50 protein-coding genes and 2 pseudogenes (1 of these 52 running past the window's edge) are annotated in these 57,671 nt (G+C 70.8%); 23 read left to right on the top strand and 29 right to left on the bottom strand.

What is annotated here, in order from left to right; translation table 11 throughout:
- A protein-coding gene (locus B207_RS0118005) for a MarR family winged helix-turn-helix transcriptional regulator (protein WP_018637962.1) crosses the window boundary here: on the bottom strand, positions 1–442 show its 5' portion. 20 nt of this gene lie to the left of the window's left edge; 442 of the gene's 462 nt are visible here — the first part of the coding sequence; its start codon is at positions 440–442; the stop codon falls past the left edge of the window.
- 150 nt (positions 443–592) lie between these two features.
- On the opposite strand from B207_RS0118005, the gene B207_RS0118000 reads away from it, so the two are divergent.
- Positions 593–2,662, top strand: coding sequence for a DHA2 family efflux MFS transporter permease subunit (locus B207_RS0118000; protein ID WP_018637961.1), 2,070 nt, complete (start codon positions 593–595; stop codon positions 2,660–2,662).
- Between the two features lie 23 nt (positions 2,663–2,685).
- Here B207_RS0118000 and B207_RS42345 read toward each other — a convergent pair whose 3' ends face one another.
- Together B207_RS42345 and B207_RS0117990 are read right to left on the bottom strand one after the other, a co-directional pair.
- Entirely contained in the window at positions 2,686–6,726 is a 4,041-nt protein-coding gene (locus tag B207_RS42345) for an ABC transporter ATP-binding protein (protein WP_018637960.1), read from the bottom strand.
- Positions 6,723–7,163 carry a MarR family winged helix-turn-helix transcriptional regulator gene (locus tag B207_RS0117990; protein WP_230205083.1) on the bottom strand — a complete coding sequence of 147 codons (441 nt, stop codon included), beginning with the start codon at positions 7,161–7,163 and terminating at the stop codon, positions 6,723–6,725. Before B207_RS0117990 ends, B207_RS42345 begins: the two co-directional genes overlap by 4 nt.
- Before the next feature lie 346 nt (positions 7,164–7,509).
- Here B207_RS0117990 and B207_RS0117985 point away from each other — a divergent pair, with 346 nt between their 5' ends.
- Entirely contained in the window at positions 7,510–7,698 is a 189-nt protein-coding gene (locus B207_RS0117985; protein WP_018637958.1) for a hypothetical protein, read from the top strand.
- Between the two features lie 139 nt (positions 7,699–7,837).
- On the opposite strand, the gene B207_RS0117980 is transcribed toward B207_RS0117985, so the two are convergent.
- The 5 genes from B207_RS0117980 to B207_RS0117960 form a co-directional block, all read right to left on the bottom strand.
- Entirely contained in the window at positions 7,838–8,149 is a 312-nt protein-coding gene (locus B207_RS0117980) for a hypothetical protein (protein WP_018637957.1), read from the bottom strand.
- Positions 8,150–8,363: 214 nt separating this feature from the next.
- A complete protein-coding gene (locus B207_RS41610; RefSeq protein WP_018637956.1) occupies positions 8,364–11,597 on the bottom strand; it encodes an EAL domain-containing protein in 3,234 nt (1,077 codons plus the stop codon).
- 264 nt (positions 11,598–11,861) lie between these two features.
- Positions 11,862–14,195 (bottom strand): terpene synthase family protein, encoded by a 2,334-nt coding sequence (locus tag B207_RS0117970; RefSeq protein WP_026311178.1) that lies wholly within the window; start codon positions 14,193–14,195, stop codon positions 11,862–11,864.
- Positions 14,196–14,198: 3 nt separating this feature from the next.
- Positions 14,199–15,599, bottom strand: a complete 1,401-nt coding sequence (locus B207_RS0117965; RefSeq protein ID WP_018637954.1) for a family 2B encapsulin nanocompartment shell protein — start codon at positions 15,597–15,599, stop codon at positions 14,199–14,201.
- 920 nt (positions 15,600–16,519) lie between these two features.
- Positions 16,520–17,704, bottom strand: coding sequence for a cytochrome P450 (locus B207_RS0117960; protein ID WP_026311177.1), 1,185 nt, complete (start codon positions 17,702–17,704; stop codon positions 16,520–16,522).
- 364 nt (positions 17,705–18,068) lie between these two features.
- On the opposite strand from B207_RS0117960, the gene B207_RS34410 reads away from it, so the two are divergent.
- The gene (locus B207_RS34410; protein ID WP_018637952.1) at positions 18,069–18,920 is read left to right on the top strand and encodes a TetR/AcrR family transcriptional regulator; all 852 of its coding nucleotides are present in this window, start codon (positions 18,069–18,071) and stop codon (positions 18,918–18,920) included.
- Between the two features lie 63 nt (positions 18,921–18,983).
- On the opposite strand, the gene B207_RS0117950 is transcribed toward B207_RS34410, so the two are convergent.
- Complete coding sequence (locus B207_RS0117950) at positions 18,984–20,582, bottom strand: sulfatase family protein (RefSeq protein WP_018637951.1); 1,599 nt, start codon at positions 20,580–20,582, stop codon at positions 18,984–18,986.
- 305 nt (positions 20,583–20,887) lie between these two features.
- On the opposite strand from B207_RS0117950, the gene B207_RS0117945 reads away from it, so the two are divergent.
- Positions 20,888–21,451 carry a hypothetical protein gene (locus B207_RS0117945; protein ID WP_018637950.1) on the top strand — a complete coding sequence of 188 codons (564 nt, stop codon included), beginning with the start codon at positions 20,888–20,890 and terminating at the stop codon, positions 21,449–21,451.
- Here B207_RS0117945 and B207_RS0117940 read toward each other — a convergent pair.
- The 3 genes from B207_RS0117940 to B207_RS0117930 form a co-directional block, all read right to left on the bottom strand.
- Positions 21,426–22,847 (bottom strand): sensor histidine kinase, encoded by a 1,422-nt coding sequence (locus B207_RS0117940; protein ID WP_051102580.1) that lies wholly within the window; start codon positions 22,845–22,847, stop codon positions 21,426–21,428. The genes B207_RS0117945 and B207_RS0117940 overlap by 26 nt on opposite strands.
- Positions 22,848–22,887: 40 nt before the next feature.
- The gene (locus B207_RS0117935) at positions 22,888–23,670 is read right to left on the bottom strand and encodes a response regulator transcription factor (protein WP_051102579.1); all 783 of its coding nucleotides are present in this window, start codon (positions 23,668–23,670) and stop codon (positions 22,888–22,890) included.
- A gap of 220 nt (positions 23,671–23,890) precedes the next feature.
- A complete protein-coding gene (locus B207_RS0117930; RefSeq protein ID WP_018637947.1) occupies positions 23,891–24,472 on the bottom strand; it encodes an NADPH-dependent FMN reductase in 582 nt (193 codons plus the stop codon).
- 184 nt (positions 24,473–24,656) lie between these two features.
- Between B207_RS0117930 and B207_RS0117925 the strand changes: the two genes are divergently transcribed.
- The 3 genes from B207_RS0117925 (at position 24,657) to B207_RS34405 (ending at position 27,572) form a co-directional block, all read left to right on the top strand.
- On the top strand, positions 24,657–25,565 hold the full coding sequence (locus B207_RS0117925) for an NADP-dependent oxidoreductase (protein WP_018637946.1): 909 nt from the start codon (positions 24,657–24,659) through the stop codon (positions 25,563–25,565).
- A 160-nt stretch (positions 25,566–25,725) separates the two neighbouring features.
- Positions 25,726–26,880, top strand: coding sequence for an alkaline phosphatase PhoX (locus B207_RS0117920; RefSeq protein ID WP_018637945.1), 1,155 nt, complete (start codon positions 25,726–25,728; stop codon positions 26,878–26,880).
- A 107-nt stretch (positions 26,881–26,987) separates the two neighbouring features.
- Positions 26,988–27,572: a SixA phosphatase family protein gene (locus tag B207_RS34405; RefSeq protein ID WP_018637944.1), complete on the top strand. Its 585-nt coding sequence runs from the start codon at positions 26,988–26,990 to the stop codon at positions 27,570–27,572.
- A 43-nt stretch (positions 27,573–27,615) separates the two neighbouring features.
- Here B207_RS34405 and B207_RS0117910 read toward each other — a convergent pair whose 3' ends face one another.
- From B207_RS0117910 to B207_RS0117900, 3 genes are all read right to left on the bottom strand, one after another.
- Positions 27,616–28,158, bottom strand: a complete 543-nt coding sequence (locus B207_RS0117910) for a DoxX family protein (protein ID WP_407671431.1) — start codon at positions 28,156–28,158, stop codon at positions 27,616–27,618.
- Between the two features lie 353 nt (positions 28,159–28,511).
- Positions 28,512–28,979, bottom strand: coding sequence for a MarR family winged helix-turn-helix transcriptional regulator (locus tag B207_RS0117905; protein WP_018637942.1), 468 nt, complete (start codon positions 28,977–28,979; stop codon positions 28,512–28,514).
- Between the two features lie 185 nt (positions 28,980–29,164).
- Positions 29,165–29,971: an SAM-dependent methyltransferase gene (locus B207_RS0117900; RefSeq protein ID WP_154675431.1), complete on the bottom strand. Its 807-nt coding sequence runs from the start codon at positions 29,969–29,971 to the stop codon at positions 29,165–29,167.
- 394 nt (positions 29,972–30,365) lie between these two features.
- Here B207_RS0117900 and B207_RS0117895 point away from each other — a divergent pair, with 394 nt between their 5' ends.
- Complete coding sequence (locus B207_RS0117895) at positions 30,366–30,749, top strand: ATP-binding protein (protein ID WP_035741103.1); 384 nt, start codon at positions 30,366–30,368, stop codon at positions 30,747–30,749.
- 100 nt (positions 30,750–30,849) lie between these two features.
- Here the strand turns inward: B207_RS0117895 and B207_RS0117890 are convergent, their stop codons facing one another.
- Positions 30,850–31,218 carry a MerR family transcriptional regulator gene (locus tag B207_RS0117890; RefSeq protein WP_018637939.1) on the bottom strand — a complete coding sequence of 123 codons (369 nt, stop codon included), beginning with the start codon at positions 31,216–31,218 and terminating at the stop codon, positions 30,850–30,852.
- A 1,178-nt stretch (positions 31,219–32,396) separates the two neighbouring features.
- Here B207_RS0117890 and B207_RS39855 point away from each other — a divergent pair.
- On the top strand, positions 32,397–33,578 hold the full coding sequence (locus B207_RS39855; RefSeq protein WP_018637938.1) for a sigma-70 family RNA polymerase sigma factor: 1,182 nt from the start codon (positions 32,397–32,399) through the stop codon (positions 33,576–33,578).
- Positions 33,579–33,696: 118 nt separating this feature from the next.
- Here the strand turns inward: B207_RS39855 and recA are convergent, their stop codons facing one another.
- Positions 33,697–34,725, bottom strand: a complete 1,029-nt coding sequence (recA, locus tag B207_RS0117875; RefSeq protein WP_018637937.1) for a recombinase RecA — start codon at positions 34,723–34,725, stop codon at positions 33,697–33,699.
- Between the two features lie 600 nt (positions 34,726–35,325).
- On the opposite strand from recA, the gene B207_RS0117870 reads away from it, so the two are divergent.
- Positions 35,326–36,327 (top strand): glycosyltransferase family 4 protein, encoded by a 1,002-nt coding sequence (locus tag B207_RS0117870; protein WP_018637936.1) that lies wholly within the window; start codon positions 35,326–35,328, stop codon positions 36,325–36,327.
- Here B207_RS0117870 and B207_RS34390 read toward each other — a convergent pair.
- Genes B207_RS34390 through B207_RS0117855 form a run of 3 tightly spaced genes read right to left on the bottom strand, consistent with a single transcriptional unit; the run spans position 36,317 to position 40,184 of the window.
- Positions 36,317–37,918: a glycoside hydrolase family 130 protein gene (locus tag B207_RS34390; protein ID WP_063820936.1), complete on the bottom strand. Its 1,602-nt coding sequence runs from the start codon at positions 37,916–37,918 to the stop codon at positions 36,317–36,319. The two genes, B207_RS0117870 and B207_RS34390, sit on opposite strands and share 11 nt — an antisense overlap.
- Complete coding sequence (locus B207_RS0117860) at positions 37,915–38,931, bottom strand: hypothetical protein (RefSeq protein ID WP_026311174.1); 1,017 nt, start codon at positions 38,929–38,931, stop codon at positions 37,915–37,917. Before B207_RS0117860 ends, B207_RS34390 begins: the two co-directional genes overlap by 4 nt.
- Positions 38,928–40,184 carry a glycosyltransferase gene (locus tag B207_RS0117855; RefSeq protein WP_018637933.1) on the bottom strand — a complete coding sequence of 419 codons (1,257 nt, stop codon included), beginning with the start codon at positions 40,182–40,184 and terminating at the stop codon, positions 38,928–38,930. The genes B207_RS0117860 and B207_RS0117855 overlap by 4 nt, the downstream gene beginning before the upstream one ends.
- 419 nt (positions 40,185–40,603) lie before the next feature.
- On the opposite strand from B207_RS0117855, the gene B207_RS0117850 reads away from it, so the two are divergent.
- The 3 genes from B207_RS0117850 (at position 40,604) to B207_RS34385 (ending at position 42,732) form a co-directional block, all read left to right on the top strand.
- Positions 40,604–40,837 carry a hypothetical protein gene (locus B207_RS0117850; RefSeq protein ID WP_018637932.1) on the top strand — a complete coding sequence of 78 codons (234 nt, stop codon included), beginning with the start codon at positions 40,604–40,606 and terminating at the stop codon, positions 40,835–40,837.
- A 63-nt stretch (positions 40,838–40,900) separates the two neighbouring features.
- Positions 40,901–41,074 carry a hypothetical protein gene (locus tag B207_RS39850; protein ID WP_018637931.1) on the top strand — a complete coding sequence of 58 codons (174 nt, stop codon included), beginning with the start codon at positions 40,901–40,903 and terminating at the stop codon, positions 41,072–41,074.
- A gap of 500 nt (positions 41,075–41,574) precedes the next feature.
- Positions 41,575–42,732 carry an FAD-dependent oxidoreductase gene (locus B207_RS34385; RefSeq protein WP_195905311.1) on the top strand — a complete coding sequence of 386 codons (1,158 nt, stop codon included), beginning with the start codon at positions 41,575–41,577 and terminating at the stop codon, positions 42,730–42,732.
- 145 nt (positions 42,733–42,877) lie between these two features.
- Here the strand turns inward: B207_RS34385 and B207_RS0117835 are convergent, their stop codons facing one another.
- Genes B207_RS0117835 through B207_RS0117820 form a run of 4 tightly spaced genes read right to left on the bottom strand, consistent with a single transcriptional unit; the run spans position 42,878 to position 45,394 of the window.
- A complete protein-coding gene (locus B207_RS0117835) occupies positions 42,878–43,288 on the bottom strand; it encodes an arsenate reductase ArsC (protein WP_018637929.1) in 411 nt (136 codons plus the stop codon).
- A gap of 59 nt (positions 43,289–43,347) precedes the next feature.
- Positions 43,348–44,046, bottom strand: a complete 699-nt coding sequence (locus B207_RS42340) for an arsenate reductase ArsC (RefSeq protein WP_018637928.1) — start codon at positions 44,044–44,046, stop codon at positions 43,348–43,350.
- The gene (locus tag B207_RS0117825; RefSeq protein ID WP_026311172.1) at positions 44,043–44,825 is read right to left on the bottom strand and encodes an aquaporin; all 783 of its coding nucleotides are present in this window, start codon (positions 44,823–44,825) and stop codon (positions 44,043–44,045) included. The genes B207_RS42340 and B207_RS0117825 overlap by 4 nt, the downstream gene beginning before the upstream one ends.
- 8 nt (positions 44,826–44,833) lie before the next feature.
- Entirely contained in the window at positions 44,834–45,394 is a 561-nt protein-coding gene (locus B207_RS0117820; protein ID WP_026311171.1) for an ArsI/CadI family heavy metal resistance metalloenzyme, read from the bottom strand.
- Positions 45,395–45,492: 98 nt separating this feature from the next.
- Here B207_RS0117820 and B207_RS0117815 point away from each other — a divergent pair, with 98 nt between their 5' ends.
- Positions 45,493–45,891 carry an ArsR/SmtB family transcription factor gene (locus B207_RS0117815; RefSeq protein ID WP_018637925.1) on the top strand — a complete coding sequence of 133 codons (399 nt, stop codon included), beginning with the start codon at positions 45,493–45,495 and terminating at the stop codon, positions 45,889–45,891.
- On the opposite strand, the gene B207_RS34380 is transcribed toward B207_RS0117815, so the two are convergent.
- Entirely contained in the window at positions 45,875–47,869 is a 1,995-nt protein-coding gene (locus B207_RS34380; protein WP_018637924.1) for an NAD-binding protein, read from the bottom strand. The genes B207_RS0117815 and B207_RS34380 overlap by 17 nt on opposite strands.
- Positions 47,870–48,095: 226 nt before the next feature.
- Between B207_RS34380 and B207_RS41600 the strand changes: the two genes are divergently transcribed.
- The 6 genes from B207_RS41600 to B207_RS37000 are packed head-to-tail and all read left to right on the top strand — an operon-like array spanning position 48,096 to position 53,694.
- Complete coding sequence (locus tag B207_RS41600) at positions 48,096–49,439, top strand: 4Fe-4S dicluster domain-containing protein (RefSeq protein WP_018637923.1); 1,344 nt, start codon at positions 48,096–48,098, stop codon at positions 49,437–49,439.
- Positions 49,436–49,975: a cyclic nucleotide-binding domain-containing protein gene (locus tag B207_RS0117800; RefSeq protein WP_018637922.1), complete on the top strand. Its 540-nt coding sequence runs from the start codon at positions 49,436–49,438 to the stop codon at positions 49,973–49,975. The genes B207_RS41600 and B207_RS0117800 overlap by 4 nt, the downstream gene beginning before the upstream one ends.
- The gene (locus B207_RS0117795) at positions 49,947–50,825 is read left to right on the top strand and encodes an FAD/NAD(P)-binding protein (protein WP_018637921.1); all 879 of its coding nucleotides are present in this window, start codon (positions 49,947–49,949) and stop codon (positions 50,823–50,825) included. The genes B207_RS0117800 and B207_RS0117795 overlap by 29 nt, the downstream gene beginning before the upstream one ends.
- Positions 50,826–50,828: 3 nt before the next feature.
- On the top strand, positions 50,829–51,632 hold the full coding sequence (locus B207_RS0117790) for an NADH-quinone oxidoreductase subunit B family protein (protein ID WP_018637920.1): 804 nt from the start codon (positions 50,829–50,831) through the stop codon (positions 51,630–51,632).
- Positions 51,629–53,026: a Ni/Fe hydrogenase subunit alpha gene (locus B207_RS0117785; protein ID WP_018637919.1), complete on the top strand. Its 1,398-nt coding sequence runs from the start codon at positions 51,629–51,631 to the stop codon at positions 53,024–53,026. The genes B207_RS0117790 and B207_RS0117785 overlap by 4 nt, the downstream gene beginning before the upstream one ends.
- Positions 53,023–53,694 (top strand): hydrogenase maturation protease, encoded by a 672-nt coding sequence (locus tag B207_RS37000; RefSeq protein ID WP_018637918.1) that lies wholly within the window; start codon positions 53,023–53,025, stop codon positions 53,692–53,694. The genes B207_RS0117785 and B207_RS37000 overlap by 4 nt, the downstream gene beginning before the upstream one ends.
- A 51-nt stretch (positions 53,695–53,745) precedes the next feature.
- Here B207_RS37000 and B207_RS41595 read toward each other — a convergent pair.
- The 3 genes and pseudogenes from B207_RS41595 to B207_RS41590 all read right to left on the bottom strand — a co-directional run.
- Positions 53,746–53,904: pseudogene (locus B207_RS41595) on the bottom strand (IS6 family transposase); the annotation flags it as partial.
- A gap of 88 nt (positions 53,905–53,992) precedes the next feature.
- On the bottom strand, positions 53,993–55,657 hold the full coding sequence (locus B207_RS34370; RefSeq protein ID WP_268258208.1) for a sensor domain-containing diguanylate cyclase: 1,665 nt from the start codon (positions 55,655–55,657) through the stop codon (positions 53,993–53,995).
- A gap of 262 nt (positions 55,658–55,919) precedes the next feature.
- Positions 55,920–56,625, bottom strand: a pseudogene (locus B207_RS41590) (integrase core domain-containing protein).
- A 2-nt stretch (positions 56,626–56,627) separates the two neighbouring features.
- Here B207_RS41590 and B207_RS0117760 point away from each other — a divergent pair.
- The 3 genes from B207_RS0117760 to B207_RS41585 are packed head-to-tail and all read left to right on the top strand — an operon-like array spanning position 56,628 to position 57,363.
- Entirely contained in the window at positions 56,628–56,870 is a 243-nt protein-coding gene (locus tag B207_RS0117760) for a hypothetical protein (protein WP_026311167.1), read from the top strand.
- On the top strand, positions 56,867–56,971 hold the full coding sequence (locus B207_RS42915) for a hypothetical protein (RefSeq protein ID WP_407671430.1): 105 nt from the start codon (positions 56,867–56,869) through the stop codon (positions 56,969–56,971). Before B207_RS0117760 ends, B207_RS42915 begins: the two co-directional genes overlap by 4 nt.
- Before the next feature lie 59 nt (positions 56,972–57,030).
- Entirely contained in the window at positions 57,031–57,363 is a 333-nt protein-coding gene (locus tag B207_RS41585; protein WP_230205080.1) for a hypothetical protein, read from the top strand.
- 46 nt (positions 57,364–57,409) lie between these two features.
- Here the strand turns inward: B207_RS41585 and B207_RS0117755 are convergent.
- Positions 57,410–57,671: ISAzo13-like element transposase-related protein (locus tag B207_RS0117755; RefSeq protein WP_018637914.1), on the bottom strand; the 262-nt coding region annotated here is incomplete at its 5' end.

The following is a 57,671-nucleotide window of genomic DNA, read 5'->3' as shown; positions in this document are numbered from 1 at the left end:
GTATCACCGCGGGGACGTCCGGCTCCGCGTCGAGCACCCGCAGCAGCAGCGACAGCAGCTGCTCCTGTTCCGCCGGGGAGAGCACCTCGAACGAGGGCGGCGCGACCGCCATCTGCTCCCGTGCCCGGGCCACCATCCGCCGCCCCTCCTCGGTCATGACGACCGTCTTGGCCCGCCTGTCGGTCGGGTGCGGCTCGCGCCGGGCGAACCCACGCCGCTCCAGTGCGTCGACCATGCTCGTCAGGTAGGAGGGGTCCAGGCGGAAGGCGCTGACCAGCTCGCGCATCGGGCGTGACCCGTCGGTCAGCATCATCAGAACCTTCAGGGCCCCGGGCGGGATGTCCGCCTCCTGACAGACACGGTGCAGCTGCCGGTGCCCCGCCCCGCCGAGGACCAGTGCCTGCACCGCAAGCCACGCCTCCCCGGCGACTGGACTGATCACGCCTCGACGGTACCTTCCCGGGGCCCCGCACACCCCCCACATCATGGACACGACTAAATATTTGACGAGCCTCAACGAACGGCGGATGCTGGTCGACGTCAGAGCCGCCGGGCTGCACCGGCGACCATCGGCGGATGCATCGGAGAGCCCGTGCCCGAGCACGCACCGGGAAAAGAACCGTCCAGCGAGGCAGGCGAGCCCGCCCGGGCCGCGATGGCCGACGGCGCGGGTGGGAGCCAGCCGCCAGGCGGCCCCAGCACGGAGATCGACCCGGCACTGCGCCGTCTGGCGCTCACGGTCACCCTCGGCGCGATCATGGCGATCCTGGACACGACGATCGTAGCCGTCGCCATCGACACCCTCGGCCGGGACTTCGACGCCTCCCTGTCCACGGTCTCCTGGATCACAACCGGCTACCTGCTGGCGCTCGCCATCGTCATCCCGCTCACCGGCTGGGCCATCGAGCGCTTCGGCGCGACCCGCATGTGGAACATCTCGCTGGTCCTGTTCCTCGCCGGCAGCGCGCTGTGCGGCGCGGCCTGGTCGGCGGAAAGCCTGGTGGCCTTCCGGGTCGTGCAGGGTCTCGGCGGTGGGATGATCCTGCCGATCTGCATGACCCTGCTGGCCCGGGCCGCCGGGCCGGCGCGGATGAACCGCATCATGAACGTCGTCGGGATTCCGACCCTGATCGCGCCGATCCTCGGTCCGGTCATCGGCGGGCTGATCGTAGACAACCTCGACTGGCGCTGGATCTTCTTCGTCAACCTGCCGCTCGGCGCGGTCGCGCTGGTCGCCTCCTGGCGGGTGCTTCCGCGTGACGATCACGGGCAGGCGCACCACCGGCTCGACGTGCCGGGCCTGCTGCTGATCTCCCCAGGCCTCGCCGCACTCGTCTACGGCCTCTCCCAGGCCGGCTCCGACGGCGGCTTCGGATCGGTGGAGGTCCAGGTCAGCATCGCCGTCGGCGTGGTCGCGCTGGTCGGCTTCGTCATACACGCCCTGCGGCGGGCCGACGCCCTACTCGATCTGCGGCTGTTCCGCGACCGCACGTTCAGCTTCGCCGGCGTCACCACCTTCATGGTCGGCGCCACCCTGTTCGGCGCGATGTTCCTGCTCCCGCTCTACTTCCAGATCGCACGGGGCCAGAGCGCGCTGGCCGCCGGCCTGTCCCTCGTCCCGCAGGGGCTCGGGGCGATGGTCGCGATGCCGCTGGCGGGCCGGCTGGCCGACCGCCGCGGCGCCGGGTACGTCGTCCCGATCGGCATGGCCGTCAGCCTGCTGGGCACCCTCGCCCTCACCCAGATCGACGCCCACACCAACGAGGTGGCGCTCGCGGCCTTCCTGTTCGTACGCGGGCTCGGGTTCGGCGCCTCGATGATGCCCGCGATGAGCGCGGCCTACCAGACCCTCTCCCCGGCAGCGGTGCCCCGGGCCACGACGACGCTCAACATCCTGCAGCGGGTCGGCGGCTCGCTGGCGACGGCTCTGGTCGCCGTCGAGCTGCAGCACGCCATCTCGACCCGCGTGCCGGGCGCGGGCGGCGGCGGGCTGGAGACCGCCCGGCAGACCGAGCTGCCGCCGGCGATCGCCGACGAGATCGGCAGCGCGTTCGGCGCGACGTTCTGGTGGGTGGTCGGGCTGACCGCGGCCGGCCTGCTCGCCGGCCTGTTCCTGCCCCGCCGGCCCGCCGCGGCGGCCGGTGGCGGTGTCGCCCCGGCGCAGAAGCCGCCGCCGGCACAGGTTCCACCCGCGGTACAGGACCCGCCGTTGGTGAAGGAGCCGGTGGCAGCGGCCGTGGCTGCGCCGGTGGCGGTGGGCGCGCCGGTCGCGGTCGCGGTGGCGGTGACCGAGCCGGTCGTGGTGGCCGAGCCGGAGCCGGCAGCCGAGCCGGAGCCGGCAGCGGAACCGGTGGCGGTAGCGGTAGCGGTAGCGGAACCAGAACCGGTGGCAGAGCCTGAGCCGGTGGCGGAACCCGAGCCGGTGGCGGAACCCGAGCCGGAGCCGGAGCCGGAACCAGTGGCGGTGGCGGAACCGGTGGCAGAGCCCGAGCCGGAACCAGTGGCGGTGGCGGCCACGTCATCCGAGTCGGACGCACCCTCTTCCACACCGGAGACGCCCACGGCCGAGGAGCCGATCGACGTCGACGACACCAGTCCGTCCGCCGGGGCCGAGAAGGCCGTCACCACAGCCATGACCGGAGTCTCCAGCACCGCCCCGTGAACCTGACGCAGGTGCAGGGACGCTCAGGTGGCGGGTGAGCCGACGAGCTCGAAGGCGCGCCACATCGAGGCGTAGTGTCCGTCGGCGGCGATCAGTTCGTCATGCGAGCCGATCTCGGCGACGGCGCCGCCGTCGAGGACGACGATCCGGTCGGCGGTGCGGGCTGTCTGCAGCCGGTGCGCGATCACGATCGTCGTCCGCCGCCGGGCGAGACGCGCCGTGGCGGCGGCGACCCGGCGCTCGGTCGCCAGGTCCAGGTTGGAGGTCGCCTCGTCGAGCAGGAGCAGCACCGGATCGACGAGCTCGGCCCGGGCGAGCGCGATGAGCTGGCGCTGCCCGGCTGACAGCGAGCGGCCCCGCTCGGCGACCTCGTGGTGGTAGCCCCCGGGCAGCGCGGCGATGAACTCGTGCGCGCCGACCGCGCGGGCGGCCGCCTCCACCTCGGCATCGGTGGCCTCGGGCCGCCCGTAGGCGATGTTGTCCCGGACGGCCCCGCTGAACAGGAACGCCTCCTGCGGCACATAGCCGAGCCAACTGCGGAAGGTGCGGAGGTCCAGGGTCCGCAGATCCCACCCGTCGAGGCGGACGGCGCCGTCGTCCGGGTCGTAGAAGCGGGCGATCAGCTTCATCACCGTCGACTTGCCGGCGCCGGTCTCTCCCACGAGGGCCACGGTCTCCCCGGCGGCGACACGCAGGTCGACGCCGCGCAGCGCCTCGGGTACCCGGGTCGCGGCGGCGGTCTCCAACCGGGCGAAACGGGGGTCGGCGGGCCCCACCGCACGGGCGCCGGGATCGGTGGCAAGGCCGGTGGCGAGGCCGCCGCCGGCGGCGCGTTGAGGCGGCGTGGCCTGCAGCGGCCGGTCCTGCAGCGGCGTGGGCGTGGCCGGGTAGGCGAAGCGCACACCGTCCAGCACCAGCTCACCACGCGGCCGCCCGGGTGCCAGCGGGTTCTGGGCCGGTGGGGTGAGGGTCCGCAACCGCATCAGCTCGGCGATACGCGCCACCGACACCCGGGTCTGCTGCCAGGCGTCGAAGACCTGGGACAGCTGCTGGATCGGCGAGAAGAACAGATCGATATAGAGGATGAAGGCGATCAGTACGCCGACGCTCAGCTGGCCGTGCACGACGAGCGCGGACCCGACGCCGAGCACGATCGCGTCGGCCACCGCGGAGAGGAACTGGACGAACGGGAAGTAGATGGCGACGAGCCGCTGTGCCGCGAGCCGCGAGCTCAGGTAGTCACGCCCCAGCCCGCGGAAGTGCTCGACGGTCGCCGCCTCGTGCACGAACGCCTGCGCCTCCCGGATACCGGACAGGCTCTCCTGGAAGTCGGCGTTGACGATCGCGATGCGCTCCCGGGAGAGGTCGTAGTACCCGGCAGCCCGGCGCCGGAAGACCACGGTCGCGGCGGCCAGCGGAACGATGACCAGCAGTGTCAGACCGCCGAGCTCCGGGTTGATCGTCAGCAGGGCCACGCCGACTCCGGCGAACGTGACGAACGAGACCAGCGCCGCCAGCAGCCCGTTCTCGATCAGCGACTCGAACTGGTCGATGTCGGTGGTCATCCGGGTCATGATCCGGCCGGACATCTCGCGCTCGTAGTAGTCCAGGGAGAGGCGCTGCAGCTGCGCGAAGATCCTGATCCGCAGCGAGAGCATGATCCGTTCGGCGGCGCGGCCCGTCACGAAGGTCTCGCCGATCTGGTCGAGCAGGTCGGCGAGCGTCACCACCAGGAACGCGGCGGACGCCGCCCACAGCACGCCCGAGGAGCCGCGTGCGACGCCGTTGTCGACACCCGTCTTCACCAGCACCGGCCCGGCCAGGCTGGCCGCCGCGTCGCCGATCACCAGCAGCAGCCCGAGCAGCAGTGGGCGGCGGAACCGCCGCAGCACCCTCAGGAGACTGAACCGGGGGTCCGGCTGGCTTTCGGCCGCGACGTCGATGTCGGCGACGTCCCGCACCGGCGGCAGGGCGGCGACCCGGGCCAGCAGCTCCGGCGTCGGCGCCAGGTTCAGCCGCCAGCTGCCCCCGCCGCCGAGACCGGCGCCGAGACTCGGGGCGCCGACCCCGGCGCCACCGGTCCCGCGCCGCGGCGCCGGGCCGGGTGCGGGTTCCGCCGCCGGAGCGGTGCCGGACACCGGGCTCGGTCCGGCCCCCTGGTCCCGCTCGGCTGTCTCGGAGGTCCGGGCAGCCGGCGATTCCGCCTGGTCGGCCTGGCTGGCCTGGTCGGCCGGGCCGGCCTGGCTGGCCTGGTCGGCCGGGCCGGCCGCCGGATCGGAGTCGAGGCCGGCCAGGAGTGTCCGGTAGGAGGCGCTGCGTCCCGTCAGTTCCTCGTGGGCCCCCGCATCGACGACCTGCCCGTTCTCGACCACCACGATCCGGTCGGCCAGGTGCAGTGTCGAGACGCGGTGGGCGATGAGGATCGTGGTGCGCCCGGGCAGCAGTTCCCGCAGCGCGGCGTGGATGTGTTCCTCGGTGTGGGCGTCCACGGCACTCGTCGCGTCGTCCAGGACGAGGATGCGGGGGTCGGTGAGCAGCGCCCGGGCCAGCGCGATCCGCTGTCGCTGCCCGCCGGACAGCGACAGGCCGCGCTCGCCGACGATCGTGTCGTAGCCGCGGGGCAGGGCCAGGACGAACTCGTGCGCGGCCGCCGCCCGCGCCGCCGTCTCGACCTGCTCGTCAGTGGCGTCGGGCCGGCCGTACGCGATGTTGGCCCGCACCGAGTCGGAGAACAGGAAGCTCTCCTCGAAGGCGACGCCGACCTGCGAGCGCAGCGACCGCAGCCGGACGGACCGCAGGTCCTGGCCGTCGATCGTCACCCGGCCGGCATCGGGGTCGTGGAAGCGACTCAGCAGCGCGGCCACCGTGGACTTGCCGCTGCCGCTGGCCCCGATGAGCGCCACCCGCTCCCCGGCGGCGATGTGCAGGTCGAAGCCGCGCAGCACCGGCGGGCCGTCGGGGTAGGCGAACTCCACCCCCTCGAAGCGGATCTCGCCGCGCGTCGGCGGGAGCTCCACGGCTTCGGGGGTGTCCGCGATGGCCGGGGCGAGGCGCAGCAGCTGGAAGATCCGCTCGACGCCGGCCCTGGCCTGCTGCCCGACCGTGAGCACACCGGCCAGCTGGCGGGTCGGGGCCGCGAACTGCCCGACATAGGTGGAGAAGGCGAGGAAGGTGCCGATCGTCAGCTGGCCGTTCAGGGCCATCCAGCCGCCCACGGCCAGGATCGCCACCTGGGCCAGCGCGGGGACGGATTCCAGCAGCGGCTGGTAGCGGGCCCGCAGCCGCACCGCCCGCATCCGGGACCCGTAGAGGTCGGCGGCCGCCTCGACGACGCGACCCACCTCGCGATCCTCCTGGCCGAACGCCTTGACCACCCGCACGCCGTTGACGTCCTCGTCGACGATCTGGGCGACGGCGCCCTCGCGCTGCTGGCCGTCCCAGGTGGCCGGGAAGACCCGCGACCGCAGCCGGTAGGAGAGCGCGAACAGCACCGGGATGACGACGAGGCTGATGAGCGCGAGGGGTGGCGAGAGAACGATCATGACGATCAGCGCGGTGATCATCATGATGACGTTGCCCATCATGATCGGCAGCAGGCCGAGCAGGCCCTGCACGAGCGCCGAGTCCGAGTTCGCCCTCGCCACCAGCTGGCCGGTGGGCATCCGGGACAGGCTGTCCTGGTCCAGGGTCTGCAGATGATCGTGCATCGCGTTGCGCAGGTCGAACTGCACGCCGAGCGCCACCCGTCCGCCACGGTACCGGCGCACGTAGGCGAAGCCGAACGCGCCGGCCGCGGCGAGGAACAGCACGAGCAGCCACGGCCACAGCGGGGATGCCCGCCGCACGATCACGTCGTCGACGATGTGGCGCGCGATCAGCGGGACCACCGCCTGGCAGGCACTGCCGAGCAGCGCCGCCAGCAGTGCCAGGACGAGATCGCGGCGATGGCGCATCAGGTAGTGCCACAACCCACGCAGCCAGCCGGCCTGGGCGGCTGCGGCTGCGGGTTCGGGTTCGGGTGCAGGTGCAGGTGTGGGCGTGGGCGTGGGCGTGGAGGCGCTCATCGGCCCTGCCGCCGGGCGCGTTCGCTCAGGATCTCCTCGAGGGCGTCGCCAAGCTGGCGAAGCGCGGTGCCGGCCGCGTCGGAGTCGGGGGTGCGGGCGAGAACCTCGCCCAGCGCCCCGGCCATCACCCGCTCGGCGGCGTCGAGGACGGACCGGCCCTGCGGCGTCAGGCTCAGCGGTGTGACCCGCCTGTCCTCGTCGAGGCCGCCCCGGACCAACAGGCCTCGCTGGCGCAGCGACTCGACGGTCGCGCTCACAGCCGGCTTGCCGAGCGCGAGCCGGCGGGCGATCCGGGACGCCCGTTCGTCGCCCGCCGCGATCTGGGCGAGCACCCGGTACTGGGCCAGGCTCAGGCCGTCCAGCGACCGCTCGAACAGGCGGGACAGCCGGACCACAGCCCGGACCGCGTCGACGGGGACGGGGACGTCAGACAACACGGTTCGACACTAACAACTGGTTCGAGTTCCGAACTAGTACCACGAACCCGCATCGCAAACCGCATACACGCCCATGTCGGGATCACTGGGATCACCAGGACCACCAGGACCACCTGGAGCGCCGGACCTCGGGATCGCCGGAACGGAGACGGCGCGGCCACCGCGGCAGACCAGCCCACCGCACCGGGACGAAAAGTCACGCAGCGCATCAGGACCAACTGCCGCCGTAACGCGGAAGGTGACCCGGCTTAACACCGGGTACATAGCCGAGTGTAATTCTGGAAAAGTTCAGCGCGCCTGGACGGACCAGGTGACGTGGCCGAGAGCTCTGACAGGCGGTGTTCCCATGGCCGATATCGTCACGATAGCTGCCTCGATCGACGGTGTTCCCACCATGACGGAAACCGACGCTATGCTCGAGGAGCTGCGCCGACTTCCCCGCACGAATGACAACCAGGCGCTGATCGACGACCTTCTTGAATTCCGGTCACTGCTCGCGGAGCGTCGCGTCGAATCGGTCGCCGGCCCGCAGTAGCACGGCACCAGACGGGGTACAGGGTACCCGGCCCGGGCTGAGTGCTGCCCGGGCCGGGTGGGACCGGGCCGACGCGGCGGGTGGAGTCGTGTTCCTCGCCGCGCCCGCCCGGTGGAAGTACTAACTACGCAAGAGCTGACTACTGGTTGCCGAACGGCTGGTTCTGCTGGTTCTGCTGGCCCTGCTCGCCGCCGCCGAAACGCTCGCCGGAGAGCCCGCCCTGGGCGCCGCCGACGCCGACCAGCTCGCGCAGGCGGTTCTCGACGTACCGCTCGCTGTGGTGCGTCTTGTCCGCGATCCGCGCGACGAGGTCGTTGATGCCGGTGGCAGCGTCCAGGTCCGCCGTGCTGACCTGACCGAACTGGTCGAGGAGGCGGTAGCGCAGCTGACGCCAGTTCTGACGAAGCTGCTGCTCCACCTGCTGACGCTGCTGCTCCTGCTGCTGGGTCATTTAGTGATTCCTTTCACCATGAATGTTTCAGGAGGTGGTGAAGACGCGAGGCGAACGCTACCCCAGGGGGTTCGGGGAGCGCTAAACGAGCAGCGGCACCGGCATGTTCACCCGCAGCCCGCAGCACTGCATCGGAATCGGTAGCCGCCGGACATGGCGTGTTCGTGCGCAGCCTGCCGACAGGCGGGATTCATGCGCTTTTCGACGTTTCCTTTCATGCCCCTTTGCCGTGCTGCGCGGGGCGCTGCGCCACCCACAGGCGGTGCAGGGTGTACCGCGCCGACGTGGTGAACAGGGTCACCGCACGCATGACCGAGGGCTCCACCCGTTTCAACGGATACGTCCACCGGACAGCGACGAAACCCAGCAGGCCGCCCTCGCCGGGAAACGGGATCACCAGCGCGGAGCCGATCTTCAGTTTCTCGACACGCTCAGCCGGGATGAGCGGCGTCCCGGTCGGATCCGCGATGAACAGCGGATCCCGCAGCTGGGACAACGCGCGCAGGGCGGCATCGTCATCGGGGTTCACCCGGGCGCCCACCTGCGTCAGCGGCTCGGTTCCCGGCGACACGGACGAACCGGCGGCCTCGAACACCGTCGCGCCCGGCAGCTTCGCGACCATCACCCCGACGGCGTCCGCGCCGCTCAGTGAGCGCACGACGTCCGCGATCAGAGTGGCCGCGGTGGGCAGGTCCTCCGGATGCCACAACTGGTCAAGGCCGCGCAGCGCCTCGGTGATCTCCTCCCCCATCAGACGTTCGCGACGCGCGTCGCACAGCCGCACCGTCTGGTCCGCGAGGCGGTGCAGCCCGCGGCGCTGGCCCGGCGCAAGCCTGCGCGGCATCCGGTCAGACACGCACAGCGCGCCCAGGACGTGCCCTTCGGACGTCCGCAGCGGCGCCCCGGCGCAGAAACGCACCGGGACATCCGGGTCGACCTGGACGATGTGCGCGAAGCGCATGTCCTTCCGGGCGTCCGCGACCTCGAGGTAGTCACCCGACGAGACCGCGTGGGAGGCCACGCCCACCCGGCCCGCCAGAACATCGATCTTCAGGCCGTGCCAGGACTTGAACCACTCCCGGTCGGCGTCGACGAGCACGACGTGGGCGTAGGTGCATTCGGCGACCTGGGCCGCGAGGGTCGCCATCTGGTCGAACTCGGGTTCCGGTGGGGTGTCGAGGAGCCGCTGGCTGTGCAGCGCGGCCAGCCGGGCATCCTCGTCCGCGGGGAGGGGCGCGCCCAGGCCGCCCTCGGTCCAGCACCGCTTGGTCCGCCCGGTGACCTCGACACCCGCCTGCTCGTCGTCCTGCGTCACCGCTGACCATGGCACCGTCGGTGTCGTCATGGCCCTGGCGGCGCTCTGCCCGCCCTCGGGCCGGGCCGTGCCTCCCGGCCGCCCTGCCTCCGCCGTGGGTGGCGGCGCTGTACCCGCGCCCCTGCCTCGTGCCTCGGCAGCCTCCCACGCCGCGGTCGGCCGTTCCGCGGTCGGCCGTTCCGCGGTCGGCCGTTCCGCGGTCGGCCGTTCCGCGGTCGGCCGCTCGGGCCGGCTCCGGCAGGCCGCTGGTGCGTAGCCTGCGACGGGCGAGCCGTGGCGGGTGTCGCGCTGTGGTTCGGCGGCGAGCAGCGGGGCCAGGTCCCGCGCCGGCAGCGGAGGCGACAGGGCGTCGCCCTGGAGGAGGTCGCAGCCGAGCTCGGTCAGGATCCGCTCGCTGGGCTCGTCCTCGATCCCCTCGCCGACGACCCGCAGCCCGAGGCGGTGCCCCAGGTCGACGACCGAACGCACGATCGCGATGTCCGGCAGGCTGCCCTGGGCGTCCGCGACGAAGCTCCTGTCGATCTTGATCTCGTCGAAGGTCAGCGCCTTGAGGATCTCCATGGAGTTGTAGCCGGTCCCGAAGTCGTCCATGGAAAGTTTGACCCCGGAGATCCGCAGCTCGCCGAGCATCGACGCGGCCCGCGCCGGCTGGGAGACGAGCGCGTTCTCGGTGATCTCGAGGGTGAGGATGTCGGGCGGGAGGTCGTAGGCCGCCAGCCGCTCGGCGACGACGGCGGGGAGCTCGTCCACGACGAGCATGCGCGGCGACAGGTTCGCGGAGACGTCCACCTGGATGCCCTGTGCGCGCCAGCGGGCACACTGGCGCAACGCCTCGTCCAGCTCCCACCAGGTCAGTTCGACGATCAACGAGGAGCGTTCGGCCATCGGAAGGAACGAGCCTGGTGGCAGCAGCCCGCGGACGGGGTGCCGCCAGCGCATCAGCGCCTCGACACCGACCAGCCGCCCGGTCGCCGTCTCCCGCATCGGCTGGTAGAACAGCTCCAGCTCGCCCTCGTTGATCGCGGACCGCAGCTGGGCGTGCAGGGCGAGTTCCCAGGGCTGGACGGCGGCCATTCCCGTCGTCCACACGCCGACCCGCTCGCCACTGCGCCTGGCGTCGGCCAGCGCGGCGTCGGCGCAGGACAGCAGCGAGGTGATCCGGTCACCGCAGGACGGGGCGGCGGTGACGCCGATGGTGGCCTCCACCTCGACGTCCACACCGCCGATCCGCAGCCGCCCGTCGAGCTGTTCGAGGATGCCGCGACCGAAGGCGGTGAGAGCGGGGTCTGCCGTCGCCGGCGGGCGCGCCCCGCCGTTGTTCATCGGGCCTCCGGACAGCAGCAGCGCGAACTTGTCCCCACCGAGCCGGGCGGCGACCAGCGGGGCTGGTTTCACCAGCCGCAGCCAGCGGGCGAACCCCCGGAGCACCTCGTCGCCCGCCTCGTAGCCGAAGGCGGTGTTGATCTCCTTGAAGTGGTCGAGGTCGACGACCATCAGGACAGCCCGCCGCCCGGTCACCAGGATCTCGGCGACGACGGGATCACCCACCTGGATCAGCCCGGCCCGGCTCGACAGTGCGGTCAGCGGGTCGGTGAACGAATGTCCGCGCCCCCGTTGGAACATGGTGTAGGTGAAGTAGGCGGCGGCGAGGACGCTCAGGCCGCAGGCGGCCTTCGCGAGCGGGAACGCGGTCAGGCGCCCGTAGCCGCTGAGAGCGCCCAGCACGACGACCGCCACCAGCCCCGCGTGGGTCAGGGCGACGCCGAGCCGGGACCAGACGAGCCCGATCTGGCCGCCCATCCACGGAAACCAGAACAGCAGGGTCAACGCCAGCTCCGCGGAGCCCTCCCGGAGCAGCGTGAACGCGATGGCAGCCGTCATCGTCACCGACGAGGCGAGGGCCAGGGCACGGAACACCCGCAGGTTCTCGCCGGGAACGGCGACGGTCGCGACCACCGTCGCCGCGCCCAGCCCGGCCGCCACGGCGAGCGGCGGGCACAGATAGCCCGGCGAGCCGGGAACGACCAGCAGCACCAGCAGGAACACACTGCCGACCAGCGGTGGCATGAGGAAGAAGCCACGGTCACCGGCGAGCACGCCGCGGCGCGCCCCGCCGGTCCCTGCCGTCGGCACGATGCCGCCCCCCTCCGGCGGGGGTTCGCCCGACGCACTCCGCCCCGGACGAACGCCTTGGCCGTTGTCGCGGTTGCGGCCGCGAGAACCGTTTCCCGTTCCCGGGCTTGCGCCCGTCCACTGCCAAGCCACGCCTCTCCATTACCCGGTGACACCACTCCGGAGCACGCTGTCGACCCGACATCTAAAGAATCTGTCGACAGAGAGCGTCGAGGTGGTGTCCCTGGGTAATCTGGATGCGGGGGTCGCTCCGAGCGAGCCTGCTCAGAAGTCGGCGCGGCTGGCGAGGCGGGCCGTGCTGGCGAGGCGGGCGGCCGAGGTGCCCAGCCCGGTCGGGGAGCCGAAGGGCGGAACGCCGGCCGCCGGGTGTGCCCGGAGCTCGCCCTCGTCGTACCGACGGGTGCGCTGATGCCAGCGCAGTACCGCGGCCAGCCAGTTCCTCAGGTCGGCGACATACCGCAGCAGCCCGTCCCGGGCCTGGTCGGTCAGGTCGTACGTGGTGAACAGGGCAGGAAGCTCACGATCGACAATGTGCTCGAACTGGCGCATACGGGCCGTCATGAGGTCGTTGACCACCGCCACGGCACGTTCCGTCGAGCAGTCGAGAAAGGTACGCATCACCAGCACGCCGTTGTTGAGCTCTCCCTCGAACTGGATCTCCTTCTGGAAGGAGAAGATGTCGTTGAGCAGCGCGGCGTAGTCCGCGGCGGAGTTCTCCAGCGCTCGGACCGGCCGCGTCGCGAACACCTCGGCCGGCACCGCTGGCTCCTCGTCCGACCCGGCGTCGTCCGACCCGGCGTCGTCCGACCCGGTCTGGCCCGCCCCGGCCTGGCCCACGCGGGCGAGGCTCAGACGGGCCAGGCTCATGGTCAGGTCCGAGCCGAAGGTCGCGCGCCGCATCTCCAGGTAGTCGATCGGGTCGGGTATCCGGTTCGCGGCGTGGTTGTCCAGCTCCCAGAGCCAGCTGTCGATCATTGTCTCGATCGCGGCCCGGAAGGCGCGGCGCCCGCGCGGGCTCAGCGGCGAGGCGGTGCGTGCCCACAGATCGGCCAGCGCCCGTTCCAGTGGAATGACCGGCGGCGGCATCGCGTCGGTCACCGCCTCGAACTCCACCGGCAGGAACTGCTTCAGCCGCTCGGTGCACGCCTTCGCGCCGGCGAGGTCCCGCGTCCGCCCGAAGACCACCGGGTAGTAGTCGTCGGCGTAGGTGCCCCAGGTGAGCCAGAACGCCGAGAGATCCAGCTCGTCGCGGCTCGCCGTCGGCGCGATTCCCGCGGAGCAGAGCGGGAAGTCGTAGGCGACGAGTTTGTGCTCGTCCCAGATCCCGGGCACGGGGTCGAGCAGACCCATGGCTCGGGACCAGCGGGTGGTCTCCCGGCGGGTGGCGGCCAGGTGCCGGTTCTCCCCGGTGGAGAAGGGCATGTACGGGTCCGGCGCGCGCACCCGTCCGACGACCTCGAAGGGCACATGGCTGAACGCGCGCAGCCGCTGCGGCGCGGTGACCACGATCGATTCCAGTATGCGGGCGGCGGACGTCCCCAGCCCCGCCGGCCCGGCCGCGACCAGCCCCCTCCCGGCCGGGAGGGCCACCGTCCCGGCGGCGCCGTCGTTCATGTAGCGGCTGGAGCGCAGGTGCCACTCGTGGCCACCCGACTGCCAGTCCTGCAGGCCCTTGACGTAGGCGAGCACGGCGGCCCGGGCCGCCGGGTCGACTCCGTGTTCCTCGAGCAGCGGCGGGACCTCGGTCAGCGCCGTGTGCTCGAACTGGTGCAGCCGGGAGGTGAGGAGGTCGTTGACGAGGTCGGCCGCGGTCTGCGTGGGGCAGCCGAGGAACCGCTCGGTGACCAGGACACCGTTGCTCAGCTCGCCTTCCGACTCGACCTCGCGCTGGTAGGAGAACAGGTCGTTGCGCAGGTGGATCGCGTCGGCGAACGTGTCCCGCAGCACCCGCATCGGCCGCAGGCCGGCGATCCCGGCCGGCACCTCGGCGTCCGCGGCGTGCTCGACCAGGTTCGCCGACCAGGGCGCGCCACCGACCTTGCGCCGCATCTCGATGTACTCGACCGGGTTCGCCACCCGGTTCTCGTTGATGTTGGCGAGTTCCCACAGCGATTCGTCCAGCAGGTTGCGGGTGCTCTGCACGAAACGCTGCCGCCAGGCGGCTGTCCGATCCGGCACCGTGCGGGCCCACAGGTCGCCCAGCCCCTTTTCCACCCCGTTCCCCGGGGTCGCGTCGATCGCGCCGTCAAGGGGCATGAAGGCGCGCAGCCGATCGAGGTAGCGGCGGGCACCGGCAATGTCGCCGGTCCTTTTGAAAAGCTCCAGGAAATGGTCGTCGAAGTAGAAGACCCAGACGTACCAGTCCGTGATCAGGTCGAGCCGCACCGGGGACGCGTCCGGGTGGGTGTAGGCGCACAGCAGGGCGTAGTCGTGTGCGTCGAAGTCGCTCTCGCTCCAGACCACCACACCCTCGTCGGGGGCTCCGATCATTCCCATCTCCGCGGCCCACGCCCGACTGTGGGCGCGGGCCGAGCCAAGATGGGGGCTGCACCGGGCCGGATAGGGTACGTAGAAACGCGGCAGCGTGAAGGGCTGCATGCCCTAGCGACCGATCTCCACGTTCTCCAGCACCCCGAGCGCGTCCGGGACGAGAACGGCGGCGGAGTAGTAGGTCGTCACCAGATAGGAGATGATCGCCTTCTCGTTGATGCCCATGAACCGCACGGAAAGGCCCGGCTCCAGCTCGTCGGGCAGGCCGACGTGGTTCAGCCCGATCACGCCCTGGTTCTCCTCGCCGGTGCGCAGCGCGAGAATCGACGTGCTTCCCGCCGCACTGACCGGAATCTTGTTCACCGGCAGCAGCGGAACACCACGCCAGGCCGGTACGTGCTGGTCGTGGAACAGCACGGTGGCCGGGTAGATGCCGCGGGCGGTGCACTCCCGCCCGAACGCGGCGATGGCCCGCGGGTGCGCGAGCAGAACGTGGGTGCTGCGGCGGCGGCTCAGCAGCTCGTCCAGGTCGTCCGGGGTGGGCGGGCCGGTCCGGGTGTGGACGCGCTGACGCAGGTCGGCGTTGTGCAGCAGGCCGAAGTCGCGGTTGTTCACCAGCTCGTGCTCCTGGCGCTCGCGCAGCGCCTCGACGGTGAGCCGCAGCTGCTGCTCCAGCTGGTTGATCGGTTCGTTGTACAGGTCGGCGACCCGGCTGTGGACCCTCAGCACGGTCTGCGCGACGCTGAGCTCGTACTCCCGGGGAGCCAGCTCGTAGTCGACGAACGTCCCCGGCAGGACCTCCTCGCCGACATGGCCGGACGAGATCGAGATCTCCGCCTCGCCGTGCCGGTTCTGTGCGGGTGCGGGGCGGCTCCGATAGCCGTCCACCCAGGCCCGCAGCGTTTCGGACGCGTCGAGGATCTCCTGGAACCGCTGGCGGGGGAGCACGAGCACGGTCGTCCCCGTGAGGGCGCGGGCCGTGTGGTCCCAGGTCGCGTCCGGCTCGGTCAGCGCCTGCTCGCCGAGGTACTCGCCGGCGCTGAGGATGCCCAGCGACCGCTCCTCGTCGTAGGCACCGGGGCCGAACCGGCCCACCTTGCCGTAGGCGACGAGGATGACCTCGTCCGCGGCGTTGCCGGCCTCGACGATCACGTCCCCGGCGGAGTACTCCCGCTGGACGAAGCTGTCGGCGAGCGTCGTGAGCTCCCCACCGTCGAAGCCCCGCAGCAGCGGCAGCTCGGTGAGCTCCGCCGGGACGACGCGGATGTCGGATCCGGTGTTCGTGAAGGAGACCAGACCGTCGCCGGCGATGTAGGTCAGACGCCGGTTGACGCGGTACACACCACCAGCCGTGTGGACCCACGGCAGTACCCGCAGCAGCCAGCGGGAGGTGATCTCCTGCATCTGCGGCACGGATTTGGTGGTCGTGGCGAGATTCCGCGCGGCCGCGGTGCTGAGGCTCAGCTGATCAGCGAGATCGGTTCCGGTGGTGACGTTCACAGGCTCGGTCATGGCATGCATCACCCATCTGTCTCTCACGTCTGTACACGACGAAAAAACTGTTATGGTTATCCGTTCCCGCGGCACCACGGTCCACGGAACGGCCATGACAGGGCGGCGGACATGCCGACGGCAGAATCCCCCGATGTGCTTCACGACATACATCGCCGGACGTTCGTCGCCGGCAGAACGCGCATGGTGCGGGGCGCCAGCTCGGCCGCGTTGAACAAGCGCCGTCCGGCGCGGTGTGAGCTTCCCGCACATCCCCCGGGCGCGGCAAGAACTTCCGATAACCAATCAAGGGCTGGTTCGAGGTGATGGTCCGTCCTGGTCCAGCCCTTTTCCTGTTCCGGGCACACCGGGTGAGGAACCTCGTCACGCATCCGGACACCGGTCTCCGGCGGTACGGCCGCCGGCCGGTTGCCGGTAGATCACCGACGCCCTGGGCGCGCCGCCGTCTCCCGGCAATCTTCTCTCCTGTGGGTGCCGCCGCCGTGGCATTGGTGGAGGCGCTTGCCGTTCCCGGCCGAATATTTCGGCGCGACATTCCGGCGCGCCGGCACCGCCGCTTCGGTTCCTCCCCCGGACGGCGCGGGAAGGCCTGACCGGCAGCCACGCACAGTCCGTAGCCACCGCGCCTCGAGCACCAGCCCGAACTGAGGATGTCCTGGGCACCCCAATAGCTCGATCTGGCTAGCAGGAGAGCTATCGAGGGCACCCGTCGCGGCCCTCGAATGCCACCGTCCGGGTGCCGGAGGACCATGCCGCGAGCCCGTTCCGTGGTCCGGGCAGGCGCGCAGTGGCAGTCCGGGCAGGCGCGCAGCAGTGGTCCGGACGTGGCCCGGTATACGGGGCCACGAACGCAGACGGCCGGTCGACCCGACCACACCCGCGGTCAGGTCGACCGGCCCGCGAGCGCCGGCGGGCGGCGCTCAGACCGCGATCGGCAGCTTCTCGTAACCGCGCACGGTGCTGGTGTGCAGCCGCACCGCGTTGTCGTGGTCGACGCCCCAGTTCGGGAAGCGGCGCAGGGTCTCCTCGATCGCGATCCGCCCCTCCAGCCGGGCCAGTGCGGCACCGAGGCAGAAGTGGACGCCGTGGCCGAACGAGACGTGACTGTCGAAGTTCCGGCGGACGTCGTAGCGGTCGGGGTCGTCGTACTTGCGCTCGTCCCGCCCGGCCGAGGCGGTCAGCATCAGGATCCGGGAGCCGGCGGGCACGGTCGTCCCGTACAGCTCGACATCCCGCATGACCTTGCGCGCCTGTACCGGGGAGGGCGCCTCGTACCGCAGCGTCTCCTCGACGGCGTTCGGGATCAGGGAGGAGTCGGCGGCCAGGTCGGCCCGCTGGTCGGGATGGGCGGCGAGCAGGACGCAGGCCCAGCCGAGCAGCCGGGCGACGGTCTCGGTGCCGGCGCTGACCATCTCGTTGGTGATCGTCGCCGCCTCGGAGGTGGTGAGGCTGCGGGTACCGTCGCCGTCCTTCACCTCGGCCTGGACGAGCGCGGTGATCATGTCATCGCGAGGGGAGGCGCGGCGGTCCTCGATCTGCGCGGCGAAGAACTCCCGCAGCCGCCTGGTGGCCGCCATGGAGACCTCGTTGATCATCCCGGCGCCCTCCTCGATGTGGAAGGTCGTGTCGATCATCCGGCGGACCTCCTCCCGGTCGGAGGGGTCGACACCGATGAAAGCGGAGATCACCATGGACGGGAGCACTGCGGCGAAGTCCTGGATGTAGTCGAATCCGCCTCCGCCCACCTGCGGGTCGAGCAGCTCGGCACACACCGAGCGGACCTGTCCCTCCAGCGCGGCGATGCGCCGGGGGGTGAAGGCACGGGAGACCAGCGTCCGCAGCGTGTTGTGCACCGGCGGATCGGAGAAGATCAGGAAGCCGGGCGGGATCGGCTCCTCACCCATGATCTCCAGGATGGTGCCGTAGGCCGAGCTGTACGTCTTCGGGTCCAGGTGGACGGCGTCGACGTCGGCGTGCCGTGAGACCGCGAAGAAGTCGTACCTGTCGTTGCGGTACAGCGGATGCTCGTCGCGCAGCCGGCGCCAGACCGGATACGGGTCGACGTCGATGACCTTGTCGAACGGGTCCCAGCACACATCAGTCACCGGTCGGACCTTTCTGCCCCGGAGCCCGCACCGGACCGTTCCCCGGAGTCGGGATATCGGCGGGCGAACCTGCGCCTCTGCTGCCCTCGCCCGGCACGCGAACATCCGCAGCTGCGAGACCAGAAACTTGTGTTGTGTCACAGTACTGACGCGAAATCACTCACGTCAACCTCTCCGCATCCCGGCTGCACGGTCGGGCTCGCCGAGCCCGCGCGCCGGCTCCCGGCGCAGGCGCACGGCGTGTGCTTATGGGCGGAACCCACCTGGCACGAAAGCCAGGCGCGGTCCGCGACCCCGGAGCGCGCCTGGCGGGCCCGGCATCCGTCTCCACCCTGTGGAGATCCCGTCAGTAGACTGCCTCCACATGGCCGCGTCGGCACACCCTGACGATGACACCGCCGGCATCACGCACACCGCCGGCACCGGCGCCTCCGTCCACACCACCGACGGCGGCAACGGTTCCGGCGACGACGGTTCCGGCGCGTTCGGCGGTGACGATGACGACCGCGCCGAGGGCGAGAGCGAAGAGGACGGCGCTTCCCCGGACCGGCGCCGGTACGACAGCCCGCTGCGGCGCAGGCGAGCCGCCGAGACCCGCGAACGCATCGTCGCGGCCGGGTCGGCGCTGGTCCACGGTTTTCCGACCTGGGACTGGAGCAGCCTGACCTTCCGCGCCGTCGCGGACCGGGCCGGCGTCAGCGAACGGACCGTCTACCGGCACTTCGCGACGGAGCGGCAGCTGCACGACGCGGTGATGGGGCGGCTGGAGGAGGAGGTGGGCCTCTCCTACGACCAGCTTCGGCTGGACGACCTCCCGGCCCTGGCCGAACGTGTCCTGGCGTCACTGTCGACGTTCGAGGTCTGGCGCGGCGTGGCCGCCTACCCGCAGCCCCCGTTCGTGGCCGAGGACGAGCGCCGCCGCGCCGCGCTGCTGCGGGCCGTGACCGAGGCGGCGCCGTCCTCCTGGTCCCAGGAGCAGCGCCTGGAAGCCGCCGCCGCCATCGACGTGCTCTGGAACCTGCCGACCTTCGAACGACTGATCGCCGGCTGGAAGCTGGACGCCGCCCAGGCGACCAGCACCGTCACCTGGGCGATCGGGCTGCTGGTCGAGGCCGTCCGCGGCCGGCCGCCGGGCACCCTCCCGGTGCCCGGCCAGCCGGCCCCCGACCGACCCCCGGCCGTTCCCCCCGTGCCCGGCCAGATCGGCCCGGACTGATTTCTGGGATCCCGGCTGATGCTGGGATCCCGGCTGATGCTGGGATCCCGGCTGATTCTGGGATCAGCTCCGGCAGGATGCCCCGGAGCAGGTGGCCAGCTCGTCGAGGCGCGCGTCGAGCTGGGCGACGAGGGCGGCGTTCTCGTGCCGGCCCTGCGGAGTCGCCAGCAGGTTGACGAGCTGGTAGGGGTCGGCGGTCAGGTCGTAGAGCTCCCGCTCGTGGACGCGGGGAGCCCGGTCGGCGTCGTACCAACGGACATAAAGATGGTCTTCGGTCCGCAGTCCACTCCACGGCGGCAGGTCCAGGAACACACCGGTGACGTTCTCCACCTGTTCCTGGACGACCCCGTCCTGGCCGTCGACGCCCGGGCCGGCGTACTGGCCGAGGAGGTCGGTGCGCCAGGACTGCGGCGCCTCACCGCGCAGGAGCGGAGCCAGCGACTGGCCGTCGATGTCGGCGGGAACGGGAACTCCCGCCAGCTCGAGGAAGGTGGGGGCGAGGTCGATGAGCGCGACCATGTGCCCGTCCGTGCCGGGGCTCACTCCCGGCCCCGCGACCACCAGCGGGATCCGCATGGACTCCTCGTACGGGGCCATCTTCTGGGTCAGCCGGTGGGAGCCGAGGTTGTAGCCGTTGTCCGAGGTGAACACCAGATAGGTGTTGTCGAGTTCGCCGGTGTCGCGCAGCGTCCGCACGATGCCCTCGACCATCTCGTCGAGCGCGTACAGCGAGCCCATCCTGTCCTGGTAGTCCCGGTCGTTGACCGCCGTCACCCGGGCCGATCGGGACTGCGCGCTTTCCTGCAGCCACCACGGCTTGTCGGAGACGTCGGCCTCGTCGTAGTTCGGGGTGCGCGGAGCGGTGGCGCCGGCGAAGGGGTTGTCCGCGTGCCGCGGTGCCGGGGGCAGCGGCAGATGCGGGGCGGTCGAGGCCGCATACCAGAGGAACGGGGTGTCGTCGGCGGCCGCGCGGCGGATGAAGTCGGTGGACTTCGCGGCCACCACGTCGGTGGAGTAACTGGTCGTTTCATCCCCGTAGTCCACGAGGGTGCCGTTCTCGTTCAGCGTGTAGTTGTAGCCGGTGTAGAAGTTGTTGTCGACGCTGCCGTACCACTCCGACCAGCCCGGCGGAATGTGCGTCGGGTCGTCCTCGATACCGTTCATGTACTTTCCGGCCAGACCGGTGCGGTAGCCGCCGTCCTCGAGATACCGGGCGAACGTGTGTTCCTCGTTGCCGTTGCGGGCGAACGTCGCCCATCCACCGGTGTCACCGGCGTTGGTGAGCACCCCGGTGTTGTGGCCGTACTTCCCGGTCAGGATGGTGCCGCGGGCCGGGCAGCAGATCGGCGTCGGCGCGAACCCGTCCGTGAAGGTCAGCCCGGTGTCCCTGATCAGGGCGGCGGTGCGCGGCATCGCCTCCCAGTACGGCGAGGTCGTCTGGTCGAGGTCGTCGGCGAGGATCATCACGAAGTTGGGCTGCTCGCCGTCGGCCGCCGCGGCGACCGCCGTGTCCGCCGCCGCCAGTCTGGTGGCCGCGGTATCCGCTGCCCCGCCGGGCGTGGCGGTGGCGCTCAGCGCGGCCAGCGCCGTCAGCGCGACGCAGCTCGCCAGGCCAGCGGCCCCGAGACGGGCCCGCCGACCGAGACGGCGATGCCGTGCCATCACCGGTCTCCCGTCCGGGCACGGACCGGAGAGTGCGCTGCCTGTGGACCACTGTTCGGAGTCTGCTTCCGCATGCGACCAGCCCACCCCGCGGTCGTGTACGGAGAATGCGGCCCGGATGTGGAGAACATGTGAGGAGCACATGTGGGACACACGCACCTCAGACGGGTTTCAGAGGCACGACTGATGCGCTGGCCGGGTCGGTATCCACCGGCACCGGGGCCGGCGCCGCCGCCGGCCGCCGCCGGCCGGAGAGATCCGGCCGGCGCACCGGTCACATGGCTCACCCAGTCCAGGAGAATGTCATGCATCAGCAGCGACGGGTCCGTGCCGGTGCGGCGGTGCTCACCGGCGGGCTGCTCCTCGCCTCGGCGGCCTGCCGAGGGCAGGTGGGGGACACCACCGCCGACCAGCCCCCGCCGGCCGCCTCGACGCAGTCGTCCGCGTCCGCTGCGTCCGCAGACGCTGCGTCCGCAGCCGAGCCCGAGGCGGCGCAGGCCGGCGCGGGAACCGGGGGCGCCGGCTCGCTGAGCATCAGCATCACCAGCCCGGTCACCATCGCGGGCCACGTGAGCACCCCGGTCAGCTGCCAGACCGGCGCACGTCGCTATGTCGAATCCGCGACCGGCACCACCGGCGGCGCGACTGTCACGCAGAGCGTTCGAGTAGCCGCCTACAGCGGACCGGGTGCCTACTCGGCGCTGGTCACCGTTTCCGTGCTGGCGGCCGACTCCGAGCGGTACGCCGTCGAGGCGGTGCCCGCGTCGGTGACCATCACCCAGACGGGTGGGTCTGTCGACTTCAGCGCGGCCACCGCTGCCGGTCGTTCCCTGTCGGGATCGATCAGCTGGGCCTGCTCGGCGGGCTGATCGCGACACCGTCGGCGCCGGTTGGCCCCGCGGGGAGGGTGATCCGCACGGTCAGGCCCCGGCCGGGGGCGCCCGTTGCCTCGGCGGTGCCGCCATGGGCGGCGGCCACGGCGGCGACGATGGACATCCCGAGGCCGCTGCCGCCCCGGCCGCGGTCCCGGCCGGCGGACGAGCGGTAGAAGCGGTCGAAGATTCGTTCCAGGTCCGCGGACTCCAGCCCGGGCCCCTCGTCGCACACCTGGAGCCGTACCTGTCCGTCGACGACGTCCAGGCTGACCTCGCCCGGCGTTCCCGGCGGGGTGTGCACGCGGATGTTGGTCAGCAGGTTGCCGACGACCTGCCGCAGCCCGTCGGGGTCGCCGCGGACCTGGCACTCCGGCGGGGTGCGCACCGCCAGCGGGCGGTCCGGCTCGACCGCCGCCGCGTCGGCCGCGGCGTCCCGCACGATCGCGGCGAGATCGACGGTGCGGTGTTCGGGCTGCCGCTCCTCGTCCAGGTGCGCGAGGTAGAGCAGGTCGTCGACGAGAGTGCCCATGCGCCGGGTCTCGTCCTGCACCCGCCGCAGCGCGTCGTCCCTGCCGGCTGGCGGGACGACCCCCTGCCGCAGCAGGTCGACGTACCCGCGGACCGACGTGAGCGGGGTCCGCAGTTCGTGGGACGCGTCGGCGACGAACCGCCGCAGCCGGTCCTGCGAGCGTGCCCGTTCCTCGAAGGCATGCTGGATCTGCGCCAGCATGACATTGAGCGCGGTGGCGAGACGGTCGGTCTCGGTCCGGCCCGGGCCGTGCGGCACCCGCCGGGTGAGATCGCCGTCCGCGATGGCGACCGCAGTGCGGGTGACGTCCCGCAGCGGGCGCAGGCCGCGGCCGAGCAGGAACCAGGCGCAGCCGCCACCGAGTACCAGCACCGCCGACCCGGCCACGACCTCGATGAGGATCAGTTGGCTTGTGGTGTCCCGCACCGGTCGCAGGGGGAGCGCGACGAGGTCGACGATGCCGCCCGGCAGCGCGCCGACGACGACCCGGTAGGGCCCCCGGGAGGTCTCCAGGGTGAACGGCCTGCCGGACGCGATCCGGGCGTCGACGCCGTCGACCTGGGGCAACAGGCCGTCCCCGCCGACCAGCGCGAGCACCGAACCGTCGGGTTGGCGCAGCTCGATCACGAAGTCCGTCGGGGCCACCGCCCGCTCCAGGCCGGCGGCGCCGAGCAGAGGCGCGAGCCGGGTGAGGGCGGTCAGGCCCCGGGCGCCGAGCAGGCTCTGCGCGCTGTGCAGCCGGCTGTCCGTCTGGCTGAGCAGGTGCGAGCGCAGGGCCAGCACGCTCGCCGTTCCCACGATCGCCAGAGAGGCTGCCAGCAACGCCAGCAGGCCGGCGATCAGGCGGACCCGCAACGTCACGGCGACCCTCCGGCGGCGGCGTCCAGCTGCGCCCGTGCCCTCACCCCGGGCCCGGGCCCGGGCCAGCCGGACCCGCCGGACCCGCCGGACCCGCCGTTCGCAGGGCATACCCGAAGCCGCGGTGAGTGTGGATCAGCGGCGGGCCGAAGGCCCCGAGCTTGCGGCGCAGGTAGCTCACGTACTGGTCGACGACGGTCGCCCCACCGCGGTAGTCCTGGCTCCACACGGCGTCGAGGATCTGCTCCCGGGACAGCACCCGGTTCGGGTTCACGAGCAGGTAGCGCAGCAGCCTGAACTCGGTCGGCGCCAGCTCGACCGGGTGGCCGGCACGGGTGACGCGGTGTTCCACCTCGTCCAGGACGACGTCGGCGAAGGTCAGCGCGGTCGCGGGCCCGGTCGCGGGCCCGGCCGGCTCCGGGCGCCGGCTGCGGCGCAGCACCGCCCGGACCCGCGCGACGAGCTCGTCGATCGAGAACGGCTTCGTGATGTAGTCGTCCCCCCCGTAGGTCAGCCCGGCGACCTTGTCACTGTGGCGGTCCCGCGCGGTGAGGAACACCACCGGGACGTCGATGCCCTGGTCGCGCCAGCGGCGGCACAGGTCGAGGCCGTCGCAGTCCGGGAGCATGATGTCAAGGACCAGCAGGTCCGGGCAGTCCGCCGCCACGGCCGCCGTGGCCTCGCGGCCGCAGCGGGCCAGAGTCACGGCGAAACCGTGGAAGCGCAGCGCCATCCCCAGCATGTCCAGGATGTTCGGCTCGTCGTCGACCACGAGCAGCCGCGGTGCGCGCCCGTCCCCAAACACGTTCCCGGCGACTTCGCCCATGTTCCCGGCGCCCTCCGATCCGGTGGCCTGACCCCGCACGGATCATCCCGACCGCCGCGCCCCGTCGCTGACGGGGCGCCGTCGCTGACAGGCCGCGTCGATCCGGCATCCATATCATCCGAGAAAGATGTGAGTCTCGTTCGAGGCCGCCGTGGGGGCACCCCGCGGGGCGGGGACGCCCGGCCGGCCACCGCTCACGTCGGGGGGCCGCACACCCCGCTCACGCCGCGTAGGGGTGCTTGCGCCTGGCCTCGGCGAGCGCGACCGCCCACCATGCCAACTGCGAGATCATCTTCTGGGCGGCGTCGTTGCAGCCGTCGGGATCCATCGGCGTGCCGTCGGGGTGGAAGCGGCTCCAGGCGCCGTGGAAGCTGACCGTGTCGCGGACGGTGACCGCGTGCAGCTCGGCGAACACCTGACGCAGGTGCTCCACCGCGCGCAGCCCGCCCGACTGGCCGCCGTAGGAGACGAACCCCACCGGCTTCGCCTGCCATTCGTCGAAATGCCAGTCGATGAAGGTTTTCAGGACAGCCGGGTAGCTGTGGTTGTACTCGGGTGTGATCACGACGAAGGCGTCGGCCGCGGCGAGCTGCCGGGTGACGTCCGCCAGTGCGTCGACGTCCGGGCCACTGGCGGTGCCCAGGCGCTCCGGCAGCCTGACGTCGTCGAGATCGATGACGCTCGGGACGACCGCATCGTGGGCCGCGGCCTGCTTGGCGAACCACTGGGCGACGACCGGGGCAAAACGCCCCACCCTGGTGCTTCCGACAATTACCGCCACACTGACGGGCTGGTCGAGCATGGATGTCCCCTCGTTTCGCAGGTCGGTGAACCTGCTCTTCCCGAATGCCGTCCCGGACGCTAAAAGCTAAAGCCAGGTCGAGGTCAAGGAGGTCTCCGGCGAAGCGCCGACGCGGCGCCGTTGACCTCAACCGAGGTTGAGGTCGCACACTCGGCCCGTCGCAACGAACAGGAGATCGTGACCCATGAAGGCAGCCGCGTTCTTCGCCCCCGGCTCACCCGACGTCCTCCAGCTGATCGAGCTGCCCAGGCCCGAACCCGGCCCCGGCGAGATCCGGGTGCGGGTGCGCGCCGCCGGCGTGCAGCCGGCCGACCTCGCCGTCCGCCAGGGCTGGGGGCCTCCCGGCGTCGAGGTGAGCTGCCCCCAGATCCTCGGCAACGAGTTCGCCGGGACGGTGGACCTGCCCGGCCCCGGCGTCACCGGCCTCTCCCCCGGCGACGAGGTCCTCGGCTACCGCACGCTGGGCTGCTACGCGGAGTACCTGGTGGTCCCCGCCGACCAGGTCGTCGCCCGGCCCCCGTCGCTGCCCGCGCGGATCGCCGGCGGTCTTTCCGGTGCCGGGCAGACCGCCCATACGGCGGTCGAGGAACTCAGGGTCGGGCCGGACGACACCTTCCTCGTCCACGCCGCCGCCGGCGCCGTGGGCACTGTCGCCGCCCAGCTCGCGCGGCTCGACGGCGCCACCGTGATCGGCACCGCCAGCCCCGCCAACCACGACTACCTGCGGTCCCTCGGCGTGATCCCGGTCGCCTACGGGGACGGCCTGGTCGACCGCGTCCGCGCCGTGGCGCCGCACGGAGTCACGGCGAGCCTGGACGCCGCCGGCGCCGACGGCCTGCGCGCCGCCGTCGAGCTCGTCGCGGACCGGAACCGCGTCGGCACCATCGTGGCCTTCGACCTCCACCGAGAGCTCGGCGTCCGCTGGCTTGGCAGCAAACGTTCCGCCGCGCGGCTGTCCGACCTGGTCACCCTGTACAGGCAGGGGAAACTCAGGATCGATCTCCGGCAGGCCTACCCCCTCGAGCAGGCCGCCGCGGCCCACCGCGATGTCGGCACCGGCCACGGTCGGGGCAAGGTCGTGCTGACCTGCTGACCTGCTGGCCTGCTGGCCTGCTGGCCTGCCGACCCCTCCTGACCGACCGCGAACGTTCATCTGCAGGTGGTCGTGCCCACCCCGCAACCGCCAGTAGATTCCGGCGACGGAGAGCAAGGGCGCCCTTTCGGGGCGTCCCGCCTGGAACGGAGAGCGGGTTATGAACCGTCGCACACTCCTGCGTCTCGCTGCCGCCGGGACGGGCACCGCGGTGTTCTCGGGGGCGATCTGGGAGACCGCCCTCGCGGCTCCGGCCCAGCCCGGCCCGAGCCCGTACGGCGCGCTCGGCGCCGCGGACGCGAACGGCGTGGCTCTGCCCAGCGGATTCACCAGCCGTGTCGTCGCCCGCTCCGGACAGACCGTGGCCGGCACCTCGTACCGGTGGCACGCCGCTCCGGACGGCGGCGCGTGCTTCCCGAACGGCTCCGGCTGGACCTACGTCTCCAACTCGGAGGTCCCGCTGGTCGGCGGGGTCTCGGCGCTGCGGTTCAACGCGGACGGCTCGATCGCCTCGGCGGGGTCGATCCTCTCCGGCTCCAGCTCGAACTGCGCGGGCGGCCCGACGCCCTGGGGCACCTGGCTGTCCTGCGAGGAGATCCCGCTCGGGCGCGTCTTCGAGACCTATCCGCAGGGCGGGACGTCCGCGGTCGGCCGCGCGGCGATGGGCCGCTTCAAACACGAGGCCGCGGCCTGCGACCCCGTCCGCAGGGTCGTCTACCTGACCGAGGACGAGACCGACGGGTGCTTCTACCGCTTCCGCCCGAGGACCTGGGGTGACCTGTCGTCGGGAACCCTGGAGGTACTCACCGGGACGACCGGCGCGACCGGCCCCGTCGGCTGGGCCCGGATCCCCTACACCGACGGCCTGTTCTGGGCGACCCGCAACCAGGTCTCCGCCGCGGCGCACTTCAACGGCGGGGAAGGCTGCTACTACGCAAACGACGTCTGCTACTTCACCACGAAGGGCGACAACCGGGTCTGGGCCTACGACGCGGCGGCGCAGTCCCTGTCGCTCGTCTACGACGCCGCGCAGGCCGGCGCGAACGCACCGCTGAGCGGCCTCGACAACATCACCGGCTCGGCGACCGGTGATCTGTTCGTCGCCGAGGACGGCGGCAACATGGAGATCGACATCATCACACCGGGCGGAGTCGTCGCCCCCTTCCTCCGGGTCGACGGGCACAGCGGCTCGGAGATCACCGGCCCGGCGTTCAACCCGGCCGGCGACCGGCTGTACTTCTCCTCCCAGCGCGGTGCCTCGAACTCCCTGCTGGCAGGCGTCACCTTCGAGGTCACCGGCCCGTTCCGGCGCTGACCGCGGGACCGCTCACCACGGGAACACAGGCGCAGGTCCTGTTGTTCCGACGCTCGTCAGCTGTAGTCAACCCGCGACCGGTCAGCCGCCTCCCAGACAGGAGCAGGATGCCGGACAGCACCAGCACACCCACGTGCCACGAGGCGGGTGTCACCACCGGTACCGGTCGCGGGGCCGCGACATCCCACACCGTGGTGATCGTCCGACATGCCCTGGCGCTGCCGAAGAAGACCTGGACGGGTGAGGACGCCGCCCGACCGCTCACCGCCCACGGGATCCGTCAGGCCGCCGCCTTCGCCACCGTCGTCACCCGCGGTCTCGCGATCCGGCAGGTGCTGACCAGCCCGACCCTGCGGTGCGAGCAGACCGTCGCGCCGCTGGCGGAGGCGCGCGGGCTGCCGCTGCGCCGGAGCGCGGTACTCGGCGTCGACGGTTCCACCGAGGCGCTGCTGGACCTGCTCACGTCCGACGAGGCGGACGGCAGCGTTCTGTGTACGCATGGCGAACGCATCGGCGACCTGTTCCGGGCCTGGCAGGCACGCGGATGGCGAGGCTGGCCAGGGGCCGACGGCCGCACCCGGAAGGGCGACGCGTGGCTGCTGCGGGGGCAGCCTGCCCTCGACGCCACAGTCGAGTATCTCGCCACGCCGGACCATCGAGACCACCACCCCGGCCCGGCTCGTTCCTTCTAGTGCCACGGCCTAGTGCCGCGACCGACCCATCGCGGCCTGGGGGCTACCCGCGGATGAGCAGGACGATCAGCGCTGTGACCACTCCCAGCGTCACCGCGCCGACACCGTGGGCGAGCCGGTGCGAGCGCAGGACGGGCAGGAACCGGTCCGCCGCGTAGCCACCGGCCCCGATGAGGGCGATGGCGGCTCCGGCTACGGCGAGGAACAGCTCGTACTCGACGCCCTGGGGCGCGAAGAACCCGCCATCCCACTTCACCGCCGCCGCATTGATCATCGTGCCGATCACCGCGGCGGCGGCCAGCGGAGTGAGGACGCCGAGGATGAGGCCGAGCCCGCCGAGGGTCTCACTGAGCCCGGCGATGACCGCCATGCCCTTGCCCGCGGGATAGCCGGACATGGCGAAGTACTGGGCGGTGCCGTCGAGACCGCCACCGCCGAACCAGCCGAACAGCTTCTGGCTGCCGTGCGCGATCATGATCACTCCGAGGCCGAGCCGGAGCAGCAGCAGCCCGATGTCGGATCCGAGCGAGGGCGCCACCGAGGCGCCCGGGCGAGAGGATCCGGGGACAGTCGAGGGGCCTCGCACGGTCTGGGTGTCGGCCAGGGATGGCACCAGCACTTCTCCTGTCTCCACCACGCGGGTCATGGACCCGCGTGTGCGCCTGTCTCCGGCCCGCTGACGGCAGGTCACGTCCGACCGAAGGTCGTTCAATTTTGAACGACTGGGGTGACCCTACCTGGTCGTTCAAATCTGAACCATCTACGGAGAGTGGTTTTTCCAGCCGCCACGCCACCTTCGGGCGGCACGCGACCACGAGATCGGGCCATCCGGACGGCGACGGCGACACCGGATCCGCCACGGCGTCGCCCGCACCGATTCGAGACCCGCGGAGGGCGGCGGCGAGGGACCAGGACGGGGGGCGCCCGCCGAGACCGGCATCAGCTCCGAGGGCGAAGCCTCAGCGTGTCGTTGACACTGCTCAAAGCGACAGCGATGGTGTCCCGCTGCTCGGGCGTGAGAAGATCGATCAGGCAGTCACGCACCAGGGCGACATGCCCGGGCGCGGCGGACTCCAGTTTCCGGCGGCCGTCATCGGTCACGACCGCGAGGATCCCCCGGTCGTCGGTCGGGCAGGAGCGGCGCTCCACCAGCCCGTACTTCTCCAGCTGGGCTACCTGGTAGGTCAGGCCGCTCTTCGAGGTGACCATGAGCTCGGCCAGCTCGGTCATGCGCAGCGCCCCGTCGGGAGCACCACTGAGGCGGACAAGGATCTCGTACTGCGCGTGGGAGAGCCCGCTGTCGACCTTGAGCTGATGTTCGACCAGACGCATGAGCCGGTTGCTCGCCTCGAGGAAACCGAGCCACGCGGCCATCTCCCGCCCGTCGAGCCAGCGGGGTTCCTGCATGAATCCAAGCCTAGCCGGACCGGCCAGCGGCCAGAGCGGCGTATGTCGTGCGGAAGGACCCGTCCTCGGCGGAGCCGCATCCGGCCAGCGGCACGGCACGGCCCGGCCCGGCTCCACCGGCAACAGCGCGGCGAACGTCCGCGACCTGCCGACCCTGGCGACCCGCCGAGGACGAGCGAAGACGGCTACGGCTTGCGGCCGACCCCGCCGAAGATGTGCAGCGGAGTCGGCTCCGCTCCGGCGGCGGGCCGCCAGAGCGGCGTCGAGACCACGCCCGGCTCGACGAGTTCGAGGCCGTCGAAGAAGGACGCCACCTGCTCGGGGGTACGCAGGTTGTAGGGGTGCCCGTCCGCCTGGGTGATCTCGATGGCCTTGTCCACGTCCTCGCCGTGCGTGCCGTCGTTGAGCGCGAGATAACTGCCCGGCCGGACCGCGTCGATCAGCCGTTTCACAATGCCACTCGCCTCGGCGTTGTCGGCGACGTTCCCCACGATGCCGAACATGACGAGAGCGACCGGCTCGGAGAAGTCCAGAAGCTCGGCGGCGTCCGCGAGGATCCTGTCGGGGTCGCGCACGTCGGCGTCGACATAGGCCGTGGCGCCGCCGGACGCGCTGGTCAGCAACGCCCGGGCGTGCACCAGCACCAGCGGATCGTTGTCGACATAGACGATGCGGGAATCCGGGGCGATCCGCTGCGCGACCTCATGGGTGTTGTCGGCGGTCGGCAGGCCGGTGCCGATGTCCAGGAACTGGCGGATGCCCATCTCGCCGGCCAGGAAGGTGACGGTACGGACGAGGAACTCCCGCTGCGCGCGGGCGACCCGCACGATGTCCGGGTAGACCTCGTAGACCCTGTCGCCCAGCTCCCGGTCGGCAGGAAAGTTGTCCTTCCCGCCGAGCCAGTAGTTCCAGACCCGGGCGGAGTGCGGAACGCTCGTGTCCACTCGCGACCATGCGCTCTGCGCCGGCTCGTCAACAACCATGCGGTCCATCATGCACCCCCGGATTCATCCCGCGGCGGCAAGGCCACCGCTCTCCAGCCGAGATACGGCGGGTGTTGTCGGGTGTCCGGCGGCCGGTGTTCAGCTCGTATCGCGCGGTCACTCAGCGGTGCGCGGCGACCGCATTCCAGCAACACGGAATGCTCGCCGCGCTCGGCATCACCAGGGGCGGTGACTGCCGGGCCCCGGCCGGACTGCACCCCCTCACAGCACCGGCTCTCGGGCTAAGGTTGCCACTCCCCCACAGACCACCCGCAGGGGATCAAGGACGGGTCCCGCTTTCGGGACGCGCGGAAGGACCATCCGGTGGCGCCCGTTCGTTGCGTCTTCGGGTGGACAGGGCGCGCACCATGAACATGATCGACGGGGTGAGGAGTTGGTTGCGGTGCGCGACAGAGGCTGGTCAGCCAATGTGGATCTGCCCTTTGACGCGCGGGCCGCGGGCGCTGCCCGCGAGGTGCTGCGGGGGTTGCTTCTCGCCTGGGGTCATGACCGGCAGACCGACGATGCCGTGCTGGTGGTTTCGGAGCTGGTGACGAACGCCGTGCAGCACGCCGGCGAACAGGGCCAGCTGAGGCTGGCCCTCCGGGTCACCGGCGAGGTGCTGCGTCTGGAACTCGCCGACGGGTCGTCGGTACAGCCGGCGGCCCGCGAGATCGTCGATTCCGACGAGCGGGGCCGTGGGATGCACATCGTCGAGCAGCTCACCGCCCGGTGGGGCGTCGAGACACACGGCGACGGCAAGCGCGTCTGGGTCGAACTCGACTGACCCCATGGCCCCCATGGCGCCGACCCGGCGACGTGGTCGGCCGATGATCCGTGCCCGCTCCAGGCCGATGCGACGGCCGGCCTTCCTTCCTGCCTGTCGGTCAGGGCGTCTCGACGGGCGGCGGTGGGTCGGCTGCCGGCTGGCGTGGCTGCTGGTTGAGCCGCTGGGCTTCGTTGAGCCGCTGGGCCTCGGCGAGCTGGTCCTCGAGGATGACGATGCGGCAGGCGGCGTCGATCGCGGTGCCCTGATCAACGAGTTCACGGACGCGGGCGGCAATGCGCAGCTGGTACCGGGAGTAACGGCGGTGGCCGCCCTCCGAGCGCAGCGGCGTGATCAGGCGAGCCTCGCCGATGGCCCTCAGGAAGGCGGGCGTCGTGCCGATCATCTCGGCCGCGCGGCCCATGGTGTAGGCGGGGTAGTCGTCGTCGTCGAGACTGTGCGTTGGCTTACGTGTGTTTTCAGGGGTCATCGCGCCTCTCGTGGCACATCGAGGGGCCCTGGCGCCATACGGCACCAGGGCCCCGGGGGTTCGACACCATCCACCTACCGGCCGGAATGCGCCGGATCATGGAACCCGCACGACCACCCAGAACGGCGGGAGTACGGGGATCGCGTATGCGTGACCGGGGACCGCCTCTTCATCCGGGGCCTGCGCGGTATCCGAGCGAGCTAGACCATCGCTCGGGCGATCCTGATGGTGTCCGTTCCCCTCTCCTCACAGATCACCTGCCGAGTACTGCCGAACTTCCTTCGATGATGCTCGGCGGCCTGCCCTGACCGCCACCCTGCTCACGCCAGTTCGTATCTGCCGCGACCATGGACTCTCGTAGCTACGACAGGGACTCTACCCACGGCGACACCCGGATGTCTACTGTGGCGGAGACAGATTTTGCGCGACCGAGCGATCGCCCTCGTGGGCGGGCCCCCGAGCGTCACACCCGAGCCAGGACACCCAAGGAGCCCTGGTGTCGTCTGACACCAGGGCTCCGAGGATTAGTCATCTATTGGGCTGGACATGTCGTGTTCTCTGCGTCCGCGTGACCGGCCCCGGCGGGGCAGGTGCGGAGATCGTTATACGTGACCGGGGACCACCTTCCAATCCGGGGCCTGTGGATGGCCGAGCGAGTTGGAGACCATCGCTCGAGCGATCCTGAGGGGGTCCGCTCCTCTCCTCATCGCCTGGTCGAGTACCTGCCGACCTTCTGTGGTGGTGCTCGGCGGCCCGTCTGGCCACCGTTCCCCTCGCGCCAGTTCATGTCTGCCGCGACCATGGACTCTCTCGCTACGACAGGAACTCTACCCAGGACGACACCCAGATGTCTACCCCAGTGGGAACAGATTTTGCGATGCGGGGGAGGCAACTACTCTGCACTGTCCGATCATGACCGGATCACCACCGCCGGACCCCGGGGAGGCGGGTGCGCATGCTCTGCGGCAGCAGCACCCACGGCCCTGTCGATCGGGGAGCCTGCGTCGCGCGGGGAGCCTGCGTCGCGACAGAGGTCGCGGAGAGGCAGGCCGCCGACATGAGCGGTCGAGGCGCCGTGGGGGTCACGGTCACCAGAACCGATGGCCGTGGCGTGGGGCCTGTAACTTTCGGCCGCGCGCCGGACCTAAGGGAGGACGATCGAGGAAGGACTGCTCCCCGTGCCCCCACGCTCCCGCGAACAACCCTTCGAGGCGTTGTTCCGAGCTCACCAGCTGGCAGTCCTGCGGTTCGCGCAGCGTCGTCTGTCGGATGACGCTGCCGCGTGGGATGTGGTGTCAGAGACCTTCCTGACGGTGTGGCGGTCATGGGAAAGCCGGCCGATGGACTCCAGCGAGACCTTGCCGTGGCTTTACGCGATCGCTGGCAACGCGGTACGCAACCGTCACCGTTCGGACGTCCGCGTACGACGACTCACGGCGCGGCTCGCAGCCACGGGATCCGCCGCCGGGCTGACACCCGCCACCGATGTCGTGGCGCACGAGGCGGTTGCCCGGGACCATGCCCGGTGGGCTCTGGACCAGCTCTCGGACCGCGACCGGGAGATCCTCACCCTCGCCGTCTGGGAAGGGCTCGATCTACCCGGCCTCGCCGCCACGCTGGGGATCTCCCCGGCCGCGGCACAGCGGCAGCGAGAGATGACCGTGCCCGGGACGGGACAGGTCCACTACACACACCTGCAGTCCTACGGCCTCCAGACCAGCGTCGCCCGGTCCAGGGCGACGACGGTCATCGCCACACGCATCATCCAGATCTGGCGCCGACCGGACGGGTCCCGCCTGATCGAACAGACCCTCCAGGGCGTGGACCACGCCGGGCGGGCCGTCGGCGGCCCCACACCACCAGAGGAACCCGGGTACCGGCGCATCGAGGCACCCCCCGCGGAGGCCGGAGTCGAAGTCGCCCTGCTCCCCACCGACCCCGACCAGCTCTACACGCACCTGCGCTCCTTCTACCAGGCCAACCAGGGCGTCACCGCCGCCCCCGCAGACATCACCCGGCTGGCCTACTCCCATCTGAAGGACGGCGGCACCAGCCCACAGCAGAACGCCGCGCTGTACGAGGTGCTCGCCCGTGACCCCGCCGTCTTCGCCACCGGCCCGGTCACCGACCGGGCGGGACGACCAGCCCTCTCCGTCGGAATCCGGCTGGCCGGCACGGACGGCTCCCGCACCACCACGGGCTACCTTCTCGTCTCCGATGACGGGACACCGCTGACCGCCGAGACGGTGTTCGCCCCCGACGCCCCTCCCGGCCTGGAACTGCCGCCCGGACCCACCGTCGCCGAGTACAGCCAGTTCACCGACGAACGCCAGGTCATCACCGTAGGCGACCTGACCTGACCTTTCGCGCGCTCCCCGCTCCGTAGGCCGCGCCCTCCCCAGACGTCACAATCGCCCTGCACCTGCTGCTGTCTGCCGCTCCCGGTGACATAGCTGGTCGATGCTGGTCGATTCCGCGTCAGGGGACCAGCGGCGGGGCCTCGGCGTCCAGCGTCGGGGAGAGGCCGAGCTTCTCCTTGATTCGCTTCTCGATCTCGTTGGCCAGATCCGGGTTGTCACGGAGGAACGAGCGCGCGTTCTCCTTGCCCTGGCCGAGCTGGTCACCGTCGCAGGTGTACCAGGCACCGGACTTGCGGATGATGCCGTGTTCGACGCCCATGTCGATCAGCGAGCCCTCACGGCTGATACCGCCGCCGTAGACGATGTCGAACTCGGCCGTCCGGAAAGGCGGCGCCATCTTGTTCTTGACCACCTTGACCCTGGTCCGGTTACCGACCGCCTCGGTTCCGTCCTTCAGCGTCTCGATGCGACGAACATCAAGGCGGACCGAGGCGTAGAACTTCAGTGCCTTTCCACCGGTGGTCGTCTCCGGCGACCCGAACATGACGCCGATCTTCTCGCGGAGCTGGTTGATGAAGATCGCGGTGGTGCCGGAGTTCGCGAGCGCTCCGGTGAGCTTCCGCAGCGCCTGGGACATCAGCCGGGCCTGCAGGCCCACGTGGCTGTCGCCCATCTCCCCCTCGATCTCGGCACGCGGCACCAGGGCCGCCACCGAGTCGACGACGATGATGTCCAGTGCGCCGGAGCGGATCAGCATGTCGGCGATCTCCAGCGCCTGCTCCCCGGTGTCGGGCTGGGAGACGAGCAGCGCGTCGGTGTCGACACCCAGCTTCCCCGCGTACTCGGGATCAAGGGCGTGCTCCGCGTCGATGAAGGCCGCGATGCCGCCGGCCGCCTGCGCGTTCGCGACAGCGTGTAGCGCGACGGTGGTCTTTCCGGACGACTCCGGCCCATAGATCTCGACGACGCGCCCACGGGGAAGACCCCCGATACCGAGCGCGACGTCCAGCGCGATGGATCCGGTCGGGATGACCCGGATCGGCGGCCGGATATCGTCACCCAGCCGCATGACCGAGCCCTTGCCGAACTGCTTGTCGATCTGCGCAAGAGCGTTCTCCAACGCCTTGTCGCGGTCGGGTCCTGCCATTGGAGTCACTCCATGCTGACTGAGGTCGGCGGATCTTGGCCACGGGCCGACGCTCGGCCGTGGGACCGACGGTTTCGGAAGCCGGGTCGGTTCTGTGGGCGGCGGAGAGTCCGTGGACCACGGTAGACGAACATCAGTTCGAAGACACAGCGACACGCCGGTACACACCCGCGTTGAGGTGGTTTCCAGAGGGCCCGGAATCCGAGTTTCGGCCCGTGGGCCACAGAACCGTGGAGCTCCGGGGTTCGAGGAACGTGCGGGCCTGCGGTGCGTGGTACGCTGAAGATCAGGTCGGTCAGGTACGGGCCAGTCAGGTACGGGCCAGGTACGAATGTCGCCACCTGGGCGATGTCATCCTGGGTGATGCCATCCTGGGTGGCGTCATCACCGGTCGCGGCCAGCCGGCGGTTCTCATCGCCGGGGTTAGGTGGCCGTCGTGGCGGCAGGCCAGATGATTCCTTTTCTCGGTTGCGCCTTTTTCGCGCGTTCCGACGACGGCGGCGGCGCACCAGCCCGGCTTCGCGTGTCCTCGGCGGGCACCTGCCCCGACACGGCCACCGGGCCGCCCGGCGCCCGGTTCGGAGCGTTGTGAGGATCGCGATGCTCGCGCCGGTCGCGTGGCGCACTCCGCCCCGGCACTACGGCCCCTGGGAGCAGGTCGCCAGCACCATCACGGAGGGCCTGCTCGGGCACGGGGTGGACGTGACGCTGTTCGCGACGCTGGATTCGGTGACGGACGCCGAGCTGGACGGCGTGTGCCCGCACGGGTACGCCGAGGACCCGTCCCTCGACGGCCGGGTGTGGGAGGCGCTCCACGTGGCCCACGCGCTGGCACGCTCCAGCGAGTTCGATCTTGTGCACAACCATCTCGACTGGCTGCCCCTCGCGTTCGCGCCGAGCTTCCAGGCCCCCATGGTCACGACCATCCACGGTTTCTCCGACCCGCGGATCGTCCCGGCCTACGCACGGGCGGCCTCGGCCTACGTGTCGATCTCGGACGCCGACCGCAGCCCCGAGCTGGACTACGTCTCGACCGTTCACCACGGCGTCGATCTGGACAGCCTTCCGTTCTCGGCAGCGGGTGGTGACGATCTGGTCGTGTTCGGCCGGATCCATCCCGACAAGGGCACCGCGGTCGCCGTCGACATCGCCCGCCGCGCGGGACGGCGCCTGGTGATCTGCGGCATCGTCCAGGACGAGCGGTACTTCGCCGAGCAGGTCCTGCCGCACGTCGACGGGGACCGGGTCCGCTACCTCGGCTCGGTGGGACCGGACCGGCGGGCCGAGGTCCTGGGCCGTGCCGCGGCGCTGCTGCACCCGATCGCGTTCGACGAGCCGTTCGGGCTGGCCGTCGTCGAGGCGATGGCCTGCGGCACACCGGTCATCACCTATCCACGCGGAGCGATGCCGGAGGTGGTCGACGAGGGGGTGACCGGCTTCCTGGTGGACGGGCCGGTGGCCGCGGCGGCCGCGGTGGAGTCCGCCGCGGCCCTGGACCGCGCCGCCTGCCGGGCCACGGCGCGGCGGAGGTTCTCCACCGCGCGCATGGTCACCGACTATCTCGCCGTCTACGCCACCGTTCTCGCCGGCCCTACCCGCTGATCCCGCCGTCGCCCACGCGGGCCCGCCCGGTGGGGACCATGCGGGCGAGGAGCCGGTCGACGGGCACGCTGGCCATCCCGATCCGGGTGTCGCCGATGCCGTACGGCAGCCACAGCAGGCCGTCGTGGATCAGGCTTCCGCAGGAGTAGACGACGTTGGGGACGTAGCCCTCGGTCTCCTGCCCGAGCGGGGCGAGCAGTGGTTCGGGCAGCGCCGCGACCATCCTTCCCGGGTCGTCGAGATCAAGCAGGATCGCGCCGATGGTGTACGTCCGCATCGGTCCGACGCCGTGGGTGAGGGTGAGCCAGCCGGCCGCCGTCTCGATCGGGGATCCGCAGTTGCCCACCTGGAGCAGCTCGAAGGCGGCCCGCGGCCCGTGCAGTGGCCGCGCCGGCTCCCAGACCTGCCCGTCGTCGGAGGCCGCCAGTCCGGTCGACTCGCCGTCGGAGCGGCAGAGCGCGAGGTGACGGCCGCCCACCAGCCGCGGGAACAGGGCCATGCCCTTGTTGCGGGCAGCCGGGCCGGCGAGCGGTGCGGTGGTGAAGACCCGCAGGTCGGGGCTGGTGAGCAGGCGCGGGGAGATGTCCGTGCCGTCGAAGGCGGTGTAGGTGGCCCGGTAGTCCGCGGTCCCGTCCGGTGCGGTGAACCGGACGAACCGCGCGTCCTCCATGCCGTTGCTCTCGCTGGTGACGGTGGGCCACAGGACCCGTTGCGGCAGGGTGCTGTCGGACGGGAACTCGACCCGCCGCAGTGATCCGGCGATCGAGCGGATCCCGGCGATGATCCCGGGCGCCTGAGGGCGTCGGAGCAGGTCGGGGGGAACCGCGGCGAAGGCACGGGAGAGGTCGGGGTCGGATTCGGGGTCGGATTCGGGGCCCGGGCCGGGGCCGGATTCGGGGCCGGGGCCGCTGCCGGGCCGCCGCGGGTTCAGGCTCTGCAGGACCGCACGGGTGACCTCGTCGTCGAGCCCGTGTTCGGTGAGCACGGCGCGCAGCCGGGTGGCCTCCCACTCGACGGGTACGGCGACGCCGGTGGTGAGGGGGCCGCTCCGCGGCTCCAGGCGCACCGCCGGGCCCGGGCCGATCACCGCGGCGGCGAAGCCGATCGAGGACAGATGGCCCTCCCCGACGGCACGCAGGCTCAACGCCAGGCGCAGCGCGCCAGCCGGCAGCCCGGCCTGGTCGGGGTGCGGCACCGCCGAGGGGTTGGTGACGGCCGCGCCCTCCACCGCGTACTCGGCGGTGAAGCAGGCGCCGAGCAGCAGACTGCGCGCCGGGGAGAGCTCCGCGGGTACCGGCACCCGCGGCACCACCACCGCGGCGTGCCGCGCGAGGATGCCCCGGTAATCCCGGTGGCGCGGTTCGAACCGTTCGAGGAGGCCGGCGACCAGGCTGTCGACCTCCCGCTCGGGCAGGGCGAGGGCACGGGCCACGATGCCGGCGGCCCGGGAGTGCGGCTGGCTGCCCTCCTCACCGGGGAGGAAGAGCTTCGCGATGACCCGGTCGCTGTTCGGGGCGAGCCCCAGCGGATGCCGCGTGACCAGGTCGCTCTGGGCCGACCCGGTGTCTGTGGTCCGGGTGCTCCTGGTCAGGGCGTCAATGCCAGGAGGCGGCGGGCGTGCTGGCCCGTGGAGAGCAGCGCAAGCGTCGATTCGGCGCCCTGGTTGAGGTTGCGGCCGCCGGACTCGAGCCCGTCGTAACAGCCGCCGGTGTCGGGGTTGAGTAACGCCGTCGAACTGTCGTTGTCCCCGAGGAACCACCCGTGGGCGCGACCGAGACCGGCCAGCCACCTTTTCCGCCCGGTCGCCGCGTGGGCGCGGGCGCAGGCGTCCGCGATCGCCGCGGCCTCGATGGGCTGCTGGTCGAAACCGGGCCCGGGATCCGCCCCCCGCCGGCGACCGCCGACCGGGGTCGGTGAGAGGTTCCCGTCCCGGGTCTCCACCTGGAGCAGCCACGCCAGCAGCCGCAGGCCGTCCGCGAGCACCGTCTTGTCAGGCAGGCACATGCCGGCGAGGATCAGCGCCTCCGGGACAGCCCCGTTGGCGTAGCGCAGGGTGGGTTCCGGCCACGGCCACCCCGGGTCGGCACCGACCGGTCCGATCACCTCGACAGCGGCGGTGAGCAGCGCGCGCGCCGGCTCGTCGTCCGGGTGGGCGAGCAGCAGCTCCCCGGCGCCGAGCGCCGCGAACGTCATGGCCCGCGGCCAGGGCGAGCGTCGCCCCGCGCTGGCCAGGAAGCCGGCCCGCGCCGAGGCCCGCAACCGCCGCGTCGGCGCGGACGCGGCGGCGGTGCCCAGCCCCCACAGCGCCCGGCCCCAGCAGTCACCGAGACCGGGATCATCCCGCCACCGCCCGTCGCTGTCCCGCCGGTTGCGGACGGCGCCGTCCACCCCCTGCGCGGCCAGCACGAAGGCGAGGTAGCGCTCCAACAGGCGCACCAGGTCCACCCCGGGCGACGGCTCGCGGGCAAGGACGACCAGCCCGCGTGCGACGTCGTCCACGCAGTAGCCGTGCTCCCGGCGTGGCACCGAACCGAGGGCGTGCTCGAACAGTCCGATGTCGTCGGTGAGCCGGAACAGGTGGTCGAACGAGATCGCGGAGCTCACCGGGCCGCCGGCATCGGCGCAGGCACGGGCACGGGCACGGGCGTCGTCGACGGCCGGCTCCCGGTGCGGGCGACCAGTCCGGCGGCCAGCTGCCGGTAGCGACCGGCGACCGCCGGCCACAGCAGGTCGGGTGCCTGGACGGCCGCGGCACTGGCCAGGCCGGCGCTCACCGCCTTGTCGGTCGTTATGCGACGCACCGCGGCGGCGATGGCCGCCGGGTCCCGGTGCGGCACGAGCAGTCCGCTGCCGTCACCGAGAAGCTCGACCGCATGCGGGAACCGGGTGGCGACGATCGGCCGCAGCGCGGCGACCGCCTCGATGAGGACACCGGAGGTCACCTGGTCGACCGAGTCGTACGGCAGCAGGACGACATCGGCCCGGCGCACGAGCTCCGCGAGGGACACCGGGTCCAGGTAGCGGTCGTCGAAGCTGACCGAGCCGGTCAGGCCGAGGTCACGGATCTGGGTGGCCAGCCCTTCCCGGTAGGCCTCGCCCTCCCGGGCAAGGACCTTCGGATGGGTCTGGCCCGCGATGACGTAGTGCGGTGCGGGGTCAAGGTCGGCGAGGTCCGCCATCGCGGCGATACCCCACTCGATGCCCTTCCCGGGCCCGATCAGGCCCCAGGTGAGGATGGTCGGCCCGCCGCTGTGCTCCGCCGGCGCCCGGCGGTTGTCCGCCGCGCCGTGCGGGATGACCACCACCCGTCGTGGATGGATCCGGAAACCCTCGACGAGCCGGACCCGCGCGGTCTCGGTCATCACGACCACCGCGTCGGCCGACGCGACCACGGACTCCAGGACCTGCCGCTGGTGCGGCGTCGGTTCCACCAGCACGGTGTGCAGGACGACGATCACCGGAACGTCGAGGGCGTCGAGCACCTCGAGCACCTCGTCGCCGTCCGGACCTCCGTACACGCCGTACTCGTGCTGCACCACGACGACGTCAAAGCCGTTCAGGAGCCGTGCCGCCGCCCGCGGGCCGCCCGGCGTGCCGGCGATGAGATCCCCGACCAGAACCGGCCGGCCGGCCGGTCCGGACGGGCCCGGTGGGCTGGCCAGCGGTGCGGCTGGCCCAGCCAGCCCAGTCGGCCCGGCCGTGGCACCGGCTCGGTCGGTGGCGTCCAGAAGGCGCACCACCCCACTGGACGCACCGAGCGCCGGGCTGTTCAGCTCATCGAACAGGGCGGCTGTGAAGGTGGCGAGACCGCACTGGGTCGGCGGATACGTACTGAGAAAGCCATAACGCAGGGGCACGAACTGATTCCTCCCAGGCTTGAGCCGTGTGGAGGAGTGCCGGCCGCCAGCGGGGCCCACAACGAACACGATGATCGGGTCATGACCCGGGCACCCGTCGCGCCGGAGGTTGACACTCAACCTTGTCGAGTGTTAGCCCACTTATAGTCTTCGGGAATATCGAAAGCAACCGGAGACCACCCGGCACCGCCCACTGCCGGGTCCGGCACGTCTGGCGGCGCACCGTCCGCCGCCCTGGCCGGGATCTTCACCCGGTCGGCGTGCCACAGCGCGTGAAGGGCGGCCGTGGTCGCCGGTGAGCCCGCATCCTCGAACGGACCGTTTTCGTCACCACGGACGAGATATCCGGAGAATGGACGGGCCCGGCGATCACCCTGGCCGAGACACCCGCACCGGCCGCGCAGTCAAGGAGACCAGTGATGACCACACCCACGGCGCCCTACTCCCGTACCCTCGATCCGGCAGAGGTCCACGAGGCCCTGCTCCCGGACGGGCACTGGCACGTCCTGCGTGAACCCCGGTTCGAAAACGTCGAGATCGGCGAGCAGGTCGTCCCGTGCCTGCGAGCCCTCCTCGAGAACAGAGCCGGGGAGATGCTCGTCCCGATCGACCAGATCCGCGGGTGGATAGTCCAGAGGCCCGACCCTCGATGAGCGGCGTTCGGGCGACGGAGGCCCAGGCCGCGCGGCACCCCACCATCGAGGAGACACCCGCCCATGGCTGACACCCGGTGGGGCTACCGCCCCCACGACAGCGCTGTGGTCGTCCTGTGCGACTCCGAACAGGCCGCACGCAAGCACGCCGTGGACGGCGCGACAGCAGTCGTCCACCGAGACGGGCGATGGGTCGGCCTCCCGGCCGAGCCGCGTGAGACAGCCGACCGCGACTGACCAGCACACCGCCGCAGCACGGACGACTCCTCCCCGCGTGCCTGGGCACCACGCGTGCCTGGGCACCACGCCGGCCACCTTCCGGTCCGCCGCCTCACTCGGCCGTGCCTGCGCCGCCCTGAAGCGGCCACACGCCGTCTCTCCGGCACTCGGCCGGCACGCCCCCCGGCACGGCCCCGGCACGGCCACATCATGCAACGCCCCCCGCACCCGACAAAGAAGTCGACACCTGGGGGGACATTGCCGTGACAGGCTGCACCGGATCTTTGATGTAGATCCACAGAACATACATAACGTACTGCGACTGTCACAGTCGAGATACCTGCCGCACGAACCTCGGGACCCGGCGAGTAATGCCTTGTCCTCTAGCTGCCATCTTCCTCGTCAGTCTACTGCCACCATTCAGGCTCCTCCATACTTGCAAGGGCTGCAATAATCTCGAAAATGTAACCCGCATCATCATCAACAACAATTCGGCAGAGACCAGAGACGAGGACCCTGTGGCAGACGGCGGGACGAGAGAGCGACGGGCCGCGGTGATTGGCGGTGGTATTGCTGGACCTGCGATTGCCATCGCGCTGAAGAACATCGGGATCGAGTCGACCGTCTATGAGGCCGAGTCGGCACCTCGCGCCGATGGAGGATTCTTCACTCTCGCTCCGAACGGGCAGCACGTACTGGCCGAGATGGGCCTTCTGGAAGAAACGACCGCACGTGGAGAGTACTGCAGCGGAATCACCTTCCTTGATCACAGGGGGGATGAGGGCGGCACGATACCGGACCCGCGAATTCTGATCGAGCGGGCAACTCTGCATGACCTGCTGCACGTACACCTCGCCAAGCTGGGTATCCCGGTCGAGTTCGGGAAGGCTGTCACGGCGGTCCGGACGGACGCGGAGACCGCAGTAGCCGAGTTCGCCGACGGCAGCACTGCGACCGCCGACCTGATGATTGCCTGTGACGGCATACACTCCGCCGTTCGGCGCAGCCTGTTCCCCGATTTCCCGGCACCCACCTACATAGGCCTGGTGCATTCCTCGGGTTTCTCCTCCGGCGACGGTTTTGAAAAGATATCACCCGAGGCCCTGTACATCGCGAATGGCCATCTCACCAGTATGGGATACCTGCGCAACTCGGACGGCGATGTGCTCTGGTGGGACGTACGCTCCTGGCCGGGCGAGCCACCCCGCGCCGAGGTCGCCACTATCTCCGACCAGGAGTGGCTGGCCCAGCAGGTCAAGCTTCACCAGTCCGACGCACCACTGATGAGCCAGATTCTCGAGGCAACCCGCGGACCCGTTTCCAGGTTCTTGAACTTTAAGCTCGACGACCTGCCCACCTGGCATTCCGGTCGAGTCTGTCTGGCCGGAGATGCGGCCCACGCAATTTCGCCCCACGCAGGTCAGGGGCTGTCGATGGCTCTCGAGGACTCAGTGGCCCTGGCCCGCTGCCTCCAGGATTCGGCGGACATCCCGGCCGCGTTCGCACAGTTCCAGCTGGCCCGCCAGGAACGGGTTCGCGAGGTGGGCGGCCTTGGCCGCATGAACGACGAAAGAATCCTCAAGGCCAACGGAGCAGCCACCGTCGGCGAGCAGGGATCGAAACCCCCGGCAGAGGTACTCGAGGCGTTCAAGAAGGTCCAGGCCCACCGGATCTGATCGACGGGTGTCGACGGCATGACATGATTGGAGGCCGGGAGGCAGCCGAAGCTGCTGTCCCGGCTCCGTCATCCCCCTCCAGCGCCCGCTCGGCTGCTCCGGCCCCGGGCTCTCTCCCAGCCGTGTGTGCGGTGTGGTCCGGGTGTCAGGTGCTGGCGGGCAGCAGTTCGCCGATCAGCTTCTCGATACGGGCACGGATGTCGTCACGGATGGGGCGGACCGCGTCGATGCCCTGGCCGGCGGGGTCGTCGAGTTTCCAGTCCTCGTAGCGTTTGCCGGGGAAGACGGGGCAGGCGTCGCCGCAGCCCATGGTGATGACCACGTCGGAGGCCTGGACGGCCTCGACGGTGAGAACCTTCGGGGTTGCGGCGGTGATGTCGATACCGACCTCGCTCATCGCGGCGACGGCGGTCGGGTTGATCTGCTCGGCGGGCATGGAGCCGGCGGACCGGACCTCGATCCGACCGGCGGCGAGGTGGGTGAGCCAGCCGGCGGCCATCTGGGAACGACCGGCGTTGTGGACGCAGACAAAAAGCACCGAAGGCTTCTCGGACACGGGCAGATCCTTTCTCACCAGGTGAGCCTGTGCGGCCGGGACGGGCCGCGGCGTGAGGGTCAGCGGGGGGCGGGCAGGGTGAGGTCGGGGAGCATGCTGGCGATCAGCCCGCGGACCCGGTGATCGATGTCGTCGCGGATGGCGGCGATCTGGTCGGCCGTCGCGCCGTCGGGGTCGTCGATCGGCCAGTCCTCGTAGCGTTTGCCGGGAAGGTAGGGGCAGCGGTCCCCGCAGCCCATCGTGATGACGACGTCCGCGGCGGCGAGGATGTCGCTGGTCAGCGGCTTGGGGAACTCCTCGTCCAGGCTCAGACCGATGTCCTTCATCGCCGCGACGACCTCGGGATGGATGTGCTCACCCGGGTCGGAGCCGCCGGTCCGGATGTGCAGCGCGGTCCCGGCATGGTGCCGGGTCAGCGCGGCGGCCATCTGCGAACGACCGGCGTTGTGGACGCAGACGAACAGCACCTCCGGGACCCGCTTGGCGATCAGGCCGCGGGTCGCGCCGAGGGCTTCGAGGCGTTCCCGGGTCAGCCGCTCCGCCAGCGTCGGGAGGAACAGGGTGACCCGCGCGGTTCGGGCGAGCTGGCGATAGGAGTCGACGAGCACCTCACGCACTTCCGTGGCGTCGAAGGTGGTGTCGTAGGCGTAGGCCAGCCGTTCCGCCGCGGAGTGCAGTGCCCGCGCGGTCACCGGGTCTGGATCGGACAGATCCCCGGAGTCGGGCGCGGTGTCCGGTGTGGTACCCGGCGTGGTCATGAGACCCCTCCAGAAAGTCGTGGCTGGGCGGTGCCGTTCGGCGCCGCGGTGTCCTTGTGCGGGAGCAGGACCTGGGCGGCCTGCGCCGGGGCGGTCGGGGTCGGCGGGTAGAACAGCCGCACCAGCCCGTACCCGACCAGCCCCCCGGCGGCCTGCACGGCGATGAACGCGGGCACGGAGGCGGGGGCGATCCCGGCGAAGGTGTCGGAGAACATCCGCCCGACACTGATCGCCGGGTTCGCGAAACTGGTGGAGCTGGTGAACCAGTACGCCGCACCGATGTACGCGCCGACCGCGGCCGGTGCCCGCTCACCCCGCCCGGAACGCACCAGCGCGAAGATCAGCAGGATGAGGCCGGCGGTCGCGACGACCTCGGCCAGCAGGTGTGACCCCGAGGCCCGGTGATGTGTGGAGATCGAGACCGCCGACCGGTCGAACATCAGATTCGCCAGCACCGCCCCCGCGACACAACCGGCGACCTGCGCGGGCAGGTAGGCGGCGGCATCCCGCCACGACAGCCCTCCGAACGCGGCATCGACCACGGTGACCACCGGGTTGAAGTGCGCCCCGGACACCGGTCCGACCATCAGAATGATCGCGTACAGGCCGGCGGCGGTCGCCGCGGCGTTCTCGACCAGCTGCAGGCCGGTCTGGTCGGGGCTGAGCTGCTGCGCGGCGATCCCCGACCCGATGACCAGCGCGGCGAGCAGCATGCTCCCCACCGCTTCGGCGGCCAGCCGCCGCACCAGCGGCGGCTGGCTCTCCTCGTTGCCTGACACCTTCGGCGTCAGCGTGCCGCGCCGGCAGACGCCGGTTCGATCGTCATCGTGGGCGCGCACACGGGCCCGCAGTCACACGCCGACCCCGGGCCATCACCCGGCTCGACGGTCCGCAGCTGCGTACCGGCGCCCTCGGCGGTGCCGGCGCTCTCGGCGATGCCGGCGCTCTCGGCGATGCCGGCGCTCTCGGCGATGTCGGCGAGCACCGTGTAGATCTCCCACGGCGCGCCGTCCGGGTCATCGACCCACACCTTGTCCTGCAGCGCGTAGCAGCAGGCGGTGTTCTCCTCCACCGCCGTCACCAGCCCCGAGTCCTGCAGCCGGGCCGCGGCGGCGGACACCTCCTCCGACGTCTCGATCTCCACGCCCAGGTGGTTCAGCGCCCCCGCCACTCCGGCGCCGCGGGCGTCCGGGTTCTCGATCAGCACCAGCTTCAGCGGCGGCACGTCCACAGCGAAGTTCGCGTACCCCGGCCGCCGCTTCGCGGGCTCGACCCCGAACAGCTTCGTGTAGAACTCCACCGCCGCGTCCACGTCGGACACGTTCAACGCCAACTGCACCCTGGCCATCACGACCACCCTTCGCATCGACACTCGTCTATGTCCTTGCCAGCCCGAGGATGGACGGACACATAGACGGCTGTCAATAGCTGAGGCATGCTGGAGGCATGGCGACCACCTCTCCGCCGGCGGCCCTCCCGGTTGTCGAGCCGCCGAGCGATCACCCGTCCGGCCTCGCGGGGGCCATCTCGACCTGCTGCACCCCGCTCACCCGCGCACCGCTGTCCGCCGAGGAAGCGGACACGCTGGTCGCCGTCCTCAAGGCCATCGCCGTCCCCACCCGGCTACGACTCCTGTCGATGATCTACGCGCGGGACGGTGGCGAAGCCTGCGTCTGCGAGCTCACCGAACCCCTCGGCCTCACCCAGCCCACCATCAGCCACCACCTCAAAGTCCTCGTCGACGCCGGCCTCATCACCCGCGACAAACGTGGCGTCTGGGCCTACTACCGCGCCGTGCCCGAAGCACTCGCCGCTCTCGCCACCGTGTTCAGCCCACGCCGGTAACACCCGGCTGGGGCGGGTCCGGCCGGCGGCCTGCCGCGACCGGCTGGTTGCGGCGGACCATGTCGATGATCTGGGTGACGGGACCGGTCACGAGCAGCTCGTCGCCGGGCCGCAGCCGGGTGTGCCGGCTCACCCGGTACTCCAGCTCGGCCTTCTCGGCCCCGACCGCGAGGACCCGGGTGCCGGTCGCCAGCTCCTCCAGCGTCGGGCCGGCCAGGGCACTGCCCTGGTGGACCGTCATCCTCGCGACCAGAAACGGCGTGCGCTTGACATAGAAGGTGCTGATCACGTGGTAGCCGAGGGCGGCGCCGACGAAGTAGGGCGTGGCCAGGGCGGACGCGCTGCGGGCTGTGTGGACGTCGAACAGGCGCTCCACCTCGTCCGCCATCGTCGGGCCGGAGGTCCGCAGCACCACCCGTAGCCGGGTGTCCGGAATGCGCTCCGGCTGTTCGTCGTGGGCCTCCCGGGCGGAGAGCACCGCCTCCAGGTTGGCGGCTCCGTCGCTGCTCAGCGCCGCGATCGTCGTCGCACGGGGCATACCGGCTTCCAGCAGCGTCGACCGGACGGCCGCGTCGCCGATGACGACGGGAACGCGCAGTTCGCGGGCCACCGGCAGATAGGGGTTCGTCTCGTCGCGTTCGATCACGACGACCTGCCGGCCGGCGAGCAGCAGCCCCTCCATGGTCGCCAGGCCGACCGACCCGAGCCCACAGAGCACGACGTGGCCGTCGATCGCCCCGATCCGTCCGCGGCCCAGCGCGCGTTCCAGCCGACGGCTGATGATCACGTTGGTGATGAAGGCGTAGACGACCGCGATCGACAGCGCCCCGGCCAGCATCAGCACGATCCCGAATGCCTGGAGCCAGTTGTCCGCGGCACCGAAGTTGAAGTCGCCGTAGCCGACCGTCACCATTGTTTCGACCGTCAGGTACAGGGCGTCCAGCGGGGAGAAGCCGGCAGGGGCCTCCGGGTTGTGGCTCTCGTAGGCCAGGGACAGGACCACCGTGCTGACGCCCATGACCGTGAGAACGGCGGCCAGCGCCCAGCGGAACGGCCGGTCGAACTCGCTGCGGATCATCGCGGCGGTCTCGCTCAGGCGTGTTCCGGGATGCCGGCGGGTGGCGTGCAGCTCCAGCTGGGACCGCAGCGCGTGGTTCCGCCGGCGAGCCGCTGCCGGGGTGGTGGGGCCGGCTGGCCGCCCCCGCGAGGACGTGACTCCGGCAAGGTCCTCTCCGGTGCCCTCGGCCGCGTAGCCCACGAGGGTCGAGAACAGCCGCGCGTCGTCCAGGCCCGCCACCGTGATGTCGCGGGCGCCGTACTCGAACGTCCGGCCGATGACCGTCAGCCGGTCACCGGGGCGCAGGGACACGTCCCGGGGCGGGCAGATCTCGACGAGCCGTTCCCCGCGCCGGTGCAGCGAGATCGGGGTCAGGTCTCCGTAGATGTCCCGGAAGATGCCGGGCCGCTCCACCCGTTCGTCGACGACGGTGAAGATCTCACGGCTGGTCGGGCCGCCCGCGCCGGGACGGTTGAGAGTGAAGGCGTGCAGGACGTCCGAGCGGACGCAGGCCATGACGAAGCCCGGGCTTGCCAGCTCCGCCCGGTTGAGCACCCGGGCCTGCGGGAGTGCCGCGGCGAGCTGATCGCCGAGCTGCGCGTTGTCGATGCTCAGGACGAGCCGGACCGCCGGCGCGGTCTCCGCGGTCACCATCGCCGTCTGGAGGTTGGCGAGGTCGGACTCGTGGCAGGCCACGACCGCCAGCGCGGTGTCGACGCCGGCCTCGCACAGCGCCTCCGCCGTGTGCGGGCTCTCCACCACCAGGCGGGCCGCCCACCGCTCGAGCTGGCGTCCCCCGGTGGGCGCGTAACGGTCGTCGACGACGACCACGGCCACGCCGGACCCGATCAGCTGCTCGGTGATCCGCAGGCCCAGGTCACTCAGTCCGCACACGATGACGTGGCCGACAGCCGCTGCCATGTCTTCCCCCAGTCGACGCTCCGGACCTCCGAAGTGGGCGGACAGCCTGGAAGCAAGATACGGGCGCGACGAGGCACGCCCAGGGGGCGGCCGCAGCCCGCCGGGAGGTCGGGCAGGCTCGCGGTTCACCCACCACCAACCCGGGCAGTAGTCGAATGGACACGTCAGGCGACGTGCGTGACGTCAGGGCCGGGCGCCTCGGGGCGCGCGGCTTCCAGGAGGCACTGTGACCGCTGTTGTCCCAGATCCTGTCGACGCAGGCCTCGTCGTCCCGCCGGCGGGCTTGGACGTGCTGATCCACGCGCTGCGGGAGCGGGGCTACGAGGTCGTCGGTCCGACGATCCGCGACCGGGCGATCGTCTACGGCGAGATCACCGACGCCGGGCAGCTGCCGGTGGGCTGGACCGACGTGCAGAACGCCGCCAGCTACCGTCTCGAACGCCGCGCCGACGACGCCAGGTTCGGCTATGCGGTCGGCCCGCATTCATGGAAGCAGTTCCTGCTGCCCCCGCGGCTGCGACTGATGCGTATCCGGCAGAACCGGGACTCCGACGCCCAGAACGACGCCCAGAACGACGTCCAGATCGAGGAGGAACCCCCGCCGGCCGCCCCGCTGGCCCTGATCGGCGTGCGTTCGTGCGAGCTGAACGCAGTCGCGATCCAGGACCGGGTTCTGGTGACCGGTCGCTATCCCGACCGGGACTACGCCGTTCGCCGTGAGGGACTGTTCATCATCGGTGTCAACTGTCATGAACCCGGTGGGACCTGCTTCTGCGTGTCGATGGACACCGGACCGGCGATACGCCGCGGCAGCGGCTACGACCTGCTCCTCAGCGAGATCCTCGAGGGCGAGCACCGCTTCCTGATCGAGGCGGGTACCCCGCGCGGCGCCGAGCTCCTGGCCGCACTGAACGCCGCCGAGCTGAACGCCGCCGAGCTGAACGACTCCGCCGGGAAGGACACAGCCGGGGATGACGAGGACGCAGCCGGGAGGGACACCGCCGGGAGGGACACAGCCGGCACGGCCACCGCGAGCGTCACCGGCCCGGGAGGATGCGCTGTCGGCCGGGCCGCCCGGCCGGTGACCTCCGCCGACCGCGCGGCGGCGGAGGCTGCGGTGGAGCGGGCGGCGGCACGCATGGGCAGGGTGGTGGATGCGGGCGGTCTGCGTGACCTGCTGGCCGCGAGCCTCGACCACCCTCGCTGGGACGACGTCGCTGAGCGGTGCCTGACCTGCGGCAACTGCACCATGGTCTGCCCGACCTGTTTCTGCGTCACGGTCGAGGACGTCGGCGACCTGGCCGGCGGTGAGGCGGAGCGCTGGCGCAGCTGGGAGTCGTGCTTCTCGTTGGACCACTCCTACCTGCACGGTGGCGCCGTGCGCGCGGCCCCGCGTTCCCGCTACCGGCAGTGGCTCACCCACAAGTTCGGTACCTGGCACGACCAGTTCGGTTCGTCCGGCTGTGTCGGCTGCGGGCGGTGTATCACCTGGTGCCCGGTCGGCATCGACGTCACCGAGGAGCTGGCCGCCATCCGGACGAACGTCGCCCCGGGAGACCCGCCCCGATGACGGCCTGCCACCCGCCTTCGTCGCCCGCGCCGCACACCGCTTCGGTCACCGAGGTAGCCGAGGTAGCCGCGTTCACCGAGGTCACCGCGTTCGCCGAGGTGGCCGCGTTCGCCGGGATGCGGCCCGAGCACCTGGCGGTCCTCGACGGCTGCGCCCACGAGATGACCTTCGGGACTGGCGAGGTGCTCTTCCGTGAAGGTGAGGTGGCCGACACCCTGCACCTGGTCCGCGCGGGAACCGTCGCGATCGAGATGTTCGTGCCGGCCCGCGGGGCCATCACGATCGAGACCGTGGGCGCCGGCGACGTCGTCGGCTGGTCCTGGCTGTTCCCGCCGTATCGGCTGCGTTTCGACGCCCGGGCGCTGACGGCCGTGGAGACGGCCGCGGTCGGAGCGGGCTGTCTGCGGGCCCGTATCGCCGAGGACCCGGAGCTGGGTTGTGACCTGTTGTTCCACCTCGCGCGGGTGCTCGCCGGGCGCCTGTCGGCGACCAGGATGAGGTTGCTTGATGTCTATCGGAACCCGGCCCGGAGCTGAGGCGGCGGCGCTCGCGGGGCCGGCCGTCAGCGCGCAGACGCCGCGGCTGTTCCGGGTGGCCGATCGCGTCCAGGAGTCACCTGACACCTGGACGCTGCGGCTGGTGCCCGGCGACGGCGGTGTGCCGGTCGTCGCGGCTCCCGGGCAGTTCACGATGCTCTACGCCTTCGGCGTCGGCGAGGTGCCGCTGTCGGTCTCCTCGCTCCCGTCGGAGGTCCCCCCACTGCTGCACACCGTTCGGGCCGTCGGGGCGGTCACCGAGGCGATCTGTGCCACGCGGCCCGGCGGCATGCTCGGGGTGCGGGGGCCGTTCGGGCGTGGCTGGCCGCTGGACGAGATCGTGGGACGCGACGTCCTGCTCGTCGCGGGTGGGCTGGGGCTCGCCCCGCTGCGCCCGGTCGTCCAGTGGATCCTGCGGCGGCGGGACGAGGTCGGCCGGGTCGCGCTCCTGGTCGGCAGTCGCACACCCGCCGACGTGCTCTACCACGCCGACCTCGCGGAGCTGGCGGCCCGGCCCGATGTCCAGGTCCTGCTGACGGTGGATGCCGCCGATCCCGGCTGGAAGGGGCGGGTCGGGGTGGTCACCGCGCTGCTGCCGCAGGCCCGCTTCGACCCGGCGCGCACCGTCGCCCTCACCTGCGGGCCGGAGATCATGATGCGGCTCACCGCGCAGGCGCTGGTCGACGCCGGCATCCCCGCGCACCGCGTCCACCTGTCGATGGAACGGAACATGCACTGCGGGGTCGGCCACTGCGGCCGCTGCCAGCTCGGCCCGCTGCTGCTCTGCCTGGACGGCCCGGTCTGCGACTACGGCCGCCTCGGCCCACTCCTACTCGTCCGAGAGCTGTAGACAGTGTCTCACACCATCGCGGACCTGCCCTTTCCCGGCACGGTCACCCGGCCCACGCTGGCCGTCTGGAAGTTCGCCTCCTGTGACGGCTGCCAGCTGACCCTGCTCGACTGCGAGCACGAGCTGCTCGCACTCGCCGCGGCCGTCGACGTCGCCTCGTTTCCGGAGGCGTCCAGCGCCGTTGTCGCCGGCCCCTACGACCTCTCACTCGTCGAGGGCTCGGTCAGCACCCGCGAGGACGCCGAACGCATCCACCAGATCCGGGCCGCGTCCCGACGTCTGGTCACGATCGGCGCATGCGCGACGGCCGGCGGTGTCCAGGCCCTGCGCAACTTCGCCGATGTCGACGACTTCGTCGCCGCCGTCTACGCCACCCCCGCCTACATCTCGACGCTGGCCACGTCCACACCGATCTCCGCGCACGTCCGCGTCGACTTCGAGCTGCGCGGCTGCCCGATCGACCGCGGCCAGCTCCTCGAGGTCATCAGCGCCTTCCTCGCCCGTCGACGCCCGACCGTCTCCTCCGCGTCCGTCTGCACCGAGTGCAAACGCCGCGGAACGGTGTGCGTCATGGTCGCGCACGGCACGCCCTGCCTGGGCCCGGTCACCCACGCCGGCTGCGGCGCCCTCTGCCCTGCCTATCACCGTGGCTGCTACGGCTGCTTCGGCCCGATGGAGAGCCCCAACACCACCGCGCTGATCCACCAGTTGCGCGTCCTGGGAATGAGCGACGACGACGTCGACCGGGTCTTCCACACGTTCAACGCGGCCGCCCCGGCGTTCCGTGACGTGGGTGGCGCACCATGACACCCGCTCGTCCCCCCGACCGACCGGACGAACCGCCGCACGAACCGCCGCACGAACCGCCGGACGAACTGCCGGACGAACTGCCGGTCCGGCTGAGGGGAGCGTCCTCGGCCACGACGACGATCGCACCGCCGCCGCTCACCCGGGTGGAGGGCGAGGGACGCCTTGTCGTCCGCATCCGCGACGGGCGGGTGGAACAGGCCCAGCTCCGGATCTTCGAGCCGCCCCGGTTCTTCGAGGCCCTGCTGCGCGGTCGGGCGTTCACCGAGCCGCCGGACATCACGGCCCGCATCTGCGGCATCTGCCCGATCGCCTACCAGATGAGCGCCCTGGCGGCGATCGAGCGGATCTGCGGGGTCGAGGTCACCGGCCCGGCAGCCGACCTGCGCCGGCTGGTCTACTGCGGCGAATGGATCGAAAGCCATGCGCTGCACGTCTTCCTGCTGCACCTGCCCGACTTCCTCGGCGCCGACAGCGCGCTGGAGCTGGCACGCTCGCAGCCACGGCGCGTGAAGCAGGGCCTGATCCTCCGGAAGGCCGGGAACGAGCTCATCCGGGTCATCGGCGGACGTTCGATCCACCCGATCAACGCGCGGGTCGGCGGCTGGCACCGCGCGCCGCTCCGCGCCGAGCTGACCGCACTGCGACCGGTCCTCGAACAGGCCCGCGAGATCGCGCACGACACCGCCCTGTTCGCGGCGACGCTCGACTTTCCGGACGACCACCTCGACGGGCCCTTCGTCGCGCTCCGCCAGCCCGGGGTCTATGCGATCGAACGCGGCCGGATCACCGCCACCACCGGCCTCGACATCACCGCGGACGAGTTCGACGACCACATCACCGAACATCAGGTTCCATGGTCGAACGCTCTGCACGCGACCCTGGCCGACGGCCCCTACCTGTGCGGCCCCCTGGCCCGCTTCGCGCTGAACGCGCCCTGGCTGGCTCCGGCCGCCCTCGGGACGGCCGCCGCGGCCGGCCTGCGCGCCCCGGAACGAAACCCCTTCCGAAGCATCCTCGTCCGCTGCGTCGAGATGGTGCACGCCGCCGACGAGGCCCTACGAATCATCGACCGCTACACCGAGCCAGCCGAGCCCGCGCTGCCCGCCGACCCACGCGCCGGCACCGGGCACGGCGCGACCGAAGCTCCGCGCGGGCTGCTTTATCACCGCTACACCACCGACTCCGCGGGCACGATCCTCGACGCGAAGATCGTGCCGCCCACCTCACAGAACCAGCGGGCGATCGAGAAGGACCTGCGCGGCGTCCTCGGACGTCACCTGGACCTGCCGCACCCCGACCTCACTCTCCTGTGCGAGCGAATCATCCGCAACCACGATCCCTGCATCTCCTGCGCGACGCATTTCCTCACCCTGGACATAACGCGGACATGAACCCTCCGGGGCACCACGGGCAGAATCATCCGCGGCTGAAGGTCATCGGCGTCGGCAACCCCTACCGGGGTGACGACGCCGCGGGAGTACTCGTCGTCCGGCGCCTCGCCGCCGGACGATGCCCACCCGGCACCGAGATCATCGAGCACACCGGGGAACCCGCCGGTCTGCTTGCCGCCTGGGCGCACGCCGACGTCGTCTGGCTCATCGACGCCGCGGTCTTCGACGCTCCGCCCGGCACCGTGCACCACGCCGTCATCACCGCCAGCCACGGCTCGCCCGCCGAGATCCTGCCACCGGGCCTGCGCGGCACGTCCACCCACGCGCTGGGCGTCGCCGACGCCGTCGAACTCGCCGGCGTCCTCGGCCTGCTGCCGCCCCTTCTGGTGATCTACGCGATCCGAGCCGCCGACCTCACCACCGGCGCCGTCCCAAGCCCACCTGTGGACGTGGCGATCAGCAGGGTCACCTCCCTGGTGGAGTCCGAGACCCGCCGTGAAGGGGCGGGCCGAGTCGGCGATGCCGACTGCCGACTCGCCGGGGATGGGGGTGACGCCCGTGGCGACCAGGTCACCAGGTCACCAGGTCACCAGGTCACAAGATCGCAGAATCACGGATGTCGCGAGCCGCGCGCGAATGGCGCGGGGCGTAACTTACATGGCAGGTAAGTTACAGATGGTGTGAGCAGGTGCGGGGAGGCAGGGTGAACCGCCCCGGGTTCGGTGGAGACACGGCCGCGCCGCCTCGACCAGCAGGGGCGTAAACCGCTCCGCCCACCGCTACACGGCCACATGATCAATCTCGATGCCACGTTCCGCGAGCATCCGCGTCACCGTCGACCAGCTCACCGCCACGATCAAGACCCTGCTCAAACGCATCCAGTACCGACCCGACCTCATCACCGGCCTCCTCGGCCAGACTGACCTATCCCTCGACCCGGAACCCCCGTAACCAGACCCCGACCATTCAAGCTCTGTAGCGCCGCTGGCCTACCGGGCCGGGTGACGTCGCCTGGTCGAGGCGCATGGCCGGCTGGTAAGCGACGCAGTGGCCGGGGCCGGCTCGTTTCGCGACGTACATCGCGACGTCGGAGGCGTTGAGAAGCCGATCGGCATTGGCGAGGCCGGTACCCGAGATTGCCACTCCGACACTGGCGGTGATCGTAACGTCGGCTTCCGGTAGCGCGATCGGCTTGGCAAGTGCGGTAATGACGCCTTGTGCCGTTCGCTCGAGTTCCATGATCGTGGAGACCTGTTCGCAGAGGATGGCGAACTCGTCGCCGGCAAGCCGGGCCACGACGTCATCCGGCCGAGCCGAGGCGCGTAGGCGGTCGGCTACCTCACGCAGGACGCCGTCGCCGACGAGATGACCGAGGCTGTCATTTATAACCTTGAAACCGTCCAAATCGATGAAGATGACGCCGGTACGGAGACCATCGCTCCGGCTTTGTTCGAGGTTGCACTTGAGCCGGTCGAGCAGGGCGACGCGGTTGGGGAGGCCTGTCAGGCTGTCGTGCAACGCACGGTAGTTGGCTTCGCGTTCCATCGCGAACCGGACCGCTGCGGCACCGAGCACACTGGCGACCGCGTCGACAAATTCCACCTCGCCAGGTGTGAACGGCCCGGCCGCCGTCCCCTGACTGTCGTCCTCGTGAAACTCCCGGTTCATCCGGTAGATCGTGAGGATGGCGGCGGGCGCGCTGGGTCGGCCGAGCGGCAGGGACACAGTCAACCAGCGCCCCCTCCGGCGGAGGCTCCGCGCGCCTGTTCCGTCGCCCTGGTCCGGCGGCCCGATCAGGAGGGCGTCCCGGACAGCCACAGCGGTGACGGGAGCCGGTGGCAGCGCCCCAACCGCGGCGATCAGGTCAAGTCCGTGTCCTGGTTCGGTCACATGCACGGTGACGGCCGCATCCAGCCGGCTGGCCAGGACGGCGGCGGCGTGGTTCCACAACCGTTCCGGCTCGACGATCTGCAACGCCTGATGAGCCAGCTCGGTGACGGCGCTTTGCTCATCATGTGCTCGTTCGCGCTCCGTCACGTCTGTGGCGATCGAGGCGACGTGGCTGACCTGCCCGGCCGGATTACGGATCGGCCTCACGTGGAGATCGTAGGAGCGCCCGTAGGCCTTGATCATTCCGATGGAAGGCTCGCCGCCCATCGCTCGCCGCATCATTGTCAGCGTATCCGGGGTGTGCCTGAAAATCTCGAAGATGGATGTCCGCCCGGCAGCCTCCAGGTCCTCGGCCAGAGCAGGAACGGAGCCGCCACCTGATATTACGATCCGGCCGGACAGATCTGTAAGCCCCATGGAAACCGGACTTCTTTCCAATATCATCTGCAATTGGTCGCGAGCAGCAGCAGTATCGGTCACATCTTGGATCTGGCCGCAGCAGCAGGGCTCGTCCGCGTACTCCTCAACTCGGGTACTTACCACGATATAAATCACGCTGCCATCGAAGCGGACGAACCGGGCAAGATGCCGTGACACAGTCCGTTCGCCGCTCAGCAGCTGCGACACATCCGCCCCTCCGTTAACATCAGAAGGAGTCTTCAGAGCGTCCCAGGTGCCACCAATAAGATCGAATTTCGACCGACCTAGAATTTTGCACATAGCCGCATTTACGCGCCAGATCTGCCGATTTCGAAGACAGGTCAGACTCAGCCCGATCTCAAGGCGATCGAACAGCTCATCGTCCCAGACCCGTGTCGTCGCGCCACCCCCACTCTGTCGCGACTATCTCCTGAATACTTGCCTACACCTCACTTATCTACCCTTAATTTAGACCTTGAAACGGTCGGGTAGACCGGGGGGGCTCACCCTGTGGGGCTCCAAAATCAGGGTTTCGGCCGGTGAGCTGCGCTTTTGCAGCTGACATGATCGCCCGGGAGTGTCGTCAGGCGGCGTTGCGATATTCGTTGATCAGCCCGCCGAGGATGCGTGTGCGACGGACGGTGGACCCCGGGGTCGGGGTGACCACGGGCGGTGAGTCGGGCGGGTGCTGGCCGAGGGAACGGTGAGGCCGGTGGGTGTTGAAATGCTCGGCGTATGTGGTGAGGGCGGTGGTCAGGTGCCGTTCAGAGACGATCAATAATCTGTCGGTGCATTCGCGGCGGGCGGTGCCGACCCAGACGGTGGCGATCCCGACAGAGTAACCCAACCCGACGAGCTCGCCCTGGATCCGGCGGTGGCCCCAGGTCGGGTTCTCCTGCGCCAGGCGCAGGACCAGACCGCGGATCTCCTGGCGGACTGGTGGTCGCCCGGGCGACTTCCGCGGATAGGTCCATTTCCTGGCGAGGAGGTCACGGTGCCAGCGCAACACGGTGGCCGGGGCGACGAAGAAGACGTCCCAGCGGGCCCGGGGCAGCAGCCGGGACAGCGCCGTGAGGATCACCCGATCCTTCCGGTTCCAGCGTCGGACGGTTCACCTGCCGTCGCAACACCGCCACCTGATGTCGCAGGACGAGGAGCTCGACGTCCTTCGCAGTGTCCCCACGTACCCGGAGCAACATCAGCCCGAAAGCGTTCCGTGTCAGGGCGTGGAACAGCGACCACACCATGACCATCCAGCCTGCCCGACGCAGGCCCCGTCCGGCAGGCAAACATGCAGGTCACCATCCAAATCGGGGTTCTGGAGCCCCACAGGGTCGACGCCGTCTACGACGCCGCAGGGTACGACGCCCTGGATGTCTCGATCGAGCTGCGCGGTGGCACCACCGACCGCATCGTCACCATCGCCGACCCCCAGGCCTTCGAGCTGGGCATCGCGCTCTCCGGCGGCCCCATCCCGCCCGTTCGGGCCGAAGCTCGCCGACTACGCCGCGCCTCGCGGCCGACGGCCGGCTGAGCGTCCGGATCAACCAGCGCTTTCCGCTCGCCGATGCCGCGAGGGCCCAGGACCTGAGCGAAGGCGGACACCCCCGCGGCAAGCTGCTCCTGCGTCCGTAGCAGCCCGCCGGGTCCCGCGAACACTGGACGTCGAAGCCGTCCACCACGTCCGCGACCGCGTGCTCGACGAGGACCGCCACACCGCCCGCACCGGCAACGTGCCACTCGCGTGGGTCATCGCCCGTGACACCGCCATCAGTGCGTTACGCCTCACCGGACACAAAAGCATCGCCAAAGCCATGCGAGCCACCGCCCGCAGACTCGAACGCGTCCTCCAGATCATCGGCCTGATCAGCGGAAAAGGACTTTGGCGGCACCCTGACGCAGAGATCCTAAAGCGGCTCAATGCCGCCCGCCGCCACCGCACTCACCTGCGCGCGAACCAGGTACAACTCCTACCGCGTCAAAGATGCCAACAGACAGCGGAACCAGTCACGGCGCACTACCGGTGATCATGTTTGCGCGACCGACTCAACTAAGGGTTCGGATTGATATAAGTTAATCGTCTGGCTGGTTGATCGTGTAGTTCCAGTCTCCGTGGAAGTCATGTCTGTTGATCGGGATTCTCTCCCTGTCCTGTGTGGTGACTTTGACCTTGGTGGGATAGTCGCCGGGATCGAGCTCGCAGCGGACTGTGAGGCCGGTGGTGGTCGTCGTGTTGGCGATGAGACTGACGATGGTCTGGAAAGTGGTCAGCGGCCGGCCACGCCAGTTCGCGGTGATCCGGGAGAACAGCCGGTGCTGCCGGGTAGCCAGGGGC

This window comes from Parafrankia elaeagni, from assembly GCF_000374165.1.
Lineage (GTDB): Bacteria > Actinomycetota > Actinomycetes > Frankiales > Frankiaceae > Parafrankia > Parafrankia elaeagni.
Note: the sequence above shows the minus strand (reverse complement) of the source record. Positions and strands in the feature narration are given on the sequence as shown.

Bases quoted from the DNA above. Each gene is read 5' to 3' on its own strand.
- B207_RS37000 (WP_018637918.1), top strand. From the start codon at position 53,023: ATGAACCCTCCGGGGCACCACGGGCAGAATCATCCGCGGCTGAAGGTC.
- B207_RS34410 (WP_018637952.1), top strand. From the start codon at position 18,069: ATGGCCGCGTCGGCACACCCTGACGATGACACCGCCGGCATCACGCAC.
- B207_RS0117925 (WP_018637946.1), top strand. From the start codon at position 24,657: ATGAAGGCAGCCGCGTTCTTCGCCCCCGGCTCACCCGACGTCCTCCAG.
- B207_RS0117850 (WP_018637932.1), top strand. From the start codon at position 40,604: ATGACCACACCCACGGCGCCCTACTCCCGTACCCTCGATCCGGCAGAG.
- B207_RS0117945 (WP_018637950.1), top strand. From the start codon at position 20,888: ATGCATCAGCAGCGACGGGTCCGTGCCGGTGCGGCGGTGCTCACCGGC.
- B207_RS0117870 (WP_018637936.1), top strand. From the start codon at position 35,326: ATGCTCGCGCCGGTCGCGTGGCGCACTCCGCCCCGGCACTACGGCCCC.
- B207_RS0117815 (WP_018637925.1), top strand. From the start codon at position 45,493: ATGGCGACCACCTCTCCGCCGGCGGCCCTCCCGGTTGTCGAGCCGCCG.
- B207_RS39850 (WP_018637931.1), top strand. From the start codon at position 40,901: ATGGCTGACACCCGGTGGGGCTACCGCCCCCACGACAGCGCTGTGGTC.
- B207_RS34405 (WP_018637944.1), top strand. From the start codon at position 26,988: ATGCCGGACAGCACCAGCACACCCACGTGCCACGAGGCGGGTGTCACC.
- B207_RS0117950 (WP_018637951.1), bottom strand. From the start codon at position 20,582: ATGGCACGGCATCGCCGTCTCGGTCGGCGGGCCCGTCTCGGGGCCGCT.
- B207_RS34380 (WP_018637924.1), bottom strand. From the start codon at position 47,869: ATGGCAGCGGCTGTCGGCCACGTCATCGTGTGCGGACTGAGTGACCTG.
- B207_RS0117980 (WP_018637957.1), bottom strand. From the start codon at position 8,149: ATGACCCAGCAGCAGGAGCAGCAGCGTCAGCAGGTGGAGCAGCAGCTT.
- recA (WP_018637937.1), bottom strand. From the start codon at position 34,725: ATGGCAGGACCCGACCGCGACAAGGCGTTGGAGAACGCTCTTGCGCAG.
- B207_RS0117795 (WP_018637921.1), top strand. From the start codon at position 49,947: ATGTCTATCGGAACCCGGCCCGGAGCTGAGGCGGCGGCGCTCGCGGGG.
- B207_RS0117820 (WP_026311171.1), bottom strand. From the start codon at position 45,394: ATGGCCAGGGTGCAGTTGGCGTTGAACGTGTCCGACGTGGACGCGGCG.
- B207_RS0117930 (WP_018637947.1), bottom strand. From the start codon at position 24,472: ATGCTCGACCAGCCCGTCAGTGTGGCGGTAATTGTCGGAAGCACCAGG.
- B207_RS0117905 (WP_018637942.1), bottom strand. From the start codon at position 28,979: ATGCAGGAACCCCGCTGGCTCGACGGGCGGGAGATGGCCGCGTGGCTC.
- B207_RS0117800 (WP_018637922.1), top strand. From the start codon at position 49,436: ATGACGGCCTGCCACCCGCCTTCGTCGCCCGCGCCGCACACCGCTTCG.
- B207_RS0117785 (WP_018637919.1), top strand. From the start codon at position 51,629: ATGACACCCGCTCGTCCCCCCGACCGACCGGACGAACCGCCGCACGAA.
- B207_RS0117920 (WP_018637945.1), top strand. From the start codon at position 25,726: ATGAACCGTCGCACACTCCTGCGTCTCGCTGCCGCCGGGACGGGCACC.
- B207_RS0117970 (WP_026311178.1), bottom strand. From the start codon at position 14,195: ATGCAGCCCTTCACGCTGCCGCGTTTCTACGTACCCTATCCGGCCCGG.
- B207_RS0117900 (WP_154675431.1), bottom strand. From the start codon at position 29,971: ATGGACCGCATGGTTGTTGACGAGCCGGCGCAGAGCGCATGGTCGCGA.
- B207_RS0117760 (WP_026311167.1), top strand. From the start codon at position 56,628: ATGCAGGTCACCATCCAAATCGGGGTTCTGGAGCCCCACAGGGTCGAC.
- B207_RS42345 (WP_018637960.1), bottom strand. From the start codon at position 6,726: ATGAGCGCCTCCACGCCCACGCCCACGCCCACACCTGCACCTGCACCC.
- B207_RS0117985 (WP_018637958.1), top strand. From the start codon at position 7,510: ATGGCCGATATCGTCACGATAGCTGCCTCGATCGACGGTGTTCCCACC.
- B207_RS0117890 (WP_018637939.1), bottom strand. From the start codon at position 31,218: ATGACCCCTGAAAACACACGTAAGCCAACGCACAGTCTCGACGACGAC.
- B207_RS0117935 (WP_051102579.1), bottom strand. From the start codon at position 23,670: ATGGGCGAAGTCGCCGGGAACGTGTTTGGGGACGGGCGCGCACCGCGG.
- B207_RS0117965 (WP_018637954.1), bottom strand. From the start codon at position 15,599: ATGACCGAGCCTGTGAACGTCACCACCGGAACCGATCTCGCTGATCAG.
- B207_RS42340 (WP_018637928.1), bottom strand. From the start codon at position 44,046: ATGACCACGCCGGGTACCACACCGGACACCGCGCCCGACTCCGGGGAT.